General features: G+C 36.3%; 35 protein-coding genes. 17 read left to right on the forward strand and 18 right to left on the reverse strand.

Annotation, left to right across the window (positions count from 1 at the left end):
- Window positions 1–91: 91 nt before the first annotated feature.
- The 5 genes from ACRD62_RS18720 to ACRD62_RS18740 form a co-directional block, all read right to left on the reverse strand.
- Window positions 92–505 carry a hypothetical protein gene (locus ACRD62_RS18720; RefSeq protein WP_430821639.1) on the reverse strand — a complete coding sequence of 138 codons (414 nt, stop codon included), beginning with the start codon at window positions 503–505 and terminating at the stop codon, window positions 92–94.
- An 85-nt stretch (window positions 506–590) separates the two neighbouring features.
- Complete coding sequence (locus tag ACRD62_RS18725) at window positions 591–827, reverse strand: TlpA family protein disulfide reductase (RefSeq protein ID WP_430821640.1); 237 nt, start codon at window positions 825–827, stop codon at window positions 591–593.
- Complete coding sequence (locus ACRD62_RS18730) at window positions 809–2,041, reverse strand: thioredoxin domain-containing protein (RefSeq protein WP_430821641.1); 1,233 nt, start codon at window positions 2,039–2,041, stop codon at window positions 809–811. Before ACRD62_RS18730 ends, ACRD62_RS18725 begins: the two co-directional genes overlap by 19 nt.
- Before the next feature lie 148 nt (window positions 2,042–2,189).
- On the reverse strand, window positions 2,190–2,750 hold the full coding sequence (locus tag ACRD62_RS18735) for a hypothetical protein (protein ID WP_430821642.1): 561 nt from the start codon (window positions 2,748–2,750) through the stop codon (window positions 2,190–2,192).
- 83 nt (window positions 2,751–2,833) lie between these two features.
- Window positions 2,834–3,670, reverse strand: coding sequence for a tetratricopeptide repeat protein (locus ACRD62_RS18740; RefSeq protein ID WP_430821643.1), 837 nt, complete (start codon window positions 3,668–3,670; stop codon window positions 2,834–2,836).
- A gap of 443 nt (window positions 3,671–4,113) precedes the next feature.
- Here ACRD62_RS18740 and ACRD62_RS18745 point away from each other — a divergent pair, with 443 nt between their 5' ends.
- The 3 genes from ACRD62_RS18745 to ACRD62_RS18755 all read left to right on the forward strand — a co-directional run bounded on the left by ACRD62_RS18745 (window position 4,114) and on the right by ACRD62_RS18755 (window position 7,468).
- Entirely contained in the window at window positions 4,114–4,386 is a 273-nt protein-coding gene (locus ACRD62_RS18745) for a YkgJ family cysteine cluster protein (protein ID WP_430821644.1), read from the forward strand.
- Between the two features lie 236 nt (window positions 4,387–4,622).
- Entirely contained in the window at window positions 4,623–5,375 is a 753-nt protein-coding gene (locus ACRD62_RS18750) for a lysophospholipid acyltransferase family protein (RefSeq protein WP_430821645.1), read from the forward strand.
- Window positions 5,376–5,488: 113 nt separating this feature from the next.
- Window positions 5,489–7,468, forward strand: coding sequence for an OmpA family protein (locus tag ACRD62_RS18755; RefSeq protein WP_430821646.1), 1,980 nt, complete (start codon window positions 5,489–5,491; stop codon window positions 7,466–7,468).
- 25 nt (window positions 7,469–7,493) lie between these two features.
- Here ACRD62_RS18755 and ACRD62_RS18760 read toward each other — a convergent pair whose 3' ends face one another.
- Together ACRD62_RS18760 and ACRD62_RS18765 are read right to left on the reverse strand one after the other, a co-directional pair.
- Window positions 7,494–7,898, reverse strand: coding sequence for a response regulator (locus ACRD62_RS18760; RefSeq protein ID WP_321412269.1), 405 nt, complete (start codon window positions 7,896–7,898; stop codon window positions 7,494–7,496).
- 281 nt (window positions 7,899–8,179) lie between these two features.
- Window positions 8,180–9,832 carry a diflavin oxidoreductase gene (locus ACRD62_RS18765; RefSeq protein WP_430821647.1) on the reverse strand — a complete coding sequence of 551 codons (1,653 nt, stop codon included), beginning with the start codon at window positions 9,830–9,832 and terminating at the stop codon, window positions 8,180–8,182.
- Window positions 9,833–10,059: 227 nt separating this feature from the next.
- On the opposite strand from ACRD62_RS18765, the gene ACRD62_RS18770 reads away from it, so the two are divergent.
- A complete protein-coding gene (locus ACRD62_RS18770) occupies window positions 10,060–11,352 on the forward strand; it encodes a BNR repeat-containing protein (RefSeq protein WP_430821648.1) in 1,293 nt (430 codons plus the stop codon).
- 35 nt (window positions 11,353–11,387) lie between these two features.
- Window positions 11,388–13,121, forward strand: coding sequence for a glycoside hydrolase family 3 protein (locus tag ACRD62_RS18775; protein WP_430821649.1), 1,734 nt, complete (start codon window positions 11,388–11,390; stop codon window positions 13,119–13,121).
- A gap of 66 nt (window positions 13,122–13,187) precedes the next feature.
- Here the strand turns inward: ACRD62_RS18775 and ACRD62_RS18780 are convergent, their stop codons facing one another.
- The 6 genes from ACRD62_RS18780 to ACRD62_RS18805 form a co-directional block, all read right to left on the reverse strand.
- Window positions 13,188–14,369, reverse strand: coding sequence for an ABC transporter permease (locus ACRD62_RS18780; protein ID WP_430821650.1), 1,182 nt, complete (start codon window positions 14,367–14,369; stop codon window positions 13,188–13,190).
- Between the two features lie 17 nt (window positions 14,370–14,386).
- Complete coding sequence (locus ACRD62_RS18785; RefSeq protein ID WP_430821651.1) at window positions 14,387–15,571, reverse strand: ABC transporter permease; 1,185 nt, start codon at window positions 15,569–15,571, stop codon at window positions 14,387–14,389.
- Between the two features lie 12 nt (window positions 15,572–15,583).
- Window positions 15,584–16,567: an HlyD family secretion protein gene (locus tag ACRD62_RS18790; RefSeq protein ID WP_430821652.1), complete on the reverse strand. Its 984-nt coding sequence runs from the start codon at window positions 16,565–16,567 to the stop codon at window positions 15,584–15,586.
- A gap of 148 nt (window positions 16,568–16,715) precedes the next feature.
- Window positions 16,716–18,119 carry a TolC family protein gene (locus ACRD62_RS18795; protein ID WP_430821653.1) on the reverse strand — a complete coding sequence of 468 codons (1,404 nt, stop codon included), beginning with the start codon at window positions 18,117–18,119 and terminating at the stop codon, window positions 16,716–16,718.
- Window positions 18,120–18,156: 37 nt separating this feature from the next.
- A complete protein-coding gene (locus tag ACRD62_RS18800; RefSeq protein ID WP_430821654.1) occupies window positions 18,157–18,630 on the reverse strand; it encodes a hypothetical protein in 474 nt (157 codons plus the stop codon).
- A 120-nt stretch (window positions 18,631–18,750) separates the two neighbouring features.
- Entirely contained in the window at window positions 18,751–19,308 is a 558-nt protein-coding gene (locus ACRD62_RS18805; RefSeq protein ID WP_430821655.1) for a Crp/Fnr family transcriptional regulator, read from the reverse strand.
- 287 nt (window positions 19,309–19,595) lie between these two features.
- On the opposite strand from ACRD62_RS18805, the gene ACRD62_RS18810 reads away from it, so the two are divergent.
- Window positions 19,596–20,762 carry an IS4 family transposase gene (locus ACRD62_RS18810; RefSeq protein ID WP_430821656.1) on the forward strand — a complete coding sequence of 389 codons (1,167 nt, stop codon included), beginning with the start codon at window positions 19,596–19,598 and terminating at the stop codon, window positions 20,760–20,762.
- Between the two features lie 75 nt (window positions 20,763–20,837).
- Here ACRD62_RS18810 and ACRD62_RS18815 read toward each other — a convergent pair whose 3' ends face one another.
- Window positions 20,838–21,302, reverse strand: coding sequence for a methylglyoxal synthase (locus ACRD62_RS18815; RefSeq protein WP_430821657.1), 465 nt, complete (start codon window positions 21,300–21,302; stop codon window positions 20,838–20,840).
- Window positions 21,303–21,503: 201 nt separating this feature from the next.
- Between ACRD62_RS18815 and ACRD62_RS18820 the strand changes: the two genes are divergently transcribed.
- From ACRD62_RS18820 to ACRD62_RS18870, 11 genes are all read left to right on the forward strand, one after another.
- Entirely contained in the window at window positions 21,504–22,880 is a 1,377-nt protein-coding gene (locus ACRD62_RS18820; RefSeq protein WP_430821658.1) for an ATP-binding cassette domain-containing protein, read from the forward strand.
- 274 nt (window positions 22,881–23,154) lie between these two features.
- Window positions 23,155–26,151, forward strand: a complete 2,997-nt coding sequence (locus tag ACRD62_RS18825; protein ID WP_430821659.1) for a SusC/RagA family TonB-linked outer membrane protein — start codon at window positions 23,155–23,157, stop codon at window positions 26,149–26,151.
- Window positions 26,152–26,163: 12 nt separating this feature from the next.
- Window positions 26,164–27,786: a RagB/SusD family nutrient uptake outer membrane protein gene (locus ACRD62_RS18830; RefSeq protein WP_430821660.1), complete on the forward strand. Its 1,623-nt coding sequence runs from the start codon at window positions 26,164–26,166 to the stop codon at window positions 27,784–27,786.
- 173 nt (window positions 27,787–27,959) lie between these two features.
- The gene (locus tag ACRD62_RS18835; RefSeq protein ID WP_430821661.1) at window positions 27,960–30,266 is read left to right on the forward strand and encodes a GH92 family glycosyl hydrolase; all 2,307 of its coding nucleotides are present in this window, start codon (window positions 27,960–27,962) and stop codon (window positions 30,264–30,266) included.
- Between the two features lie 32 nt (window positions 30,267–30,298).
- Window positions 30,299–31,276: a family 43 glycosylhydrolase gene (locus tag ACRD62_RS18840; protein WP_430821662.1), complete on the forward strand. Its 978-nt coding sequence runs from the start codon at window positions 30,299–30,301 to the stop codon at window positions 31,274–31,276.
- A gap of 117 nt (window positions 31,277–31,393) precedes the next feature.
- On the forward strand, window positions 31,394–33,712 hold the full coding sequence (locus tag ACRD62_RS18845; protein WP_430821663.1) for a GH92 family glycosyl hydrolase: 2,319 nt from the start codon (window positions 31,394–31,396) through the stop codon (window positions 33,710–33,712).
- 28 nt (window positions 33,713–33,740) lie between these two features.
- Window positions 33,741–35,285 (forward strand): glycoside hydrolase family 28 protein, encoded by a 1,545-nt coding sequence (locus ACRD62_RS18850; RefSeq protein ID WP_430821664.1) that lies wholly within the window; start codon window positions 33,741–33,743, stop codon window positions 35,283–35,285.
- A 6-nt stretch (window positions 35,286–35,291) separates the two neighbouring features.
- Window positions 35,292–37,523, forward strand: a complete 2,232-nt coding sequence (locus ACRD62_RS18855; RefSeq protein WP_430821665.1) for an alpha-N-acetylglucosaminidase — start codon at window positions 35,292–35,294, stop codon at window positions 37,521–37,523.
- 1 nt (window position 37,524) lies between these two features.
- Window positions 37,525–38,667, forward strand: a complete 1,143-nt coding sequence (locus ACRD62_RS18860) for an acyltransferase family protein (RefSeq protein WP_430821666.1) — start codon at window positions 37,525–37,527, stop codon at window positions 38,665–38,667.
- Window positions 38,668–38,733: 66 nt separating this feature from the next.
- Window positions 38,734–42,759, forward strand: coding sequence for a hybrid sensor histidine kinase/response regulator transcription factor (locus ACRD62_RS18865; RefSeq protein WP_430821667.1), 4,026 nt, complete (start codon window positions 38,734–38,736; stop codon window positions 42,757–42,759).
- Window positions 42,760–42,792: 33 nt separating this feature from the next.
- A complete protein-coding gene (locus ACRD62_RS18870; RefSeq protein ID WP_430821668.1) occupies window positions 42,793–44,214 on the forward strand; it encodes a glycoside hydrolase family 28 protein in 1,422 nt (473 codons plus the stop codon).
- 83 nt (window positions 44,215–44,297) lie between these two features.
- On the opposite strand, the gene ACRD62_RS18875 is transcribed toward ACRD62_RS18870, so the two are convergent.
- The 4 genes from ACRD62_RS18875 to ACRD62_RS18890 form a co-directional block, all read right to left on the reverse strand.
- Window positions 44,298–45,416: an aminotransferase class I/II-fold pyridoxal phosphate-dependent enzyme gene (locus tag ACRD62_RS18875; RefSeq protein ID WP_430821669.1), complete on the reverse strand. Its 1,119-nt coding sequence runs from the start codon at window positions 45,414–45,416 to the stop codon at window positions 44,298–44,300.
- Between the two features lie 2 nt (window positions 45,417–45,418).
- Window positions 45,419–46,525 (reverse strand): mandelate racemase/muconate lactonizing enzyme family protein, encoded by a 1,107-nt coding sequence (locus ACRD62_RS18880; RefSeq protein ID WP_430821670.1) that lies wholly within the window; start codon window positions 46,523–46,525, stop codon window positions 45,419–45,421.
- A gap of 321 nt (window positions 46,526–46,846) precedes the next feature.
- Window positions 46,847–48,346: a SusD/RagB family nutrient-binding outer membrane lipoprotein gene (locus ACRD62_RS18885; protein ID WP_430821671.1), complete on the reverse strand. Its 1,500-nt coding sequence runs from the start codon at window positions 48,344–48,346 to the stop codon at window positions 46,847–46,849.
- 63 nt (window positions 48,347–48,409) lie between these two features.
- A partial coding sequence (locus ACRD62_RS18890) for an outer membrane beta-barrel protein (protein ID WP_430821672.1) occupies window positions 48,410–50,249 on the reverse strand: 1,840 nt, incomplete at its 5' end.

Here is a 50,249-nt window from a genome sequence, read left to right on the forward strand (position 1 = left end):
TCAAAGGACTTTCAAATTACTCCGAATGTTTTCAAATTAATTTGAAAGTTTTGCTGGTTTTCATCAAACCAACATGGACTTTACCGGATGCTTACTTTGTTTCTACATTTTCATCGTTTAACCACTTCTTAATTCCCCAAAGCGACTCTTCAAAGATTGGTTGACTAATCATTTTTCTTCGAGGTAATTCCTTAATATCCCGATAAAATGCAATACTATCATTAGGCAACGTATGTACCTCTAAATCCCCATTATAAAATAGAATCTCGTTAAGAGAACCCAGATGAATGTCAAAATAGTAACTTACACCCAATAAGGTATCAATGGGATTCAAACCAAAATATGCGATACCCGATCGGACAGACTCTTTATCTGTGTAGCTTCTATACACACTATGTTTAAATGTATACTCAAAGTAATTATATTCATTAAGATTTGAAGCGTTAGACTTTAGTTTCTCAATATCGGAAACATTCGCACAACTCAATGTAAGTTGGATTATCATTAAAAATAAGCAATGCTTTTTCACGTCTGCTGATTATTTGTTGCACAACTTTAACTGAATGAGACTGTGTTGTACCCTGCTATTATTACAAATATTTTTCTAACTCTTCCATATTTGATGGTCTCGGTGCATCATTGTTAACAATACTTCCTTGCTTGTTAATAATTAAATATCTAGGAATTCCAAAACTGCCAAGCTTTGCTCTTAAATCAGCTTTCAGTTTTGCGTTTGCTCTAATATGGTTGCCAGCAAGGTTATAATATTTTATCATATCTTTCCATCTTATATCGTATATGTCTCTATCTATTGAAATATAAAGCATTTCAATATTATTAGATCTAAAGATCTAAGTTCGTCCTTAAATGCAAATTCATCTTTACAATATCCGCACGAAGTTGTCCAAAGATCAACATATACTCTTTTACCCCTAAAAATCGTAAAGCACTCCTCTAATGAATTAATGTTTTTATAATTTTCTACGAACGTTACTTCTTTCTCAAATTCCGATTCCGCAATTTTTTTATGAAAGTCGATGATTTTTTGAATGGGAGCTTCTAATTCTGCTAAATAGTTACTTGTTGGGAAGTCTACCTTAAATTCTTCTAGCAGATCGATAAGTTCCTTTTCAAATTTATCCTGTCGAGCTGCTCTGATTATATATGATGCCGTATAAAACTCAAGTAAATCTGGTTCTAAGAACTTTTTTGCGATATTTAGCATATAGGTGTGAATATTGCCATTTCCTCTTGCTTTCTTCCTTTGCTCAAAAGTAAAATTAGCTTCAGTATACTCATGATACTCTAATAAATATTGAATATAGGAATATGCCCATTTTGAGCTTAATAATAATTTAGAATCAAATGGATTTTGCAATATAATGTTATTCCAAACCGTATCTATTGAATCAGTCTTGACTTCTAATCCTTTAACTAAGGCATTAGAAAAGTTTATTGCAGTATAAAATTGCAAAGCTGCATTATATAATAGTTTTCTATCAAGTTTTATTTTATCATATAAAACCGAAGGCAAAATTCCGTCATTAAGTTGCACTTCAAATGTTGAAATATCATTTAAATACATTGAATCTAGCTTCTTATTTACGACAGAAATAGGTAAGTCTTTATATTTATACCCAATTTGCGCAGGATTATGTGGGTTAAACAACTTTTGGTATTCCGTCTGAATAACTTTATTCTTGCAGTTATAAGTTATCGTATTTTTACCTTGTTCTGTTTCGATAGTTACATTATATACTTCACCTTGCTCCAATAATAATTGACCATCGTTGTCATTCAAAAAGAGAGTGATAAAGCAAGGTTCTTCTATATTAAGGAGTATTTCAAAGTTCCCCATAGAATCAACTTTTGCAGAAGAACGAAAGTATCCAAAACAAGTACCATTTATTGGCTTAGAGTAACCAATTTCATTTGGAATATCTCCTTTAAATTTCCCCTTAATAATTACTTCTTTGGGTTTTGTTTGACAAGAAGATAAAGTTATTAATAGCAAAAATGTATATTTCAGAATCTGTTTCATATTTATTGTTTTAAGGTTTGGTTACGGTTTAACTATTAAGTCATCTCAATTCGTCGTGATATCACTTAAAAGTAGACAAAGGCGTCAGGACAAGTAAAACGAGCCATGCTTTATTTCCAGCATGTTGGGCACTGGCATTTGTATACTGTTACTTCATTATTTCATCAAACTTTTCTTTACTTATTGTATAAGTCGCATATTCAGAGTCATTTTGAAAACTTTGAACCCAGCCAATAAAAAGGAATATCCAACAAATAATTCCAAATCCCATTATTGCTATTTGTCTATAGTTAAACTTTTTTGCCTCAGAAACTTCAAAATTTGAATCTTTTAATATTGTCCTGTTTAACGAATTAACAGGCTTAAGTAAAAAAACAAATGAAAAAATAGAAATAACCCATAATGATCCTGAAATTGAAACTAAAAAGTCGGCTATAAATAATAGAATAAAAAGAACGACAGAGGAATATCTAATATTTACTTGTAATTGACTGCTATACTTTTTTATCCTTTGAAATAAAGGAATTAGAAAGATAAATGAGAATAATGTCCGTGTTGCAGAATTCACATTTAATTTGTCTTTGTAGCTAAAAAATCTCCAACTCTTATAAATCCACCATATTTTATAAAGTCCAAATGTCAGAATGCATAGAATTATGAACTTTCGTTCACTTATTATTTTAATTTTTTCTTTGGGTTTGTTATTCATTTTGTACGTTATTCATGCTTGTGCCCAACGGTGTCAGGACGAGCAAGCCGTGCCATGCTTTATTTCCAGCGTGTTGGCAATAGTTATTTACAATTCTTTTCAAACTCCTTTAAAACATCTGAATCAAGTTTATTGATGTCAAATCCTAATTCGATTGCTCGGCTTTTATTTTCACAAGCTTCTTCAAATCTTTCAAGTTTTAATAATATTTCTGCCTTCGTTATGTAAGCATTGTCATAATCTGGTTTCAGTTTTATTGTAGAATCAATTTGTTTTAACGCATCTTCAAATAGTTCTAAGTTTTTTAAGCTTTCAGCATAATTATTTTGTATGATATGTTCATTTGGATATTCTTTTGCAAGAACAACTAAAACTTCATAGTTTTCATTATATCTCCCAAGTTCATTTAGAACATTTGCTCTATTTAACTTTGCATAATAGTCTTGTGGGTTCATTTCTAAGTAAGTGTCAAAATCAGCTAAAAGCTTTTCCCAATTCTCCATTTTCCTATAGACATCTACACGTTTCTTTAAAGCTTCTATGTTTTTAGGGGTTCTGTCAAGTACAAAGTTTAGGTCTTTAAGTGATTGATTTAAACTGTCAATTTTATAATAGCAGTAACCTCTTCTTATATAGAATTGCTCTTTCGAATCTAAGAGTTTTATGGCTTTTGAGTAAAAACCAATTGCTTCTGGATAAGCTTTATTTTGTTCTAGTATTTGTCCTTTATAAAAGTTTGCGTCAATATTGTCTGGATTTAGTGCTAGTGATTTATCGAAAAAAACCAATGCCTTATCAATATTGCCGTTTTGTGCTGCTTTCAATCCTTTATTTACAAACTGAACATCTTTCTGTGAAAATGCCTCAAATGATATTAAAGCTAATCCAGTTAATAAAAAGTAGAAGTAAATCCTTTTCATTCGTTTATTATTTTGCTTGATTAAATTTTGCTACGGTTTTCTTTTTAATTATTGCCAATTACTTTATAAACGCTATTATTAAACTAAATCAATTAACTACCTGATATGTTCCATCAAAATCGTTTATAATTAATTGTAATTGTTTAAATAAATCAGACGTTTATTAAACGACTAAATATAAACAAAATAATTATTAATTAGGTGTTATGTAAATTGTATTCGTTGGAATTTTGGGTATTGCTCAATACTAAATAAAAACAGAAAGCTTCTTAAGCCTTATTAATAAAAACAGTTTTGACGCGGTAAAAGCCTTGGTGGGGTTGGAAAAGTAAAAATTATCTTGAGGGGAGGTTGTGAAGGATTCTAAGGAAATTGGTAAAAAAAGAGGTGAGATAAGTTTGAATTGTACTTTCTTTGCAAAAGTTTTTAAGTTTAACGAGTAGATGGAATGTAGAGTAAACTGTGGAGCCTGTTGTATTGTGCCAAGCATATCTTCGCCCATCCCGGGCATGCCTAAGGGTAAACCTGCCGGGGTTAAATGTGTGAATTTAAGCGATGATTTTTCCTGTAAAATTTTTGGGCATCCTGATCGCCCCAAGGTATGTGGTGGTTTTACTCCCGAGAAATTGGTTTGTGGAGATACCCAAAAAGATGCTTTTAAAATTCTTTCTGAACTGGAAGGAATAACCGTAAATGTGAATGACTTCAATAATTAGAAAGGAATAAAGAAACAGCCTTTTTTTTTAGTTAGAGTAGATTTGCAAGAAGACTATATTCTTCAACAGTATCTGTAAATACTATTATTGCAGAACATAAAAATATCCATGTACATCAAAAATGTACTTTTAAACGTTATCAGACGATAAGATAATTTACCCAATTTTCTATTTTTGTTTATTAAATTCAATTAGTGGTTTTTTTTCATCATTAATATCAATTCTAATAGTGCATAATGAAAAAGATTGGTTATTGGCTTTATCAACCCTATAAATTCTTAATATTTATACCTTTATTTTTGGTTTTTAGCCTGCTGTTTTCGATTCTGGCTGCCTCTTTTTCAATCTTAATTAATCCAAGGGTTGGAAGCTTTTGGGGAGCTTCGTGGGCAAAATTTACCGGTTATATCACCCCCATGTTTGTAACCGTAAAGGGTAGGGAAAATATTGATAAGAACCAATCGTATGTAATTGTAGCCAATCATCAGAGCGGATATGATATTTTTCTGTTGTATGGATGGATCGGTATCGATTTCAGGTGGATCATGAAAAAAGAACTGCGTAAGGCTCCTGCCATAGGATATGCCAGTTATAAGGTAGGACATATATTTTTGGATCGATCATCACCAAGGGCTGCAATGGAATCGATTAACGAAGCCAAACAGAAACTGATCAACGGAACATCAGTGGTTATTTTTCCGGAAGGCACCCGAAGTGGATCAAACAAAATGAGTAGTTTTAAGAAAGGTGCATTTAAAATAGCATTTGAACTTGACCTTCCAATATTACCGGTTACCCTGGTTAATACCCACAAAATTTATAACAAAGGTTTTAATCTTTTACCCGGTTCGGTGGAAATGCATATTCATAAACCTATCAATACATCCGAATACCACGATCGACAAGATGAGTTACGGGAGTTAACCCGTGAAACAATAGCCTCGCCATTAACTCATAAGAAAGTTGAGGTTCTAACACCTGTGGGTTAAGGTACTAATTAGGTGTTTTAGTGTATTTGTTTTCTTAACTTTGGATTAAGCAGTAAATTTGCGATTTTCAACCTGGTAATAATTTCATTGCCGGTATATTTAATGTTAGTTGAATGAAATATTTAATCATTTCAGTTTTGCTGGGTATTGTTACCTGTTGGTCTGTTAATGCTCAATCCGGACAGAAGGGTAAATGGAGTTTGCACACAAAATCTAAAAAGGCTGTTGCCTTATTCGCTTCAGCCGAAGAGATGTATAGCAAGGATAAGCTCGACGAGTCGGTAAAGCTTTTGGATGATGCAATTGATAAGGATCCTGAGTTTATTGAGGCTTATTTATTAAAGGCTGATATTTATTTCAGAACCAGTCAGCATAAAAAAGAAATTGATTGTATAACCAAAGCCATACAGGTTGATAGCATGTATTTTGTTTCGGCTTTTTATAATATGGGTGTTGCCCAATTTAATATAGGTGAGTATGCTGCTGTTGAAGGCTGGATGAATCGTTATATTGAGAAAGTGAGAAGCCAGCAGTTGAAAAATAAGGCCCGGGCTTATATTCAGAGGGCTAAGTTTGCAGCTAAAGCTGTTTCTGATCCGGTTGAGATTCTTCCGATAAATATGGGTGATCATGTAAACAGTTTGTACGACGAATATTGGCCAAGCATCAGTGCCGACGGTCAAAAGCTGGTATACACTGTATTGGTACCAAGGGATACTTTAGCTTTTATGAACAGTTCTCTGCAAAAGAATTCCTTGAACTTCCGTGAAGATTTTTATACCTCAGAGTTTGTCGATAGTGTCTGGACCATGCGCGAGGCAGTTTACTCAGTTAATACAGATGGTAATGAAGGTGCTCAAACTCTAAGTGCCGACGGTAACTGGATGTTTTTTGCAGCCTGTGGACGAGACGATAGCAAAGGAAGCTGTGATTTGTATTTCTCAAAACGAACACGTGATGGCTGGACAAAGCCGGTTAACATTGGAGGCCCGGTTAATTCTCCTTTCTGGGAGTCACAACCCAGTTTTTCGGCAGATGGAAGAACCTTGTTTTTTGTTAGCAGCCGCCCGGGTGGAATAGGCAAAAAAGATATCTGGAAGGCTACGTTACAGGGATACAAAAAAGATGGGACACCTTTCTTTGGCTATCTTGAGAACATGGGAAGCAATGTTAATACGCCAAGAGATGAGAATTCTCCGTTTATTCATCACGATAATCAAACCTTGTATTTTTCTTCTGATGGTTGGCCCGGAATGGGGAAGATGGATCTGTTCCTGACACGTCAGAATAAAGAAGGAGTATGGTCGGAACCTGTAAACTTAGGATATCCTTTAAATACCGCTGCCGACGAAATTGGCCTGGTGTTAAATGCTAAGGGAGATATGGGTTATTTTTCTTCTGACGGTAAGCATAATGGTCAGGATAGTAAGGATCTTTACCAGTTTGTAATGCCTAAACGAATCAGGCCTGTTCCTTCGGCCTATGTTAAGGGGCGTGTGTTTGATAAAACGACCCATAAACAACTAAGTGCTTTTCTGAAAATAACAGATCTGGCAAAAGGTAAAACTGCCATGTATGCCGAATCTACAGATTTTTCAGGTGAATTTCTTTTTTGCCTTCCATTGGGAAATGAGTATGGACTAAATGTAGAGAAAGAAGGATACTTGTTTTATTCGAGTCATTTTAATGTGAATGACGTTAGTTCGGTTGAGAATCCACAAATATTAGATGTCTACCTGAGTCGTATTCAGCCGGGCGAACGTATTGTGCTCAGGAATGTATTCTTTGAAACAGACTCTTATATTTTAAAGGAAGAATCGAGTCTCGAGTTGGATAATGTTGTTCGTTTACTAAAGATTAATTCCACGGTAAAGGCTGAAATTGGAGGACATACTGATAATGTTGGAACAGCCGCCTACAATATGGATTTAGCTCAGAAACGAGCCAGGGAGGTATATAATTACCTGGTAAGTAAAGGAGTAAAAGCGGAGCAATTGAAATACAAAGGATATGGATTTAATCAGCCTGTAGATACCAATGAGACGGAAGAGGGAAGAGCTAATAACAGGCGAACGGAAGTGAAGATATTGTAATAAAAAAGCTGCCCTAAGGCAGCTTTTATTTATTTAAGTATTTTGATAACGTATCCATAAGAATCTGCAGTCGGATTGGCTTGGCCAGATAATCATCACAACCTGCTTCCAGACATTTTTCTCTTTCGCCAGACATTACATGTGCTGTTTGTGCAATAACTGGTATTTCAGAATTAATAGCTTTTATTTCACGGGTAGCAGTGTAGCCATCCATAATAGGAAGTTGAAGATCCATCAAGACTAAATCAATTCTATTTTCCTGGAACAGTGTGATAGCCTCTTTGCCATCTTTTGCCCATAGAATTTTGGCATTGGTTTTTCGAAGTGCGGCATCAAAAAATATTTTATTGGTGTCAACATCTTCAACAACTAAAATCACTTTGTCTCCCCAGTTCTGAACCAGTGAATTGTTTAATGCATCCGTACTCATATCGATTTCGGAATTTTGAGTTTAGAATTCTAAATTATGGTTTGTTTGCTTCTTTTCAAAATCGTAGCTAAAAAAACATCTGTTCGTAAAGCTACGAATTAATTTTAAATAATAGCTATTTGTCAATGCCAGCTTGATTTAAAAACCATTAAAAAATCTTCTTAAAGCCTTATGGCATAAGTAAATAACAATAATATTTTAATAAACATAGTTGTTTAAGAGGATAAATATGTTTGCCATTAAACTGAAAGAAATTACTTCTTCAATTAATCTATCATATTTTAATATAAGTCTTCATGTAAAAGTCCATTCTCCTGCATATTAACTATTTGCTGATTGGCATCTTGTTTTGATAACCCCTTCTCTTCCATAAAAATATCGGATAAGGTACTTCTAACATCGTGGCCCATATGCGTATGACCACACAAATAGATATGAGCGCCCATATCAATCCATTGCATCAGTTCTTTTTTTCTTTCTTTTAAAAGATGCTGTACATATCTTTTTGCTTCCTGATCGCGCGAAAAAGCAGTGTCAAGATACTTTAAGTGGCCTGATTGAAGATATTCTTGAAGCTCATCTTCATACAAAAAGTCTTCTGCCTGTTTTTTATCTCCCCAAATCAACCAGGCTTGGTCTTTCACATTCTCTTTTTTCAGATCCTGTAAAAAACCTCTGTAGGGTGCTATTCCTGTTCCAACACCTATTAAAATAACAGGGCTTGATGAGTCTTCCGGAAGATGAAATCCGGGACTGGGTATTAATCTGAAATGTACTTTGGTACCTTTTTGTAATCCTTCGTTCATATAAACTGAAGCCGCTCCCTCGTAAAAACGGGCCTGCTCTTCAAAACGGATGGTTTTTATGGTCAGATGAATTTCATCCGGTGTGGCTTTATATCCTGAAGCAATTGAATAGTATCTCGATTGCAAAGGTGAGAGAATCTTAATAAGAGTTGCTGCATCAATATCCGATGGATAATCTGTTATAAGATCAAGTACGTCTTTTTTAGATACATATTTATTCAAGGTTTCCTGATCATTAATCAGAATTGATAAGGAAAGCTGAGAGGTAGCAGCATAGTAATTTCTGACTACTTTTCGGTTTAATTTGGTAAGTTCATATTTGTATTTCAGAAGTTCAAAAGCAGATTGTTTACTGTCATCTATAAATTCCTCTGAATCGATATGCAAAATATCCAGAATTTTTGCCACAAGTTGGTCTGGATTTTCTGGAATGATTTCAATACAATCACCACTTTGGTATTCCACTTTGTTTTCAGAATTATCCAGTACTATATGCCATGTAGCTTTATCCTGATCACCTTTGGTCAACATGTATCGATCGGTTAACAAAGCTTCCAGCATATCCGGTTCTTTAAAATCAATGGATGGTGATGAGGTGAGCTCTTTTTGGGTGTTATTACTCAGGAAATGGAAAACCTTTTCAATCCAGTCAAGAGCGTCTCCCTTAAAGTCAACATCACAATCTACGCGTTCTATAACCGATTGAGCTCCAAGTGCCTGTAGTTGGGAGTCTACTAACTTGCCTGCACCACAAAAATATTCGTAGCTTGAGTCACCAAGTGCACATATTGAATATTTCAAGTCAGCTAATTGAGGAAATTCATCGTGTTTTAGGAAACCGAAAAACTTCTTACTGTTTGGCGGAAGTTCTCCTTCACCATCAGTACTCATTACAATTAAAAGTAGTTTCTCAGAAAAGATACGGTTAACGTCATATTTGGCAATGTTATAACATTCCGAATCAATTTTATATTGTTCCAATGTCTTTTGCAGTTGTTGAGCAACCAATTGAGCATTACCGGTTTTAGTGCCATATACAATGGTAGCTGTGGGACAATGGTATTTTTTAGAAGTATCTAGTTTTAACGGTTTAGGTGTTTTTTTAAATAATGATGTTAATAATCCCATTTCAGATGGTTAATATGATTGTGTGATATATTAGTATAACTTCTGTAAAAACGTTGTTGTTTTAAATTGGTTTAAAAAATGTTGTAAGGGTTTGAAATGTTGATTGATAAATTGTAATAATATTCTGGAATAACCAACCTGTTTTTAGATTTATAACACAATGCGTCGTATTTATATTATTTCGCTATAACCATATTTCTTATTTTTGATTAAAATTAGTTGACAAAATGATAAGATCCTTAAACCTTATAGTTGTATTGTTTTTTACCAGTTTGAATTTATCAGCTCAGAATGTTATTGATGTAGCTGATGGATGGTCTAGTAACTCGGTAAATGCAGTTGTTTTTCGACAAAACTCATTGGTAACCGCAAATGATACTCAGTTTATTGCGTTTTACAATCCCGATGGTTATCTCACCTTAGGTAAACGTCATATTAAATCAACGACATTTAAAACATACGTTACTCAATATAAAGGGAATGTTAAAGATGCTCATAACTGTATTAGTATTATGGTGGATGGTGATGGTTATTTGCATGTTTCCTGGGATCATCACGGACATCCGCTTAGATATGCCCGTAGTATTGCTCCGTATGGTTTGAAGTTAGGTGAGAAACAATCAATGGCTGGAGCCAATGAGGACAATGTGACTTATCCTCAGTTTTTTAAAATGCCTGATGGCAATCTGATTTTTATGTATCGTGATGGCATGTCGGGCAGAGGAAACCTGGCAATGCAGAAGTATGATACTAAAGCGCAAAAATGGAGTGTATTACACACCAACCTTATAGATGGTGAAGGTCAGCGCAATGCTTATTGGCAGGCTTGTATTGATTCAAAAGGAACCATTCATCTGTCATGGGTATGGCGTGAAACATGGGATGTGTCATCCAATCATGATTTATGTTATGCCCGGTCAAAAGATGGTGGCGTGAGCTGGGAGAAAACCAACGGTGATAAATATGTTTTACCGGTTAATGCTAAAAGTGCCGAATACGCTTGTCGCATTCCTCAGCGAAGTGAGTTGATTAACCAGACTTCTATTGTGGCTGATGATAAAGGACAACCTTATATAGCCTCTTATTGGAGAGAGCAGGATTCTGATGTGCCACAATATCAGTTAGTGACTTTCCTAAATGGCGAATGGTTTCATCAGAACCTGAGATTCAGATCATCGGCTTTTTCGTTAAGCGGAGGTGGAACCAAACGTATACCTATTTCACGTCCGCAGATTGTGGCTCAGTCGAAAGGAAAAAAGACAATAGCCTGTATCATTTTCAGAGATCAGGAGCGTGACGAAAAAGTATCGTTAGCTAAGGTCACGCTGGGTAAGAAAACAAAGATTGAACTTTCTGATATTACCGATTTTGGAGTTGGTTTGTGGGAACCCTCCTTCGATACTGAACTGTGGAAGGAAAAAGGTCAGCTCCATTTGTTCGTTCAAAAAGTTGATCAGGTCGACGGGGAAGGAGTGGCTTCGAGTAAACCTACCTTAGTGAAAGTGATTGAAGTGAAATAATTATAATACTTTGTTTGTACCAACTAATCCAGACTATGAAAAATCTTTTGTTATCCATTATAATCCTATCCGGACTATTTTTTGCCAGCTGTCAACCTTCAACTAAGAAAGAGTTACCAAAGCAGACCGATTCATTATCAGTTAATAAAGAATGGCAAAAGCTGAGTGTGCGCGAAAAAGTGGGGCAACTGGTATGCTATCAGTTTAATAAAAATGAGATGCTTCAATTGGGAGGTGGTTCTTATGAGCAATTCTTTCAGAAGTATCCGATTGGGTCGATCTTTTTGGCCAACTGGAATATTGCCGGTGCTGTTTCTGCTGATTCGGTTAAAAATGAGTATATAAAAATTGTAAATCAGTGTAAGACTGCTTCAAAAAATCCGCTTTTATTTACAGAAGATTTCGAAACCGGTTTAGGTTTTGTTATTGACGGATATACACAACTGGTAACAGAAATGGGACTGGGAGCCATTGGATCGGAAGAACTTGCTGAGCAATACGGTGCTATCATTGCTTCTGAGGCCCGCAGTATTGGTATTAACTGGTTGTTACATCCGGTAGCCGACTTAAATATCAATCCATACAGCTACATAACCAATGTTAGAAGCATCGGTAAAGATCCTGATTTGGCAATAAAACTGTTGCCAGCTCAGATCAAAGGAATGCAGACAAAGGGCGTTGCTGCAACGGCAAAGCATTTTCCGGGTGACGGTACCGATTTTATCAACCAGCATTTTTCTACTTCCCAGAATAAACTGTCTGTTGAAGAATGGAATTCTACATACGGAATGATATTTCAAACATTCATAAATGATGGGGTTAAGGTGATTATGCCAGGTCATATTTCATTTCCTGCCTATCAGAAAGAAAAGTTGAATGATGAATTTCTCCCGGCTACTCTTTCCTCTGAGTTAATTCAAGGTTTATTAAAGGATAAAATGGGCTTTAATGGAGTGGTTGTAAGTGATGCCTTAAATATGGCAGGAATTGCACAATATTACAGTAGTCAGATTGAAACGGAAGTAGAGTGTTTTAAGGCCGGTACTGATATTTTATTATGGCCTTCGCTGGCTGTTATCGATACAATAGAAGCACGTATAAACAGAGGCGAAATAACTATGAGCCGTTTGGATGATGCCGTTGAGCGGATCTGGAATCTGAAAGCGCAATTAGGATTGTTCGAAGATGACTATCAGACCATCATTCCTCTTAGCGACTCACTGCTGGAAAAACATCATCAAACAGCATTTGAAATTTCTAAAAAAGCTTTAACTCTCATCAGTAAAAAAGAAACTGATTCACCATTTCTATCACCAACAGATCAGAAAATATTGTTGGTTGAGGTAATGCAGGATTACAAAGAAGGTGTATTTGATGTGTTGGTAAATGAGTTGAAACAAAGAGGGATGGAGGTAACTGTTCGAAGAAATTTAAGCTATTTTGAATCAGGTTCAGAGCTTACCAACCTGGCTTTGGAATACGATAAAATCATTTTTACCTATTATAGTTTACCGGGTGTACCTTGGGGCGATTTATCCTTAAGTGGTCGGGAGGCGTTAACCATGTGGGCTTCCAATATGCTTCCGAAAGATAAGGTTATCAGTTTAGGCTTTGGCGATCCTTATAAAAACATCATTTATTTGCCACGAATAGAAACGCGTATCAATTGTTATAACATTGATAGTTATTCACAAAGAGCATTGGCAGGAGCATTATTGGGTGATTTTGAATTAACGGGTAAGTCACCAGTCAGTTATCCTGAATTATAAAAAAAGTGTAAAAGAAAAAGGCTGATTCAACGTTCTGAATCAGCCTTTTTTCAAATTATTCAACTATCAATTTTTCATTTTTGATAACTGCCAGAATCGAAGACTACTGCCTGTGAAAAAGATAGCAGTAAGTGTCCATAAGGCGGTTATATGATTTTGTACTTCAGAAAGTTCTGCTCCAAAAATCTGGATTTTCATAATTCCCTGTATTCCATGTGTGCTGGGTAATATTTGGGCAAACCATTTAAAAACAGCCGGGAATGCTTCAACTGGCCAGCTTATTCCACTCAGAAATAAAAAGATGAATGAAGTAAACAGGAATAGCATCATCGATTGCACTCTGAAATAAAAATAGGTGGATATCCACATTGCCAGAAAAACAGAAGCAAGTATCATGGGTATCAGTAACACCATTGCATCGCTGGATGTACCATGAATAGGGAAATCAAACCATTTAAAAGTGAGTACAAACAGGTAATAGGCCACCAGCATAAAAATGATGAAATAGCTAAGGGCTCTACCCAGAAACCAACTGTCCCAGCCACGTTCTTTAATTTCCTCTGAAATTATGTATTTACCTTTGTGTTTCTCACGATGTGTACCACCAATCATTCCAATGCCTATCAGTAAAAGTTGCTGAATAACCAGAACCATAATGGGAGGCATCAGGTAAGTTCCGTAGCCACCTGTAGCGTTAAACAATGGTTTTGAAACAAGGTTAACCGGACTGATCTGTGCCATCAGTTGTGATTTAGGCGTTCCTTTCATCATCAGCTTCTTTGCCTGCACACCGGCTCCAAAAGTAAGCCCTGCTTTGGTTGCAGCTGTCAATACCGTTTTATAGTGCATAATGTAACTGCCATCGCAATATACACCCATGTGAGCCTGTTCGCCTTTCATTACTTGTTTCTCAAAACCGTTATCCAGAGTTATGATTCCATATATCTTTTTCTCAAGAAACAAATGTTCGGCCTGTTGAAAGTCGTTAATCTTCTCAGTTATGGCAATATCTGATGATGCATCCAGCATCTTAACCAGTTTACGGCTTGTTTGTGTATTGTCATTATCAATAACCGCCACCGGTAATTCATCAATTGCTTCTTTTTGATACACAAAAGCGTAAAGAGCAGGGTACAGAAGGGTAGCCACAAAAAAGATTAGTATGACTCCCGAATCCTTCACAATGTTGTGTAACTCTTGTGCGGCGAAGTATATGATCTGTTTAAATTTATCTAAAATTGCATTCATTGTACTGATCTTTTTATCTACAATCGACCGTAGAATTTTGAGTCACTCATTACTTCCTTCATTCTTTTGATTGAAAGCAATGGAAGAATGATAAAGCCACACATAATTGCCAAACGTGCCAGCCCTGATAAGACTGATGCGCCATAAAATGCCTGGTTTAGAAAAAGTTCCAGGTAATGAGTAAATGGAAACATATGTGTTAACGATTGGGCTAAATCAGGCATTCCTGATACCGGAAAAGTCAGACCAGAGAAGCTGAAAGCCAGCGCACCAAATATGGCAGAAATACTAATTGAAAAACGCATATTTCTCGACCATGCAACCAGCGTGAATGAGATGCCAAAATATGCCAGGATCATCAGGATCTGTCCTATTTCAATAATCCATCTGCTTCCATTCATCGGAACATTCAGGTAATCGTAGAGCACACTGTTGTAGGTAACTCCTACCAAAGTAAAAATAGCCACATAAGGTGCCATCTTACCAATAACAGCTTTTATGATGTTGTTATTGGCATAGGCCAGCCACTCTTTTCCTGTTCCTTGTCGCAGTTCACGACCCAAAACATAACCACCAACCATTAAAACAAAAATTTGAAGTATGGCTGGTAAGATTCCGGAAACCAGAAAGTAAAGGTAATTAACGGTTGAGTTAAACATTACCTGCGAATCAATCACAATGGGTTGAGCCTTTTTTAGTGCGGTTTCATAACTATCACCTTTCATCATGTTACGCTTGATACTGATACCGGCACCCATTGTCATGGTTACTTTATTAACCGCTTTACTGATGGTTCCTGCAGGAATGAGCAGTTCATTATTATACAACAGAACCACGTCGCCCTGTTGGCCTTTCATTACTGATTTTTCAAAACCTTCAGGAATGGCAACCACACCATAAATCGTACCTTCTTTTAATCCTGTTTCAGCTGATTTTAAGTCTGTATAGCTGCGAACCAGTTTTAATTCAGGAACCGCATCCAGCATCTTAACAAGCTTTGATGAGGTTGAACTGTTGTCCGTATCAATAACAGCAACAGGCAGATTATCGGGCTGTTGAGCTTTGAAAAACCAGGTAAAGAAGATGAGTGCAAGAATGGGGAAATAAACCAGACACATACGTAACGTGCGGGTTTTAAGTATTTCGTTCCACTCCCGAAGCATCAATCCTTTCATTCCTTGATATTGTTCTTTATTTAACAAGGTGAACTCTTTTTATTGAAACAATTCTGAATTAACAATAACACTCATTCCTGGCAATAAGCCATCTATGTTTTGAGTCGGTTTCATACGTACTTCAAAGGTTTTTAAATCGTAGTCACCAACAGACTTTGTTGCTGTGTTGGTAGCAAAATTTCCCAATGAATTAATGTATGTCACTTCAACCATCACATCTTCAAGACCCAAAGCAGGGATGCTGACCGGAAATTGCTTTCCTTGCTTTACTTTAGGTAACCAGTCTTCGCGAATGTTAAAAGTCATCCAGGCATCGCTTAAATCTGTAATAGTAACCACTGGCAGACCCGGTGTAACCAGTTCACCTTCGTTTGGAATAATGGTTGAAATCTGACCATTGATACCAGCTATTACTTCTGTTTCTTTAATGTATGATTCAACCTCGGTTACAGCACCATTAGCCTGATTAACAAGGGCAGCAGCAGCTGATTTATCTTCTGTACGGGCACCGTTTTTTGCCATCAGATATTGAGCTTCAGCTGCTTTTGCGGTTAGTTGAGCTGCTTTCATCTGTGTTTCCACTTCGTCTCTTTTTTGAGCCGGAACAACACCTTCTTCATATAGAGTCTGGATGCGTTCAAATGTTTTTTCCATCAGATCAGATGCTGCTTCTGCCTTCCTCCAAACACTTTTAGCTGCTTCAATTTGCTCATCACGTGCACCTTTTTGGGCTTTATCGCTTTGGGCCGTAGCAGCCGCTTTAACTGCTTCTGCCTGCATCAGTTTTGCATATACTTCAGGACTGTCAATAATCATCAGGGTATCACCTTTTTGTATCTGTTGCCCTTCTTCTATATCTAATCGAGCAACGCGACCTACAATTTTAGTAGCGATACTAACTTGTTTTGCGTCAACTTCACCACGAATCAAAACCGGGTCTGGACTAACGAAAAACCAACCACTTACACTAATTAATAGAAGTGCAGCCATAAGGATTATCAGGCTATAAGCTTTTTTATTCATAATGCTTAATCTTTTTGGGTCAAATGTATTTGACTGTATTTTACTTTTTATTTATTTCTAGTTTGTTGTTAGTAGAGAATAGTCAAAAGATTTTTCGACAAGCTCAGATTAATACTTTTGACTTTTATCATTCTACTATTGACTTGTTTTATCGATATTGCTCAAAAGTGTTGCTGGCTCCGCAATACTGAAGCATTGATGCCAAAGCTACATCGTAAGCATAAGCAGCCTGCAACTTGGCAATTTTCACTTTCTCCATGTTCAGTTGAGCATCGACTACATCAGTTGAGGTAGCCAAACCATTGGTAAATGCTTTTTCTCGTGCATCCAGATATTCGGCAGCAAAAGCCTCTGTTGTGGCCAAGGATTCATATTCATCAAAAGCTTTCTCCATGGTTTGATAGAGTTTTTGAACAACCATTTTAATATCGTCTGATGCCTTTCCATAAAAATTATCAACCTGAAGAGCCTGAGTTTTGGCAGCTCTGATTTTATTTTCTCTCTCAAAACCATCGAATATGTTGATGGAAATGCCAACTCCTACAAACCATTGGGGTGCCATTTCGGTCAGTTGATAGTCATATAAGTTGGCACCACCCATCAATGCAACATCGGGTAAATATTTTGAGCGTTCCACCTTAAGCTTCTGATTAACCAGCGTTTTTTTAGCATCGATCTGGCCTAATAACGGACTGTTTTGAATTGCCAATGATTGATAATAATCCAAAGACTGTATATCCTTGGGAATAAATAATTCATCCATTGGAACAATCACCTGATTGGTGCCTAAAGTATTCTGAAGTGCTTTCTGTGTAATCTCCATATCTTTTTCAGAAGATCGATACTCGCGCGATGCATTGGCATATGCCACTTCGGCATGCAATCGTTCAACATGAGCTATCTGCCCTTGTTCTTCCAGCTTTTTGGCATTGCTAAGGTGGTTTTCTATATTTTTCAAAGCATCATTTCTGATTTGCAATACCTTGTTAGTTAACTGCAAACCAAAATAGCGGGTTACCAATTCGGTTATTTGTTGATTGGTTACCTCTCTCAGATTCTCAGATGCTTCAAAAACTTTGGCTTCCGCAGCATGGTGTGCAGCATTGATTTTACCACCTGTGTATAAAGGCATAGAGAAAGTTCCCATAATAACACCCATCTGTTGTTCCTGTAAGGTCAGACCTAAGTCAGTTGGCATACTTATGGCGGGCAGGGTCCCGGGAGGGAGAATAGCACCAACCCCTTGTAAAAGTTGACCTAAAGGCTCAGTTATTTCTGAAAGATCGGCATGCATCTCAATATCATCATCCATAATGGTATAAGCACCTGTTACACCAATATGTGGCATGCGGTGAGCATTGGTTGCTTTCTTTTCGTGTTCAGTTACTTCTTTCTGAAAATTGGCAACCTGAATACTTTTGCTATTACTGAATAAATACTGCAACGACTCATTAAAGCCGAAATACAATGTATCCGTTGGCGTATCTTCTGTTTGCGCAATTACATTTACTCCCCATAGGGCAAGTAACATCATTATTAAATACTTATTCATTTTATATTGCATATTTATTAGCTATTGTATTAAATCATTAAAAAGGAGTGGTTTGAATTATTTTGGTATTGAAAATTGCATCATGGTTATTTAATAATTCTATTTTATCCTTAACTATTTCTGCTAATTCTGTGCTTCCGTAAAAGCGGAACTGAATTCTTTTTCGCAGACTGCAGTTGATTTCCAATTCGAGAACACGTTGAATAGAGTGGGAAGCATCTTCAGGTATGGCTCTCTCATATTTAATAAAATGGAGTATAAACTGTTGCCTGAATCTTTTTCGGAATGATTTTAGTTCACTGATGAAAATAGATTCTTCGGGTTTGTTTTCGTGAAGATAAACCAGGCTAACCATCGGAACTTTCAATCTTAATTTCTTTTTCAGTTCGTTAAAATGATCGCTTAATCCATTTTCATCGGTTATAAAAACATAGTGCACACGAGGGTGAAAGATCTTTATTGACAGATCTTTAATTTTTGATATTAGTGCATTTGTTTTTACCGGTTTCATTGTATTCAAATTGATGAATACAAAGTACTGATGAAAAAAAAGGATAATTTTTGACCTAAATCAAAAAATGAATTGGAGATGTTAATTGTTATTAAATAAGCGGATAGTAATTGAAGAGAACTACTTTGTTCTGATGCGACTTAATGTCTCTTGTGTGATGCCCAGATAAGAGGCTACATGACCTAAGGAAACATGCAGAAGTATATCGGGGTATCTTTCCAGCATGGAGTTATAGCGGTCTTGCGCTGACTGAAATTGTATAAGATAATATTTATCGCTTAGCTGCTTAATGAACTTTGCCATTTCAATTTCATAAAGATGCGCCATCTTAGGAATTCGTTCTAGCATCTTCATCAGATCATCGTATTTGAAAGAAGTGAGAATCAAATCTTCTTCAGCCTGTAATCCATATTTTGTGGGAGCATTAAAATATACTGCATCAACTGAAAAAGTGAAGGAATTATCTTTCAGAAAGAAGTAGGTAATGTCTTTTCCGTTTTTTACGTAATAATTGCGGGCAAATCCTTGGTGAATGAAATGTATAACTTTCGATTTGGAGTAGGGTTCTCTGATAATGTCTCCTTTTTTATAGGTCTCGGTTTGAGTCATTGAATTAATAAATAGCTCATCATCATTAGTAAGTGTTAAATGTGACTTGATATAGTTTATTAATTCCATAATTACGATTCGAATATTCAGTGCTTTCTTTAGATTGTTACAAAGTAAAAAGATATTATCAACCTTGAATCATCTTCTGAAAATTATTTTCGAATGATCTGAATTTCGGAAAGCCTGATTTGATTGGCTTTTCATTCGATTTTGAGTTGATGTTACTTTATGAATTACTAGTGATGCGTTAACTTTTTAAAATAACTTATAAAACAATATATAACAGTAAATTACAAGCGTTCTTTGATTTTTTGATTTGATTTGAAAAGTAGCTTTGCAGGCTTAATTGTAAAGCTATGAATTCTGGTAAATATGTTTTTTCCCAATTACTTCAGTTTATTCCTCGGTATGAGTTTGATAAATATGTGTCATTATACAATGGTGATTTCAGAACCAGAGAACTAAATTGTTGGAATTTATTTATTCAATTGTTTTTTGGTCAATTAACATCAAGGAATTCACTCAGAGATATATGCACTTGCTTAAAAGCCCATAGAAATAAATTGTATCATCTTGGCATAAAGCAATATGTAAATCAATCTACACTTTCAAGGGCGAATGAACGTAGGGATTATCGAATATTCGAGAACTTTGGTAATTACCTTATTCAACAAGTAAGGCCATTGTATGCTAGAGAACCAATTCCTGATGTCGATATTGATAATGAAATCTTTGCGTTCGATTCTACAACGATATCTTTAAGCCTTAAACTATTTAGCTGGGCTCCTGGTAAGTATTCCAGAGGTGCTGTGAAAATTCACACATTGCTTGATTTAAGAGGAAGTATTCCGTCTTACATCTTGATTACAGATGGCAAATATCATGATAGTAATGTTCTGGACGTGCTTACTCCAATACCAGGTGCAATTTACATTATGGATAAAGCATATATTGACTTTAAAGCTTTATATCATCTACACGAATCGGGTGCTTTCTTTATATCAAGAGCAAAATCAACCATGGATTATTCGGTACTAGAAAATAATTTCAATATCGATGAAAGTACAGGATTAAGAAGTGATAAAACCATAGAAATCAATGGATATAAGTCTAAAAAGCTTTACTCTGAACAATTACGGATAGTTGAGTTTTATGATAATGAAAATGATGTAATCCTTACTTTCTTGACAAATAATATGGATGCTTCAGCACTTGAAATTGCAAATCTATATCGGAACAGATGGCAAATCGAAGTGTTCTTCAAATGGATAAAACAAAACTTAACCATAAAAACACTTTGGGGTCACTCCGAAAATGCTGTAAATATCCATATCTGGGTTGCAATCTGTACCTATCTAATAGTAGCAAAAGTCAAGCATTCTTTAAAAAGCAGCCTCTCAATTTATGAGATATTGCAAATTTTAAGCATATCAGTATTTGATAAAACTACAATTCGTGAATTACTCACAGAATTTCAAACAAATCAAAATGTCAAAGAACAAAGAAATTTATTTAGTGACTAAATTTTAACGCATCAGCAGTAAAGCAAAATAATAAAATGAGGCACCCCTGCTAAGGGGTGTTATGCATTTCAATAGCTATTTAAAACGATTAATGTACGATGAATAATCTACAACGTCGGGTTTATAGTCCTGATGGAAAAGTTCACTTGAAACAACGAAGTCAGCAGTTGATCTGTTAGTTGCGGTAACAACATTGTACAGCGCACAGATTCGAAGCAATGCTTTTACATCTACGTCATGCGGTTGCGGTTGCATTGGGTCCCACAAGAAGATGAAAATATCAACCTTTCCTTCGGCAATTAAAGCACCTAACTGTTGATCACCACCTAATGGACCGGATTTAAAACGGGTAATTGAAGGTGGAACAGCATTGTTTTCTAAACATTTTTTGTTAATCACTTCAGAAACCATCGAACCTGTTGTACCTGTGCAAACAAGGTCGTGCGATATTAATTCTTTCCAGTTGTATTCAACCCAGTCAATTAAATCAGTTTTTCTGTTATCGTGAGCCACAAGGGCGATTGTTTTTTTCTTCTTCATCAAGTATGATTTATGTCTTTTTTTTAATCAATTCAAATTTAATAAAACACTCCAAGTATTTGTATGCTGTTAGGTTATATTACCATCATTTCACAACATTTATAATAATGAGTTTGTAAATTAAGGGTGGTGACTTGATAATATTGTTCAGAGTGATGTTATTGTTTCTATTTTTGAGGGGTAATTATAAAAATAATCGAAATGTTGTTTCCAGTATCTATCCATTCTCATTTAACAGGAGATATTACCATACAGAAGAATCAATACACAGTTGTTTATACGCCAGATACACAGTTGATAAATGATTTTTTGATGTGGATCAATGGTGAGAAACTAATATTGGAAGATACGGTATCATTTGTTAATGATGGTGAAATATGTTCAAGTCTTTATGAATTGAAGAAACATCAAAAAGTTTTACGTTTTCAGCTAAAGAGTAAACTTGTTGGTGATTATTCCCAGCAACGTTATCATGCTACTGAAAACGACGATTTACTCACCTTGGATCAGTTTATGGGTGAAATAAATGATTCATTTCTAAAAGAAATGATGGTGTCGTTTGGTTTAACCAGATTAATGGATGAAAAACTTAATATGCTTTCGACCGGCGAATTCAAAAAGGCCTTGACGATAAAAGCAGCTGATGAAAAGTCGGATTTGTTATTTGTTGAAGAACCGGGAATTGGTGTTGATAAAGAGAGTAGAAAACATTTAAACCAATTATTTCAACATCTTGCAGATAATGGTACTTCGGTAGTTGTTTTAACAAGCACAAAGAAATGGCCTGTGAATGATCAGCAGATTATTGAAATCAATCGTTCAATAAAAGAGGATGATAGTTCAGTTACAGTTGCTGATATTAAAGTACCAGGTTTAAAAAAGCATTTAGATTGTGAGTGCGTATTCGAATTACAGGATGTTGTGGTGCGATATCAAAATCGTAATGTATTAGATAAAGTTAACTGGAAGATAAAACCCAATGAAAAATGGGCGCTGACAGGAAAAAATGGTGCAGGAAAATCAACCTTGCTGAGTATTATTAATGCCGATAATCCACAATCCTACAGCAACGAGGTGTATTCGTTTGGTCGTAAGCGGGGAGCGGGTAAGAGTATATGGGAAATAAAAGAACAAATTGGCTATTACTCTTCTGAGCTTCATCGTTATCTGAATAAAAGACAAAAGGTTGAAGAAGTAATCCGTTCGCTTGTAATTCAAAATCCCTATAAAAAAAGACCATTAAATAAGGAGGAATACCAATTCAGAGATCAGATTTTAAAATACTTTGGGCTGTATAATGGTTTAGAGCAAATGTTCTATGAACTCAGTCCTGCACGACAAAAACTGGTTGTTCTCTGTGGGGTTTTGGTTAAGAATGCACCGCTGTTAATATTAGATGAACCTTTTCAGGGCTTTAATGATGATTTGGTTACAAAAGCCAAAAACCTGATCGAGCTATATGCTGCCAATCGGACTTTTATAATGGTTACACATAATGAAGAGGATTTTCCTGCACTTATTACAAAACGATTCCATTTGACAAATGGAGATGGTAGGGAGATGAAAATGAATTCTTAATCCTGAAATCATAATTTGACCTTGATCTTCAATTTTAAAATCCTGTTTTAAGATATTTTCAGATAAAAATGTTAATAATATTTAATGGATTTTGGGTTTATGCAGCATTAGTTCAATAAATAGAATTATAAAATTAACAAATTTAAACATCTTGTTTTAAAGCTATTTACGAAGCTTGATTGAATTGTCTAGGTGTTTGAATGAATTATCTAGGCCTTCTCATTTATATCGATTTACTTTTGAAACAAAGGTTTATTAATGAAAAGTAAAATCGATGAAAAAAATCAATCTAAAATTAATGATGTTGACCTTATTATTAGGTTTTGCATTAAATACCCGGGCACAAGATCTGAATTTGTCGGGTGTTGTTACAGATAATGAAGGGGAAGCCATTCCCGGAGTTTCTGTGCTGATCAAAGGTACTTCCCAAGGTACAATAACTGATATTGATGGCCGATACACTATAAATATTTCTGATAATGCCAAGGTATTAGTTTTTTCATTTATAGGTTTTGAAACTCAGGAAGTAGCTATTGTAAGTTCTACTACAACCTATAATGTTCAGTTAATACCAAATATTATTGGATTGGAAGAGGTTGTTGCCATTGGTTATGGTAAGATGACACGAAAGGACGTTACCAGTTCAATCACCACTGTTCAGGCAAAGGATATGAATGTAGGAGTATTTTCAGATCCATCTCAAATGCTACAGGGAAAAGTAGCTGGTTTAACCATAACTCAAACTTCCGATCCAAATGGAAGCTCCTCTATTACATTACGAGGAGCCTCTACTTTGCGTTCAGGCGAAGCGCAAGAGCCATATTATGTAATTGATGGGGTTCCTGGAATGTCATTATCATTAATTGCACCGGAAGATATTGAGAGTATTGATGTACTACGCGATGCTTCTGCGACTGCAATTTATGGTTCAAAGGCTGCCAACGGAGTTATAATTGTTACCACAAAAAAAGGTAATAATGATGGAAAAGCAAATGTAAACTATAGTACTTACGTTGCATTCGACAATGTATTGAAGAATTTGGATATGATGTCGGCAACCGAACTTCGTGCTTATGCATCAGCAAATGGAGTTACCCTACCTAATGATGATGGAGGTGATACTGATTGGCAGAAAGAAGTTCAACGTACTGGTGTTAGTCATAACCATAATCTTTCAATTAATGGAGGTAATGAAAAAACAAGTTATAACGCCAGTATCAATTATCTGAACAATCAAGGGGTTGTCAAAAACACTGAAAAAGATCGTATTGTGGCTCGTTCTTTCTTACAAACAACCACACTTGAAGACCATTTAACCCTTTCTTTTGGTCTTAATGGTAGTATTACCAATAATCAAAATGTTCCAATGGGAGATCAGGGAACAAGTGTACTTGATGCCATGAATTATTATTCTCCGTTATCACCGATAAGAAATGAAGATGGTACATGGTTCCAGAGTTCAGGTATCTCGCAGAATTACAATCCAATGTCGATGATTTATGAGGATAGGTATAATACTGAGAGTAAAAGACTACAAGGAATAACTAAAGCTTCATTAGAACTTATTGATGGTTTGGTTTATAACTTATCTCTTTCTTATCAAAACGAGCAATACATTTACAGTAATTATAATACTTCTGCATCTCAGATTTATTCATCTCAGCACGGACAGGCGAGTCGTACATCAGTGGAAAATAAACGAACTGTATTTGAAACTTATTTAAACTATGACAAAACGTTTAAAGATGTGCATAAGATTGGGTTAATGGCCGGTTATTCGTGGGAGCAAAACGATAATAATGATGGTTTTGGACTTACTGTGTATAATTTTTATGACGATTCGTTAGAGTACTATAACTTAGGGTATGCCAACAACATGGATATTACTGGAATTAATAGTGGCTATACGCTTTCTACCTTAAGAATGATCTCTTTTTACGGACGATTAAACTATAGTTATAATAGTAAATACCTGTTTCAGGCAACTGTACGTCGTGATGGAAGTTCAGCTTTTGGTGAAAACAACAGATGGGCAACATTCCCTTCTTTATCAGCTTCATGGCGTATGAGCGAAGAAAGCTTTATCAAAAACTTAAATTTATTTGATGATCTTAAATTCAGAGTAGGCTATGGTGTTAGTGGTAATTCATTAGGATTTAATGCATTTACTGCAATTCAAACGTATGGTGCTTCTGGCTGGTTTAGCTACACCGATCAAAACGGAAATACATCTGACTACAGAACTCTTGCTGCAACAAGCAATGCAAACCCTGATTTAAAATGGGAACGTACAAGTATGTTTAATATCGGTATGGATCTGGGATTCCTTAAAAATCGATTGACGGGTACAATTGAATATTACAACAAACAAACAGATGATCTGATCTATAGTTATGCAGTATCAACCAACCGTTATCCATATGGAAGTATGCTCGCAAACGTTGGTGAAATCAGCAATAAGGGTATCGAATTCTCGCTGAATATCATTCCTGTTCAAACAGATAAGTTACGTTGGGAATCAACAATCAATCTATCGCATAATAAAAATGAGGTTATAAGTCTATCCAATCAAACATATTCGGTTGATTATATTAATGCTGGTAATCCTAATATTGGTGGCTTTGCAACAGCCAATGTACAGCGTATTATGGAAGGTGAGGCAATAGGTACATTTTATATGTGGGAGTGGGCAGGATACAACGAAAATGGTGTATCACAGTTTTATGTACACGATCCGGAAACCGGAGAAAGAACAGGGGAGTTGACTACCAGCCCACAGGAATCAGATCGTACTAAAGTGGGTAGTGCTCAGCCAAAGCTGGTTTATGGGTGGAATAATACTCTTAAGTTTAAAAACTGGACTCTAACTGCTTTCTTACAAGGAGTATCAGGTAATCAGATATTGAATTCAACCCGCGCTCAATACAATTATGTTGCTTTGGTCTCAACAGGTAAGAATGTACTAAATGAAGTAGCAACAGAGCAAAAATTTACTGATGTGAATGCACAGGCTCCATCTGACAGATATCTTGAAAAAGGTAACTATCTGCGCTTGTCAACCCTTTCATTGAATTATAACTTTGGTAAGATAGGTAATTACATTAACGGTTTAAATGTTTACGCTACCTGTAATAACGTATTCACTATTTCTGGCTATAAAGGTCTTGATCCAGAAATTTCTTTAGGTGGGCTTACCCCAGGAATTGATAGTCGCGAATATTTTTATCCACGTACCCGAACAATTATGCTGGGTCTTAATGTAAACTTTTAATATTAATATCCTATGAAAAAAACATATATGAAACTATTTATGTCAGCTGCACTAGTAGCAATTGCTGCAGGTGGTTGTACAGATTTGGATGTTGATGTAAAATCTCAATATACATCATATCCTGATTCAGAAATTGCGGTTGAAGCGAAAGCATCCGATGTTTATTATGCTTTTCGAGGTGTATTGGGACGGAGATATAATGAAGCAATGACCTTTTCTTCAGATGAATGTATGGGGGTAAGTTATGATGGGGATTACTATGACTCTGGTAATTATTCACATCCAAGCTTACATAACTTCATGGCCGATGATGCATGTATGGGCTATTGGGGTGATTTATCAAGTGGTATCACAAAGTGTAACCAGGTTATAGTCGATTTTGGAGGTGAAGAAGAGCCTGTTACTGCTCCGATAAGGGCTATGCGAGCATTTTATCATTTTATTCTGATGGATAGCTATGGCGATGTGCCTATTCTTGATCATGCTCTTGAGGCAGATGAAGCTTTGGAACGTAGTTCTCGTGCAGAAGTTGCAGAATGGATTGAGTCAGAATTACTGGCTGTTAGAGATAATATGTCAACAGAGGTGAATGCTGCCACATATGGTAAACCTACCCGATGGATGGTTGAAGCTCTTCTGGCTAAATTATATATTAACTGGAATGTATATACAAGCGATGTAACCAGTGCAAGCTGGTCGGCAACAGCAGCTAATGAAAAATTAGATGACTGTGTGGCTGTTTGTGATAATATTATTGCTTCAGGTCTTTTCGATCTTAGCGACGACTATCTGGAAAAATTTTATCCTACAAATGGCTCTCATATAAAAGACTTTATCTATGCAATGCCTTATACTGCAGTTAATAAGGATGGGTTGACCTATGGACGTTTTCGTACCTGGCGTAAGGGAGATACTGATGGGAATGGTGGTCCAGGACTATATGGAATGGTATTGGGTAAGTCTGCTGCAGGTAATTTTGCTGTCAATCCAGAGTTTGCTGATTTGTTTAGTCTGGCAGGAGATCGTCGTAATGAAGCATTATTTAGTGGGGCATTGAATCAATACGATCCATCAACTTATCAAAAATCAACTACCCCTTTTGAATATAAAGGTGAACAGGTGGTTTTAACTAAAGAGGTTGCTTTATCTACTGTGGATGAAAATCTGAATGTTGGCAATACAGTTTCAGGTTGGTCACAAGGATATCGCTTTAATAAGTTTATTATGGATCCAACAGATTATGGATTATATAGCCGTTGTCAGGATAATGATGTACCTATCTTCCGCTATGCTGATATCTTATTAACTAAATGTGAGGCAATACTTCGCGGAGCTACTGCAACTAATGGAGATACACCAATGGGATTATTCAATCAGATACGTTCATATGTTAATGCTCCAACTATTAGTTCCGATCCTTCCATAGAAGAGTTGTTAGATGAACGTGGTCGTGAGTTTTTTGATGAAAACTGGCGTAGAAATGACCTGATTCGATTTGGTAACTTTGAAGATGATTGGGGTTATAAACATACGATTAATCCAGCTGCTAAAACTGATTTTACCAAGCGCATTTTCCCTGTTCCAACCGGTGTTCTAAACGAAAATACCAACTGGTCTCAAAACAATGGATATTAAGTCATAGAATGTATTCAAATTCAGGGGGTGTTTCTTGTGCATCCCCTGAATATTTTAATATTGATATTTCTGGTTAAATTCAAAAACGATGATGTGTCGTTTCTGGATACAGTATTTATTGACCTTGTTCTGATAAAATTCAGTATTCGCGATTGTTGATGAAAAGTGTGTTTATGATTTTTTTATACAAATATTATTCATTCCGGATTATCGGAATTCTGGTTTATTTATTTTTTGTGAGTGCATGTGTTACGGTTGGTGTGGATAATAAACCAGAGAATCAATATATTGGTAAGGTTTATCCACTTCTCGATACCGAAAACTCCCGCTGGTTTTATTTTTCTTCAGCATCGAGGCCATTCGGGATGGTTAATCTGAGTCCTGATACCGAAATTGCAGGAGCCTGGGGTAGTGGATATCGTTACAAAGTGGATACCATTAAAGGATTTAGTCATATTCATGCCTGGCAATTGGCAGGTCCATCAGTAATGCCGGTTAATGATGATGCCGGTTTTAAGGATTATTTTTCAGCATTCAGTCATCAAAAAGAAGAGATTACACCCGGATATCACAAAGTTTACCTTGAAAGATATAATATTGAAGCTGAACTCACATCCACAAAAAGAGTTGGTTTTCATCGTTATCAATTAAAAAATACAAACAAACTTTCTATACTTTTTAATTTGAATGGCGAATTAGGGCCTTCTCTTATGAAAGATGGTCTTGTTTTTCAATCAGCAGATAAACAAAGAATTATTGGGCAGGTAACCAATAGTGCAACCATTCGTCGTCCGAAAGATTGTACGGTTTACTTTATAGCTGATTTTAGCTTGCCGGTTGACACAATTGAAAAAGACATACAGACCGGTAATTATAAACTTTCGTTTAAAGACATTGAAGGTGGATCACTTTTAATGAAACTTGCGGTCTCGTATACATCTGCAGAGAATGCAGCGATTAATATGAAAACTGAATTGCCGGGTTGGGATTTCGATCAAATCGTAAAGGAATCAGCTGATGAATGGAATCAAATACTTTCGCGGATTAAGATAGAAGGTGGAACTGCTGAACAACAAAAAAGGTTTTACACTGATTTATGGCATGCACTGCAGGGCCGTCGCATTATCAGTGACGTAAATGGTGCATATCCTGATAATACAGGAGATGAATTCAGGATTGGTCAGTTGCCATTGGATGAGAATGGTAAGCCAAAATTTAATCATTATAATTCCGATTCGTTCTGGGGTGCACAATGGACCATCAACACGCTTTGGGGTTTGGTTTTTCCTGATGTGGTTGACGAATTTACTCAATCACTGTTACAGTATCACAAAGATGGAGGTTTGATTCCCCGCGGACCATCAGGAGGAAATTACACCTACGTTATGACAGGTGCCTCGTCAACACCATTTATTGTTAGTGCTATTCAAAAAGGAATAGTGAAAGATAGTCTTGAAGCAATTTATGAGGCTTTGAAGAAGAACCATATGGGTGGTTTGATGGAAAAGGCGGGATACGAACACGCTACCAATCTGGGTGGAGGATTGTCGTATTATATGCAAGAAGGTTATATTCCTTATCCACTTTCAGATATTGAATACGGTTCTCATCAGGATGGAGTTAGCCAGACTCTTGAATATGCCTATCAGGACTGGTCATTAGCTCAGTTGGCAAAAAAACTGGGATATGATGAAGATGAAAAATATTTTATACAAAGAAGTAAAAACTATCAGAATCTGTATGATAGTATCAGTGGGTGGATGAGACCTAAAGATAAACAAGGACTATGGAAGTCCGACTTTGATCCATATCAGCTGGAAAGCGGTTTTATCGAAGCCAATGCAGCTCAGGTTACATGGTTTGTTCCGCATGATTTAAATGGACTGGCTCATTTGATGGGTGGTAATGAGAAAGCAGCAGAAAAATTAAATCAATCGTTTATTGAAGCTGAGAAAATGGGATTTACAGCTGGTACTTCACACGATAGAGAAGCGCATCCGGAATATAGCCGAATACCCATTAATTATGGTAATCAGCCATCCATTCAAACAGCATTTATTTTTAATTATCTCGAGCAGCCATGGTTAACACAATATTGGTCGCGCAAAGTGGTTGAAGCCGTTTATGAAGGCTTATCAACCGAACGAGGATATAATGGTGATGAAGACCAGGGATTAATGGGATCATTAGCGGTGTTAATGAAAATGGGTCTTTTTTCGATGAAAGGTGGGTGTTCAATGGATCCGCAACTTGAATTAGGATCACCCATTTTTGATAAGGTTATTATCCAACTAAATCAGAAATATTATCCGGGTAAGGAATTGATAATTGAAACCAGTAATAATTCAGCTCAAAATGCTTACATCAGTAAAGCAACATGGAAGGGAACAAAGTTGATGAACTGGTCAATTCTTCAGAGTGAGCTGGTAAAAGGTGGAACTCTTCATCTTGAGATGAGTGATCATCCGGATAACAAATAGTCAAGATCAAGTATAAACATGAAACCAATTGTATGAAAAGAAATCTGAAATATATTTTGTTTTTATTGTTGATATCAGCATGTGGTTCTCCCAAAAAGCAATCAGCATTGGAGGAAAAGAATGTTATTGTTAATCCAATCATGGATGAGTATTTCGCTGATCCTTGTATTGTAAAAGAAGCCGATACGTTTTATATCTATGCAACCATTGATCCATGGGGAGGCGAGGAATTAGCAGTTTTTTCAACCAATGATTTTAAATCTTTTACACGTTATCATTTAAACTGGCCAACCAAAGAAGCCTGTACAAGCGAGAGTTCAAATAATTCAATGGTATGGGCTCCTGCCGTGCGAAAAGCTGCCAATGGTAAGTATTATATGTATGTGTCGGTTGGCAGTGAAGTTTGGGTTGGAGTTGGAGAGAGTCCATTAGGTCCCTGGAAAAACGGAAAAGAAGATAATACACCTTTGATAGCAGCAGGTGATTATCCGCAGGTTCATAATATAGATGCCGATTGTTTTCTGGATGATGATGGTCAGGCATATTTGTACTGGGGGTCCGGATTTCATTGGGTTAACGGTATCTGCATGGCTGCAAAACTGAATGAAGATATGATTTCGTTTGCAGATGAACCTGTTGATGTAACGCCACCACACTATTTTGAGGCTCCTCATATGATTAAACGTTTTGGTAAATATTATCTGATGTTCTCGGATGGTAAAGCCATTGATGATACGTATAAGATTGGTTATGCAGTGGGCGATTCTCCAATGGGACCATTTACAGAAGGAGTTAATAGTCCTTTGCTGACAACCACAGCAGATAGTACTACGGTTGGGCCCGGACATCATACAATATTTAACGAAGGTGGTCAGGATTATGTGCTGTATCATCGCATATTTCCTCAGGGAGAAGAATATGTGTTACGTCAACTATGTATCGACAGTTTAAAATTTGATGATCAGCATAACATTAAAAAGATAGATCCTAAAGGCATTCAGGGGTTTTAAAGCTTATTGAGAAAGAGTTGATTAAGATTTAAAGTTATATCAGGATTTTAACTGGCAATTAATTGAGCTATTTGAATCTCCGAGACTATCTATTTTAGTTAAAACCATTTATGAACGATGAGAATTAGTAAACGACATATTTTTTTCTTTTTGTTGTTTTTATTGATATTACCTTTATCAGTAAATGCACAGAATCATCAGTTTGTCGATCCTTTGATTGGTTCAGAAGGATTAGGGAATGTGTTTATTGGACCATCTGCTCCATACGGAATGGTAAAGCCCGGACCTGATAATGATGTAGCTTCAAATAGCGGTTATTCAACAGATCCGTTAAGCGAAATTTATGGTTTTAGCCAGTTGCATGTAAGCGGCACTGGAGGAGGGCCGAAGTACGGAAATATATCAGTGATGCCATTTGCATCAGAAAACAATCAGATTTCATTACAACAGTCATCCATAAGAAATGATGAACAGGTATCGCTTGGTTATTACAGTGTGATACTGGATAAATGGAAGATTCAAACCCAGATAACTACTTCAGACCGTGCTGCGTTTTATCATTTTTCATATCCACATGACGTAACAAAACGGGTTAAGATTGATCTTGGAAAATTTTTGGGTGAACGATCCATCCCAGATTCGCGAGAGGCCCAACAGTTTGTGGGTTCTGAAATTGAGATAGTTTCCGATACAGAAGTAAGAGGTTACAGCCGTATCAGAGGTGGTTGGAATAACGGAAGAGCGTACACCGTTTATTTCTCTGCAGTTTTTGATCAACCTTTTTCTGATTATGCCACATTTAACAATGGTAAGATCTTTTCTGGTCAGAAAATACAATTAGATACAGGCGGTAAAACCGGTGCTATATTAACTTTTGCTGATATGGCTGATGATGTTCAAATGAAAATTGGTATTTCTTTTTTAAGTCCTTTAAAAGCGCAGGACAATATCGATAAGGAGATACCGCACTGGAATTTTGATCAGACACTAAATGAAGTGCAGGATAAATGGGAGAATATTTTAAGCAGGGTTGAAGTGGATGAAAAAACAAGTGACGAGCTCAAAACCATGTTCTATACAGGATTGTATCATACCATGCTTATGCCTGTTGATCGTACGGGTGAGAATCCGTTATGGGAGAATGATAGTCCTTATTATGATGATTTTTATGCTATCTGGGATACCTATCGATCATCAAGTCCACTAATTACGTTGTTAGATCCATCGCGACAAGTGAATATTGTTAATGCTATGTTGCAGATTTATAGGAGAGATGGTTATATGCCTGATGCCCGAAGCGGGAATTCCAATGGAAGAACACAAGGTGGATCAAACGGAGAAGTGGTTATAGCCGATGCATTTGTAAAAGGATTGAAAGGTATTAATTATAAACTGGCTCTGGAGGCCATGTTGAAAGATGCCACTATACCTCCGGGCGGTAATGAAGAAGCTGAAGGACGAGGAGGTTTGGTTGATTATAACAGTCTTGGCTACGTATCCACAGATTATGTGCGGGCAGGTAACCGAACGCTTGAATATGCCTATAATGATTACTGTCTGGCTATAGTTGCGAAAAATATTAAGCGCAGAGGCGAATACTGGCGTTTTATCAAGCAATCAGATAACTGGCAGAATCTGTGGCGCGATATTGAAGATCATGGTTCTCGTGGTTTTATTATGCCCAAAGATGCCCATGGAAACTGGGTAGATAGCATTCAGTGTGATGCAAAATATGGAAGGATATCCTACGTTCCGTTCACACCGGTAATGCAGGACTGGCCAATTTGTGTTTGTTGGTGGTGTGGCTTTTTTTACGAAGCGAATTCGTGGGAATATTCACTTTCTGTGCCGCACGATGTGGCTAAGTTGATTGAATTATCCGGTGGAACAGAGGCTTTTGAGAAACGACTGAATACCTTGTTTGATTTGGGATTGTATAATGTAGCCAATGAACCGTCATTTCTTACACCCAATCTTTATCATTGGATTGGTCGACCAGATCTGAGTAACGAACGTATTCATTCCATCATAGATGAAAATTATCATAGTGGAGCAGATGGAATACCGGGGAATGATGATTCGGGTGCCATGTCATCGTGGCTTGCTTTTCATATGATGGGTTTGTATCCCAATGCTGGTCAGTCTTATTATCTGATAAATGCGCCATACTTCGAAAAAACGGTCATTCATCAGGAAAATGGCAATGATTTTATTATTCGTACTGAAAATCTTTCTGAGAAAAATAAATATATCCAATCGGTTAAATTAAACGGGGAAGATTACTCAAAAGCCTGGATAGAGCACAGTGATATTGAAAAAGGAGGTACCCTGATTTTTGAAATGGGATCAAAACCTTCAACAGAGTGGGGAGTGAAAGATCTTCCTCCGTCAAAATTAGATAAGGATTACGATATTAATAAGATAAAAGCACATTAAAACAGGTTGTTATAAATAGTTATTGCTGATGAGAATATTACAGACTATAGTTTTCTTTTGGTTGTTATATTATGCACCTGTTGTTCATGGAAAATCCTATAACATTATTGACTTTGGAGCAATTTCAGATGGCATTACTTTAAATACTGAAGCAATACAGAAGGCAATAGACAAAGCAAATAAAAAAGGCGGAGGGAAGGTCATTATTCCATCGGGTAATTTCTTAACCGGGTGTATTCAATTAAAAAGTAACGTAGAACTGTATCTGGAAGATGATGCCGTTTTATTGGGAAGTACAAGTCCTTATGATTATTTTAAAGTTGAGGGAGAAGAAAGTTCTTTAAGTCCAAAAACAGATGACAATTCAGATTTGGGACTTATCCTGGCTTTTGAAGCTGACAATATTAAAATTTCGGGAAGAGGAACTATTGATGGTCAGGGATTGGCTTTAGCATTAAATGGCGATAGCCTTCATCATGCTGGAATACTTGTTGATAAAAACTACAATTACAGGCGAATGAGGCCAAGTGAATTGGTTCGTCCTAAATTATTCCGTTTCCTTCAATCTGAAAATATAGAAATCAAAGACCTGACTTTAACGAATAGCGCAAACTGGGGATTGTCTTTTGATTTATGCAAAAATATGATTTTAGATAATCTTACAGTCATCAACCGTGCCTACTGGAATAATGACGGTATTGATATTACAGATTGTAAAAATGTTAAAATCACAAGATGTGATGTAAATTCAGCCGATGATGGTATTTGTTTAAAATCTTACCATCCTTATTCGTTTAATGATAGTATTTATATTGCAAATTGTACTATACGAAGTAGTGCCAGTGCTGTTAAGTTCGGAACTGGTTCGTACGGTGGTTTCCGTAATGTGACGATTGAAAACATTAAGATATTCGATACTTTTCGTTCCGCTATAGCCATAGAATCAGTTGATGGAGCCACAATTGAAAATATTAAAGTGAATAACATTGTCGCTAAAAATACAGGTAATGCGCTGTTTATTCGTTTAGGACATCGAGCAGGAGAAAAAACCGGAACAGTACAAAATATTCATATTTCGGATATGCAGGTTGAGGTTCCGTTTGGAAGGCCCGATACAGATTATGACTTACGAGGACCTGAGGTTGATTTTTTCCATAATCCATTTCCTGCTTCCATCGTTGGGATTCCCGGACATTATATAAAGAATGTCACTTTGGAGAATATAAAAATTGTTTATCCGGGAAGAGCAACTAAAGGTATGGCTTATATTCCTTTAAGCGATTTAAATCGTGTTCCGGAACAAATTAAAAAGTATCCGGAATTCTCAATGTTTGGAGAACTGCCGGCATGGGGATTTTATGTTCGACATGTAAGTTGTATTGTATTTAAAAATATTCATTTACAACTTGAGAATAAAGATTTCCGTCCTTCATTTGTTTTTGATGATGTTGATAATCTGCAAATTGAAAGTGTTGTGATTGAGAATGTTGGCTCGCAAGATCAGGTTGCTTTAAAAAATGTGGTGAATTATAAGATTGAATTCCCTGTTGAAAAAATAACTATGGTAAAATAAATGCAAATGAGAACAATATTATATCAAATATTGATACTGGTTTACAGTAGCATTATTGTTGGTTGTACTACTAAATCAAATAATTATCCGGAAAATTCTTCTGCTGAAGAATTGCTGAAGCGTATTGTTCCAAATCATATAAATCAGTTTATTGTTGAGATTGAATTGAACGATACTGTTGATTGGTTTGAAATTGAATCAGTAAACGATAAGATTTTATTGAGAGGAAATAATGGAGTGTCAGTTGCATCCGCGTTATATTATTATTTAAAAGAATATTGTCATTGCCAGATTACATGGAACGGAACCAATCTTAATTTACCTGCTGAACTTCCGGTGGTTGATTCTAAAATCCATAAAGAGAGCCCTTATCAATACCGTTACTATTTGAATTATTGTACGTTTAATTACAGTATGAGCTGGTGGGATTGGAAACGTTGGGAAAAGGAAATTGACTGGATGGCTTTGCACGGAATCAATATGCCACTGGCTATAACCGGCGAGGAATACATCTGGGATAAGGTTTATCGATCCTATGGATTTACTGATGAAGATTTAGATCCGTTTTTTAGCGGACCAGCCTATTTTTCGTGGTTTTGGATGGGTAATCTCGATGGCTGGGGAGGTCCGCTTCCCCAAAGCTGGAAAGAGTCGCATCGCGATTTACAATTGAAAATCCTGCAACGTCAGCGCGAATTAGGAATGAAACCCGTATTACCTGCCTTTACAGGACATGTGCCGGCTACTTTTAAAAAGTTTTTTCCTGATGCAAAGTTAAAGCAGACCAATTGGGGTAACGATTTTGAAGATACTTACATACTTGATGCTGATGATCCATTGTTTGCTGAGATTGGGATGAAATTTCTTGAAGTTCAGACAGAAGTGTTCGGAACAGATCATTTGTACACAGCCGATACTTTTAATGAGAATGAACCACCTTCAGATGATCCGGAATATCTTTCAAAAATAAGCTATAAAGTTTACCAGGGAATGAAAGCTGTTGATCCTAATGCAGTATGGGTGATGCAGGGTTGGTTGTTTTACAGTCATCGCGATTTTTGGAAGGCCCCGCAAATAAAAGGATTATTAAGTTCGATACCTGATGATAATATGATTATTCTGGATCTGGCAACCGAGATTGAACCGGTATGGAAGCGGACAGAGGCTTATTATGGTAAACAATGGATCTGGAATATGCTCCATAACTTTGGAGGTAATATAAGTATGTTTGGTCGTATTGAAAAGGTTGCTGAAAATCCTGCCAGAGCATTGAATGATGCAAGTTCCGGTAAACTAAAAGGTATTGGACTAACCATGGAAGCCATTGAACAAAACCCTGTATTATACGAACTGATGACAGATAATACATGGCGCAATACATCAATAGAATTAAAGCCATGGTTAAGAAATTATATTCAGAATCGTTATGGACAATCAAATGAGATTTTGGAAGAAGCATGGGATATTTTGGTGAAAACCGCATACAATGGTCAGATTATAAGAGATGGAGCTGAATCAATCATTGTTTCGCGCCCTACTTTTGAAGGTTACCGTCGATGGGCCCGAACCAAGCTGAATTATGAACCTGAAGATTTATTGCCTGCCTGGGATTTATTCGTTCAATCAATTTCTGATTGTGGTAATTACGATGGATTTCAATACGATCTGATTGATGTTAGCCGCCAGGTATTGGCAAATTATGCTTTGCCTTTGCAACAACAGATATCCATAGCATATAAAACCAACGATAAAGAGAGTTTCAAAAGATACAGCACAGAGTTTCTGGAATTGCTTGATGACATGGATCGCCTATTGGCAACACGCAGGGATTTTCTGCTTGGGCCTTGGATTAGTGATGCACGAGCCTGTGGCAATACCGAAAGCGAAAAAGCAATATATGAGCAAAATGCACGTAATTTGATTACCCTGTGGGGAAGTGCTGATAATCGTTTGCATGAGTATAGTAATCGTCAGTGGAGCGGATTAATCAGTGACTTTTATAAACCAAGATGGAAACAATTTTTTGACGAGGTTGAGGTTTATTGGAAGAACTTTGATCAGGAAGCATTTGATGAACGGATTAAACAATGGGAGTGGCAATGGGTTACTAAACGTTCTGATTATCCTATTGAAGCAATGGGTGATGCCAATGCTATTGTAATTGAGCTTCATCAGAAATATCGCGACCGCATAGTGCCTTTAACCCAAGTTCAGCCGGTAATTAAATACAACTATTAGTATGGAAAACAGTGTGCTTAAAAAGCCGGAACGTTTTCTGGCATTGGATGTATTCAGAGGCTTAACAGTAGCATTAATGATTATTGTAAATACTCCGGGTACGGGTGCAAAAATATATAGCTATTTTATACATGTTCAGTGGTTTGGGTTTAGTCTGGCCGACCTTGTATTTCCTTCTTTTTTGTTTGCAGTTGGGAACGCCATGAGTTTTTCGATGAAGAAAATGAAAGTGGCTCCGCCTTCTGAAGTATGGAAGAAAATTATTAAACGTACTTTAATAATCTTCTTATTGGGATACCTGATGTATTGGTTTCCGTTTTTAACTTTTGGTGATGATGGCTCATTTATTCTTAAACCTATATCCGAAACCCGTATTATGGGTGTTTTACAACGTATTGCTCTTTGTTACTTTTTTGCATCAGTCATCTTCTATTATCTGTCAGAAAAAACTGCACTGATAGTTTCCGGAGTAATCTTGTTAGCTTATTGGGCTATTCTTTATGTCTTTGGTGAAAAAGGAGCTGAACTGGAAATGGCAACCAATGCTGCAGCAAAGTTTGATTTATCTATTCTGGGTATAGGTCATATTTACAAAAAAGATAGTATTCCGTTTGATCCGGAGGGAATCCTAAGTACACTTCCCGCTATTGTTAATGTGATTGCGGGTTACATAGCTGGTATTTTTATTCAAAAAAAGGGAAAGTCGTTTGAGGGTATTGCCAGCTTATTGATTATTGGGTTTTTATTGACATCGCTGGCTTTATGGTGGGATCTGATTTTTCCTATTTCCAAAAAACTTTGGACCAGTCCATTTGTACTTTATACTGTAGGCCTGGATTTATCGATAATGGCAGTTTTAATCTGGTTAATTGAGTTAAAAAATATCAAATACGGAGTATCCTTTTTTGATGTGTTTGGTAAAAATCCCTTGTTTATCTACCTGTTTTCAGAATTGTTCTATGTTACACTAAGACTTATTCCTGTGAGTGAAGGACTGGATGCTTTTGAATGGGTAAGTGAAAAAGTTTTTCAAAATATTTTTCTCGGTTCATTTGGCTCTTTACTAACAGCTATAGCTTATTTGTTAGTATGTTGGTTACTGGGTTGGATACTGCATCGTAAACGCATTTATATCAAAATTTAAATCTTAGTATTAATCTAAATGGATTAGTATTAACTTAGAGTATAACTCAAAATGTAGCATATATAAATGATTCGGGTTCTAATCATATTACTTCTTTCTTGCATCTCAGTAAAAGTTTTGGCTGACGATATTAAACTGGAGCATTATAGTGTTGAAAATGGCTTGTCACATAATTCGGTTCGTCAGATTGTGCAGGATAGACATGGCTTTTTGTGGTTAGGTACTTTTAAGGGCTTAAATAGTTTTGATGGGGAAAATTTCACTCCTTTTATCAGGAATTATAAGCCATACAGCAGTATTTATGTTAATGATATAACAACTGTAATTGTTGATAATGATTCCGATCAGATGTGGATTGGTTCCCGGGGTGGTCTGTCGAGTTACGATTATAAAACACATCAGTTTAAAAACTATTTACCTGATGCAAATGATCCGAATTCAATACCTGATTATGAAATCAGATCGTTGTATATCGATCATTTAAAAAGACTATGGATCGGTACTAAAAATGAAGGTCTTTGTATTTTTATACCTGGGGAAGATAGGTTTGAACGAATCGATATTGATGGTTTCAAATATATAAAGTCGATTTTTGAAGATATTAACGGCCATATATGGATTGGTAGTTATGAAACGGGTGGAGTTGCAAGGTTGACATTAGATAAAAGAGGTAGCATCATTACTGTTAAAAAGTACAATTTGCCCATTGAAGGTTCTGCAGTTCAAAACCCATATCTTAATTTCATCTACCAGGATGATAAATCAGACATGTTTGTTGGTACACGCGAGGGATTATATAAATGGGATAAGGACAAAGATGTATTTTATCCCTTACCGTTTCATGATAACACTGTTCGCGAAGCTTTAGGTCCTTACTTTAACTGCATAACACAGGCTCCTGATGGCAAATATTGGTTAGGTACAATCGGTGGCCTGATTGTTTGCGATCGCCTTGAAGATATTTCAGGGGGTAAGTTCGAGAGGCACTATGCCAATGTTACAGAAAAGACCTCACTGGTTGATAATTCAATATCAGCTCTTTATTTTGATCGCTCTGGAGTGCTTTGGATTGGGACGGAGAATGGATTGGATAAATATGATCCGTTCAAGAATCAATATAAAATAAAGAAGAACTTTTTGGGTGAAGCAGCTATTCAACTACCTCGTATTTCAGGATATGCCGAAACCTTCGACCATAAACTGCTTATAGCTACTCATAATTATGGGTTATTCATTGAACAAGGTAGTTATTTCAAATTGCTGGCTGATAGGTTTAAAGAGATTTCAGGAATTTATACACAGGATGGGAAAATATTCTATTGTGGATTGTGGGATGGAAAAGTTCTGATATATAATTATTTAAATAAATCAACAAAGTTGTTGGATCTTGGATTTGATCCTGAACCTGTTTTTGCATTTGCCCCTTTAAATGATAGCAGACTCTTAATAGGTTCTCATGGCTCAGGAGCAGTTATTTACAACCCTCTTAATAAAAATATTGATCATCAGTTACAGCGGTTATTTCCTGACCTGGAAATAAACGATGTGATTGCCGACAAGAATGGAATTATCTGGCTTGCTTCAGAAACGGGAGTTGTACAATATGATATCGAGAAGAATGAAGTGAAACGGTTTAATGCAGATGCGGAAACGACGAGTGGTATATCTAATGATTATGCTAAGGATATTTGTATTGATGAATTGGGAACGCTATGGTTAACAACAACATTAGGACTGAATTATTTTGATGAGGAAAAGCAGGACTTTGTTCCGGTTTACGATCCGCCTGAGGTACATAATAATTGGATAACTGATATCTTAACAGGTCCAGATGGTTATTTATGGTTAAATCTAAACAATGGAAAGGTAGGAAAATTCAATCCCAAGAATTCGGAGTTAAATGTTTATGATGTTGGAAGCGGAAATCGTTTGGATATTTTCAGTAATAAAGGATTTCTCCTGTTTAACGATTCAATTATTTATCTTACGGGTAAGGATGGTGTTATTAGTTTTCCTGTTAAGGGATTAAAAGATAATATGGTTTCGGAACCGCCATTTATAACGGAAGTCAAGATTCAAAATAAGGTTGTATTACCGGGAGATACCATTAATCGTCAGATACTAATGAAAGAGGATCTGAATTTCTCTAAAAAATTGGAACTGGCGTATGCTAATCGGAATTTCTCATTTACATTTTCATCTCCCTCTTATGTAAATAATAAACTGAACAAGTTTCAATATATGTTGGAAGGATATGATGAAGAATGGATTACAACAGATGGTGTTTTAGCCAATGTTCAGTATACCAACTTATATCCGAGAGAGTATCAGTTTAAGATAAGAGCTTCTAACAGCAGTGGGTACTGGAGTGAAGAATCTGTATATCAGATAAAAATAAATCCTCCTTTTTGGTTGACATTTAAAGCCATCTTATTGGTTTTTACAGTTTTGTCAATTACATTATTCCTGGTTTATCGCCAATTAAAAAAGAGCATTGAATTAAGGCAGCAGTTGCAGTTTCAGAAGGTTCAGCACGAAAATGATGAGCGATTAAATGATGAAAAACTTCGTTTCTTTACGAATATCTCTCACGAACTTAGAACTCCTATCTCATTGATTCTTGGTCCGGCCAAACAATTGGCCGATGAAGGAGGAGCTAACGAATATCAAAAGAATAGGTTAAGCCTTATTTTGCAGAATTCGAACCGGTTATTGTATTTGGTTAATCAATTGTTGGATTTCCGTAAGTCACAATCGGGACAATTGCAATTAAAAGTGGCCAAAACTGATATTCTTGCGTACACAAAAAATGCTTTTCAGTCTTTTGAAGAATATGCAAAAGACAAAAAGATAAACTATCAATTTACTTGCGAAGAAGAAATTACGGGCTGGATAGACCGGGATAAATACGATAAGATTATTTTTAATCTATTGTCAAATGCCATTAAGTTCACCCATAAAAATGGTCATGTTGATTTGTATGCATCAGTCTCTGGTGACGAGAACAATATTCGTCAGTTGAAGATAGAAGTAAGTGACGATGGAGTTGGAATTCCACTCGAAAGTCAGAAAAAAATTTTTAACAGATTCTATCAGGTTGAAGACAGTAAACAGGAAAATACCGGATCGGGTATTGGTCTGTCTCTTGTACAGTCCTTGGTTGAGGTGCATAAAGCCAGCATTGAGGTACAAAGTGTTCCTGACAGAGGAAGTGTATTTTATGTAATAATCCCAATCGATAGAGAATGCTACAGTGATGATGAAGTTTTCGATTATGAGTTGAAATCGAGTGATGCAAGCGAAGTTCAGGTCTCAGAAAATAAGATGGATTCAAAATCGATAGAACTGAAAGAAAAAATCTTATTGGTTGAAGACAATACTGAACTGCGTAAATATGCTGCTGAATATCTATCAGAGTTTTACAAAGTATATGAAGCAAAGAACGGAGAAGAAGGCTTGCGTATTTGTATCCAGGAAAAACCCATTCTTTGTGTGGTTGATGTTATGATGCCTGTTATGGATGGGTTTGAGTTTTGTACCCACCTTAAAAGTGATGAGCGAATCAGTCATATTCCGGTTATTCTTTTAACCGCATTATCAGATCATGATAATATGATTAAAGGATATAAGCTGGGGGCCGATGCTTATTTGGCCAAACCTTTTGATCCGCCGTTATTAAAAACCCGTATCGAAAATATTGTTAAAAACAGGGTGGACCTGAAAGAAAAATTCTCTCAGGATGTGGAAAGTGATATTCAGATTCTGGCCCATTCACCTGTTGACGAAGAGTTTATTTTGAAGGTAAAAGATGTAATAGAGAAGAATATAAGTAATACTCAGCTGACGGGTGATCTCATCTGTTCCGAGATGGCAATCAGTTCATCTACTCTTTACCGAAGGATTAAGGAACTTACAGATTTGTCGCCTAATGAGTTTATAAGAACTATCCGACTTAAGAAGTCGGTTGAATTATTGAAGCAAAAAAGGAATAACGTATCAGAGGTATCTACCATGGTGGGTTTTAACGATCCTTATTATTTCAGCCGTTGTTTTCGTAAACAATTTGGTTTTCCACCAAGTAATTTATTGTAATACATATAAATGTAAATGATTAAAATAAATACTATGCATTTTCAAAAAATAAATTTATTAATTAAGAAATTATATGCTTTCAGGTTAAGTGCGGCAGCTCTATTGATGATCTTATTTTGGGCTTGTCAGCCTCAAGTTGAAAAACAAAAGGTTTTTGATATTACTGATTATGGTGCCATAGCTGATGGTATGACAGATAATGCAGAGTCGATAAGTAAAGCCATTAAGGCATGTCAGGAAGCCGGTGGAGGTAAGGTTATTATACCGGGTGATGGTGTTTTTGTTACGGGGCCGTTTGATTTGGTTTCGAAGATGGAGTTTTGTGTCGAAGGGGGTGCTACCTTGCTTGCTAACCCTGATACTTCGGTTTATCAGAAAAGTGCATTCCGATATAATCCAGGTGAAGGAATGATTTGGATCGGAGGAGAAAACCTCACAGATGTTGCCATTACAGGATTAGGTGTGATCAATGGTAATGGAATTTCTTTTATGGGTGAAGAACTGGACGATTCATACGAGTTATTGCCATTTAAAGTAAAAGATCCTCGTCCGCATGTCTTGACATTGACGAATGTGAAGAATCTGCGTATCAGGGATGTTACTTTTCGTCATTCAGCTTACTGGACGGTTCATTTAATTGGTTGTGATGATGTTGTTATTGATGGAATAACCATTGACAATAGCTTGAAAATCAGAAATAGTGATGGTATTGATCTGGATCATAGCAAGAATGTTCGAATCAGTAATTGTCATATTAAAAGTGGCGATGATAGCATTTGCCTTAAAAACCGACGCGAGTTTGAGGAATATGGTGCTTGCGAGAATATTGTGGTTACCAATTGTCTGATGTCTTCCAGATCATGTGCTTTAAAGATAGGATCGGAGAATATGGATACCATAAGAAATGTCACGGTTAATAATTGTACAATTTTAGCAAGTAACAGAGGTATTGGTATTCAAAACAGGGATGAGGGAGTGGTATCTGATGTGCTGTTTTCAAATATCATTATCGAAAGTCAGTTTTTTAGTGATGTATGGTGGGGTAAATCAGAACCTCTATATGTTACAGCTTACCGAAGAGCCAATATCAATCATAAGGATGCAAGCTGGCGTTTCCCTAAAGGTGCAACAGAAGGAAAAGTTGGGCAGGTAAAAAATATAGTATTCCGTGATATTGTTTGCAGAAGTGAAAATGGTGTTTACGTAAGTGCTGAATCGAAAGATAAAATACAAAATATTCTTTTTGATGGTGTTGTGGTAAATCTTAACAGGTCAACTGATTATGAAGGGGGTATGTACGACAGAAGGCCGTGTCAGATGGAAGGCATCGTAAAAGCCAAGACTTCCGGTTTTTATATTGATAATGCAACTGATGTTGAAATTCGTAATTGTGATATAAAAGTGGGAGACAGAGCGCCATTAAATATGGGGCAGTTAGTTTATCGAACCAACTAGTTTTTATTATTACAGACTATATTAAAACGAGCATATCTTTTGATGATGTGCTCGTTTCTTTATTTTGATCTGTCCTGGTAAAGCTATAAAACAGCCTTCAGTTCATTAATTAAACAATCAATTTGTTGTTGGGTATGAGTTGAAAATACAACAATTCGAAGTACTCCTTCAGCGCCCGAACCGATGTAATTCAGAAATTGAATGTAAATTCCTTTTTTCATCAGTTTGGATTGAATCATTTTCATATAACTGGCATCCTTTAGATGGAATGCAGCAACAGGAATAGCATTTACTTCCATGTTAATTCCAATTTTTTGCAATCCCTGTTTAAGGTAGAGCGCATTATTCCATAAATCTTTTCTCCATTGAGGATTTTCTTTTAAAAGTCTGATCGCTTCAATAGAAGCTCCTATGGCAGCGTTTTGAGGTGCTGTTGTTCCTTTGGGGATATTGGTTGATCTTACCTTTGAGATAAATTCTTCAGAACCAACCACAAATCCGCCGTAAGTTCCAAAGGCTTTTGATAAGGTTGCCCCCATATGCAATTGATCCGATGCAATTCTGAAGTGCTCAAACGTTCCTTTACCATATTCACCATTAATACCAACTGAATGGGCATCATCAATCCAAACCAGACCATTGTATTTTTCAGCCAGCTTTAGGTACTGATTAACCGGTGCGATTCTTCCATACACAGGAAACATGCCATCCGACAGAATTATAGGTTTATGGTTTTTATTTAGTTTTTGTAATTGTCTTTCCAGATCATCCGGCTGGCAATGGAGAAAAGTGTTGACGGGTATCTGGCAGAGAATGGCTGCATCTTTCAAACAATAATGCGAATCTTCATCAATAAAGATATGTGTAAATTTGTTTTGATCTTTTAAAGCCAATAAACCTGCCATATTGCTCATGTAACCAGATGGCAGATAAATTGCATCTTCGCACAAGAAATATTCAGCCAGTGAAACTTCCAAAGTCTTTAAAATCGGATTGGTTCCATTGATAGATCGTGATGTGGCTGTTGTAATGCCATATTCAGAAAGAGCTATAATGCCAGCTTCAATTATTTTTGGATGACTTTGCAACTGATAATATCCTACACCTGCAAAATAAAGCATCTTTTGTCCGTTGATAATCACTTCTGTATCTACTTTACTTTCAAGAATAAGTTCGCTGGTAATATTTTTAATTTGGCTCATAATTATAGAATAGTAGTTTCAGAATTGGCCAATACATCTTCTTTGTAATCAGCACCAATGCCTATTGAGTCTCCAATTTTCCATTGTCCTTTACCCTGATATTCGATTCCTCCAATTACAGGATCTTCAGCCAACATTAATGATGAATCAATATCGTAATGAACAACATTAGGGCATGCCAAAACAAAATGCATCAAAGCTGTTAAAGCGTAACGCGACTCGGACATACAACCCACCTGGCATTTAATACCAGCACTTTCGGCGATGGAGTTTATCTTTAGAGCGGTATTAATTCCTCCTGATTTTGAAAATTTTATATTGAAATAATCACAGGCTTCAATTTTGGCTAGTTTCATAGCATCGTAATGTGTGAAAAGTGATTCATCGGCCATGATAGGAATGGGACTTTGTTGTCTCACTTTTGGGAGCTGTAAATAATTCCATGCAGGTATTGGTTCTTCACAATGCTCAATGTTAAATTTATCCAGAGCTTTCAGTGTTTTAATGGCTGTAATCACATCCCATCCCTGATTGGCATCAATTCGAATTGGATAAGAACCACCTACTACCTCCCGAATGGCTTTAATGCGGGCAACATCATCCTTGAGGTTAGTTCCTAGTTTAACTTTTATGGCAGGAAAACCTGCATCCATAAAATTTTTAGCATCTGCTGCTACTTTCTCAGGACTGCCAATACTAATGGTCATATCAGTAAATATCTCCCTGTTGTTCGATCCTCCAAGGTATTGGTAAAGCGGTAGTTTTGCTTTTTTAGCTGCCAGATCATATAGGGCCATATCAAATGCACTTTTCATAGTGTAATTGTTATGAACCGCCTTTTCTATTTCCATTAACCTTTCTTGAAGACAATATGGATCTTTGCCTTTGAGCATTTTTCCTATCATCTTCGAAAGTTCAAAAACAGTTTCTTGTGTTTCTCCAACAATAAATACAAAAGGAGCACATTCGCCAATGCCAATTAAACCATCAGAAGAGTGCAGTTTTACAACAACATTTGTTGCACTTGGAATTACCCCTAAAGAAATTACAAATGGTTCTTTGTAAGGGATATTTAGTTTTATGATTTCAATTTTAGTGATAATGGCCATATCAGAATATATTTCTTATGTGATGTTTTTCATTGCTTTGATTTAAGACTGATCGTAAATGCACTCATTTACTTTGAAATGTTGTATTACGTATTACAGATTTTAAAAATAGAAACGATTAAATCATTCTCAAAGTATTATTATCACTTTTATACTTACTTTCTCTGAAAAATAAGGCTAGATTAAAAGCTCTTTCAATTCTGGTTTTCAGGAAGTAGTATATTGTTTAGTAAGGATGATATTTGTTTAATGATTCACTAAAAAAGGGGCTGTCGTATTGACAACCCCGGATACTAAAATATCAACTTAAACAATTTTTTATTAAGGTTCGTCCCACCAGCAATTTTTGGTTAGATAATCCTGCTCCGCTGCCCCGATTGCAATGGCATTGGCTTCATTATATTGTAACTCGTAGGTGTGTGTTGGTGCTCTTCTCATATATCTTTCACCATACCATACCGGAACTTCAGCAGCAGTTGGTTTTTGATAAGCAGGAAAAACATCAGTGCTGTAATCGTACCTTCTTAAATCAACCCATCTTTCTGGTGACCCCAAAGGTAGTGCAATGAATTTCTGAGTCATTATATTCATTAATGTCAACTCATCTGCACTTTGCGGAAGTGCGTTGCTTGACAAGTACTCGGTAATATCAGCTTCTGCTACACCTAATTTACGCATGTTGGCTTCAATCACATTTTGCATTGTTGTTAATGCTTCACCTTTTTTGTTTTGAAGAAAAAGAGCTTCTGCTTTAATGAATTGTAATTCTTCATACGATAATAATTCATTTGATTTTTCATTACCAAAATAGTAGGTTCCTGCCAAATTACATTCAAGTGAATCTTGGTAACCAAGATAATAAGGCAATTCAGCATGGAAATCCAAACCTTTGTATTCTCCGTTAATATTAGGAGCTAATAAAAATTCAGCTCTTGGGTCCAATGCTGGTTGAGGTGAAGGAGCTCCAGTGTATTCATGTGTGAAATATGACACATAATGATCTCCAAAAACCCATCTGCTTCCCATTTGTCGGGGACCATACAAGCTATTAAGATTTGTGTTGTCTCCTCCCGGGAAATCTACTCGCGGACTTTCATCAACCGACTGAAATGATTTATTAACACAGTCGATAACTGCAGCCGCATCATAGATTGCCTTTTTGGTTATTTTCTGCAATAAGCGGGCTTTTACTCCATATCCAAACTTAATCCATAAGTCAACATCTCCATCAAACAGATAATCTCCTGCTGATAATGATGAAACTCCAGCGGCTTGCTCCTTATGCAATTGTGCAATACCCTCATCAACTCTGTCGATTAAAGCATAATATAGTTCTTCCGGATCATCGAATTTTGGCATGATTATTTGCGGTTGGAAAGCTTCTTCATAAATAAGATCGCCATGTGCTGCCATCAGAAAATCCATACCAAAAGCTTCCATAATCATACCTGCACCGGCATAATGATAAGAACCTTCTTCAAGCGCCATTTTTATCATGGTTCTATTGCTTGAACCAACATTAACAAAAATAACCTGCCATGGCCATGTAAAGTCACTTATCACCGGATTCCAATAGGGCATTCGAGTACCATTACGGCCGCTGTTGTATCTATATAATTCTTGTGAGATATTTGAAATACGAAATGCCATACTACCATAAGCATCATTGGTTTGTTCAACAATTGATGCTAAACGTAAACTAACATCAATCTTATCGTCCGTTAGGTTTTCAGGGTCAGAATTGACATCTAAAAAGTCTTCACAACTCACCATTAAAAGGGCTGCTAACGGGAAAAAAAGTATATAAATAAGTTTCTTCATTCGTAATTGTTTTTTGAGTTTCAATTGATTTTTAAATCTTTTCATACCTTCTTGAGATTCAATTTAGAATGAAATATTTAAACCTACACTCATTGATTTTGTAGCTGGTACACCACAATAATCAACTCCAGATGAACCTGATCCTTTTGACCCGGCACCACTCATACTAACTTCAGGATCCATTCCTGAGTAGTTTGTAAACAGTAACAAATTATTTCCGATTAAACTAACCGAAGCTCTTGAAAGATGAAGCTTGGTTGTTAAGGTCTTAGGAAGAACATAAGTAAGATTGACAGTTCGTAACCTCACCCAATTAACATTTTCGATGAAATGAGAAGCTTCCTGGGTATAGATATTTTGATAGTAGTATTGATTTAACTCTGCACTTTGAGTGTTTTCTGAATAAGTACCATCGCTGTTTAATACTACTCCATCGAATACTTTGGTTGTACCTCTGTCAAGTGTTGTTTCGCTTAGGCCAGAATTAACCATTGCCCATTCTGTTGCATTTAGCACATCGCCTCCAAAACGAAGATCCCACAACATGTTAAACGACCAGTTTTTATAGGTAAATTGATTGGTGATTCCTAACAGTAAATCCGGTTCTCTGTTACCCATAAGGTTAGTGTAATCATTATTTGTAACAGGATAACCATCGCTTCCAATAACCACTCGTCCTGCATATTCGCCTTCTTCAACAGTTTCCCATTTTTGTCCGATAATACCTAAGAAAGGACCATCAAGAACGGCACCTGCTTTTGCAAAACCAAATTGAGTATCGGTTACATAAAGTATAGGAAGGGTCTCAGGTAGTTTAAGAACAGTTCCTTCATTTCTTGTTACGTTAGCAATAATGTCCCATGAAAAGTTAGGTTTTTTAATGGGTTTTACACTTATGGTTAGTTCAATACCTTTGTTTTGAATAGAACCATCGTTGATGTATTTTAGGATATATCCTGTTGACTGACTAACCCTTGGTTGAATAATCTGGTCTTCGCTTCGTTCACGGTACCAGGTGAAGTTAACGCCTAAGCGATCAATCCAGAGATTTGCATCAAAACCTGCTTCAATGGATGTGGTCGTTTCTGGTTTCAATTCTGAGTTACCTGCACTCCATTCGTTCAAATAACCACCGCCTGGGCCAGTCCATTGTTTAACAGCTGTGGTTGTCATATACATCGGAGCATCTTTACCAACCTGAGCAACGGATACTCGTATTTTTCCATAAGTCAAAACTTCGTTTTTAGGTAATAATTCCGAAACTATTACACCTACATTCCCCGAATAGTAATCGAAAGAATTGTTTTCTTTTGGTAAGGTTGAACTCCAGTCATTTCTGTAAGTAGCTCCAAATAAGAATGTATTGTTATATGACAATCTTAAATCGCCAAATACACCAATTAAGCGACGTCTTCTATGAGCAACTGTCAAGTCTTTGTTTTCTTTGGCAATGTTATTCAGACTTTTAAATGTTGGTTCAATAAAAACCTGACCGACTAACGATTGTGACTTATTATCAAGGATCTCAACATTATGTCCTGCAACATAATCCAATTGAAGTCCGGTGGTTATCTCTTTATTTCCGGAAATGGTAAATAAAGAGGTAATCAAACTGTTTTGTGTATTATTCTCAGAAATACCACCTCGATACCAGTCAAGAGAAGTAGTACCAACTTCTCTGATACTTTTGTATTTGTTATTGTAATAATCAAGTCCAACACGGTACGATGCCTTTAACCATGAAGTAAGTTCAGCATCTATATGAGCATTTGAAAGGTATCTTTCTCTTCCTGTTGTTTGAGGTGAGGTCACTAGTGGGCGATTAAGATTAAAAAACGATCTTTGAAATTCTTTGTTAGTCGTACTTGTAGCGATTTTTAATAGCGTGACGATTTGAATTGAA

It is taken from the genome of Carboxylicivirga caseinilyticus, assembly GCF_050589785.1.
GTDB lineage: Bacteria > Bacteroidota > Bacteroidia > Bacteroidales > Marinilabiliaceae > Carboxylicivirga > Carboxylicivirga caseinilyticus.

Coding starts and splice junctions, on each gene's coding strand:
- ACRD62_RS18885 (WP_430821671.1), bottom strand. CDS start 48,346: ATGAAGAAACTTATTTATATACTTTTTTTCCCGTTAGCAGCCCTTTTA.
- ACRD62_RS18735 (WP_430821642.1), bottom strand. CDS start 2,750: ATGAATAACAAACCCAAAGAAAAAATTAAAATAATAAGTGAACGAAAG.
- ACRD62_RS18780 (WP_430821650.1), bottom strand. CDS start 14,369: ATGAATGCAATTTTAGATAAATTTAAACAGATCATATACTTCGCCGCA.
- ACRD62_RS18810 (WP_430821656.1), top strand. CDS start 19,596: ATGAATTCTGGTAAATATGTTTTTTCCCAATTACTTCAGTTTATTCCT.
- ACRD62_RS18775 (WP_430821649.1), top strand. CDS start 11,388: ATGAAAAATCTTTTGTTATCCATTATAATCCTATCCGGACTATTTTTT.
- ACRD62_RS18750 (WP_430821645.1), top strand. CDS start 4,623: ATGAAAAAGATTGGTTATTGGCTTTATCAACCCTATAAATTCTTAATA.
- ACRD62_RS18815 (WP_430821657.1), bottom strand. CDS start 21,302: ATGAAGAAGAAAAAAACAATCGCCCTTGTGGCTCACGATAACAGAAAA.
- ACRD62_RS18870 (WP_430821668.1), top strand. CDS start 42,793: ATGCATTTTCAAAAAATAAATTTATTAATTAAGAAATTATATGCTTTC.
- ACRD62_RS18850 (WP_430821664.1), top strand. CDS start 33,741: ATGAGAATATTACAGACTATAGTTTTCTTTTGGTTGTTATATTATGCA.
- ACRD62_RS18800 (WP_430821654.1), bottom strand. CDS start 18,630: ATGAAACCGGTAAAAACAAATGCACTAATATCAAAAATTAAAGATCTG.
- ACRD62_RS18755 (WP_430821646.1), top strand. CDS start 5,489: ATGAAATATTTAATCATTTCAGTTTTGCTGGGTATTGTTACCTGTTGG.
- ACRD62_RS18805 (WP_430821655.1), bottom strand. CDS start 19,308: ATGGAATTAATAAACTATATCAAGTCACATTTAACACTTACTAATGAT.
- ACRD62_RS18730 (WP_430821641.1), bottom strand. CDS start 2,041: ATGAAACAGATTCTGAAATATACATTTTTGCTATTAATAACTTTATCT.
- ACRD62_RS18760 (WP_321412269.1), bottom strand. CDS start 7,898: ATGAGTACGGATGCATTAAACAATTCACTGGTTCAGAACTGGGGAGAC.
- ACRD62_RS18720 (WP_430821639.1), bottom strand. CDS start 505: ATGATAATCCAACTTACATTGAGTTGTGCGAATGTTTCCGATATTGAG.
- ACRD62_RS18790 (WP_430821652.1), bottom strand. CDS start 16,567: ATGAATAAAAAAGCTTATAGCCTGATAATCCTTATGGCTGCACTTCTA.
- ACRD62_RS18765 (WP_430821647.1), bottom strand. CDS start 9,832: ATGGGATTATTAACATCATTATTTAAAAAAACACCTAAACCGTTAAAA.
- ACRD62_RS18725 (WP_430821640.1), bottom strand. CDS start 827: ATGCTTTATATTTCAATAGATAGAGACATATACGATATAAGATGGAAA.
- ACRD62_RS18820 (WP_430821658.1), top strand. CDS start 21,504: ATGTTGTTTCCAGTATCTATCCATTCTCATTTAACAGGAGATATTACC.
- ACRD62_RS18770 (WP_430821648.1), top strand. CDS start 10,060: ATGATAAGATCCTTAAACCTTATAGTTGTATTGTTTTTTACCAGTTTG.
- ACRD62_RS18860 (WP_430821666.1), top strand. CDS start 37,525: ATGGAAAACAGTGTGCTTAAAAAGCCGGAACGTTTTCTGGCATTGGAT.
- ACRD62_RS18840 (WP_430821662.1), top strand. CDS start 30,299: ATGAAAAGAAATCTGAAATATATTTTGTTTTTATTGTTGATATCAGCA.
- ACRD62_RS18855 (WP_430821665.1), top strand. CDS start 35,292: ATGAGAACAATATTATATCAAATATTGATACTGGTTTACAGTAGCATT.
- ACRD62_RS18795 (WP_430821653.1), bottom strand. CDS start 18,119: ATGAATAAGTATTTAATAATGATGTTACTTGCCCTATGGGGAGTAAAT.
- ACRD62_RS18835 (WP_430821661.1), top strand. CDS start 27,960: ATGATTTTTTTATACAAATATTATTCATTCCGGATTATCGGAATTCTG.
- ACRD62_RS18875 (WP_430821669.1), bottom strand. CDS start 45,416: ATGAGCCAAATTAAAAATATTACCAGCGAACTTATTCTTGAAAGTAAA.
- ACRD62_RS18740 (WP_430821643.1), bottom strand. CDS start 3,670: ATGAAAAGGATTTACTTCTACTTTTTATTAACTGGATTAGCTTTAATA.
- ACRD62_RS18845 (WP_430821663.1), top strand. CDS start 31,394: ATGAGAATTAGTAAACGACATATTTTTTTCTTTTTGTTGTTTTTATTG.
- ACRD62_RS18830 (WP_430821660.1), top strand. CDS start 26,164: ATGAAAAAAACATATATGAAACTATTTATGTCAGCTGCACTAGTAGCA.
- ACRD62_RS18865 (WP_430821667.1), top strand. CDS start 38,734: ATGATTCGGGTTCTAATCATATTACTTCTTTCTTGCATCTCAGTAAAA.
- ACRD62_RS18880 (WP_430821670.1), bottom strand. CDS start 46,525: ATGGCCATTATCACTAAAATTGAAATCATAAAACTAAATATCCCTTAC.
- ACRD62_RS18745 (WP_430821644.1), top strand. CDS start 4,114: ATGGAATGTAGAGTAAACTGTGGAGCCTGTTGTATTGTGCCAAGCATA.
- ACRD62_RS18825 (WP_430821659.1), top strand. CDS start 23,155: ATGAAAAAAATCAATCTAAAATTAATGATGTTGACCTTATTATTAGGT.